Origin of the sequence: Streptomyces flaveus, from assembly GCF_014647675.1 — a bacterium.
Lineage (GTDB): Bacteria > Actinomycetota > Actinomycetes > Streptomycetales > Streptomycetaceae > Streptomyces > Streptomyces flaveus.
This window is the reverse complement of the sequence record NZ_BMPQ01000006.1, coordinates 111,129-167,829: the sequence shown is the minus strand read 5'-3', so window position 1 is coordinate 167,829 and position 56,701 is coordinate 111,129. Positions and strand designations below refer to the sequence as shown.

Annotated in this window: 54 protein-coding genes, 1 pseudogene and 1 riboswitch (1 of these 56 running past the window's edge); of the genes and pseudogenes, 38 read left to right on the top strand and 17 right to left on the bottom strand. The window is 69.5% G+C overall.

Annotated features, from left to right (window positions below; translation table 11 throughout):
• Together IEZ21_RS15130 and IEZ21_RS15125 are read left to right on the top strand one after the other, a co-directional pair.
• A protein-coding gene (locus IEZ21_RS15130; RefSeq protein ID WP_189322404.1) for a glutathionylspermidine synthase family protein crosses the window boundary here: on the top strand, positions 1-777 show its 3' portion. It extends 417 nt beyond the left edge of the window; the window shows 777 of its 1,194 coding nt (coding positions 418-1,194); the start codon falls outside the window, past its left edge; its stop codon occupies positions 775-777.
• A 116-nt stretch (positions 778-893) separates the two neighbouring features.
• Positions 894-982, top strand: a riboswitch (ZMP/ZTP riboswitch).
• A 25-nt stretch (positions 983-1,007) separates the two neighbouring features.
• A complete protein-coding gene (locus IEZ21_RS15125) occupies positions 1,008-2,462 on the top strand; it encodes a glycine hydroxymethyltransferase (RefSeq protein ID WP_033325335.1) in 1,455 nt (484 codons plus the stop codon).
• Positions 2,463-2,556: 94 nt separating this feature from the next.
• On the opposite strand, the gene IEZ21_RS15120 is transcribed toward IEZ21_RS15125, so the two are convergent.
• The 3 genes from IEZ21_RS15120 to IEZ21_RS15110 all read right to left on the bottom strand — a co-directional run bounded on the left by IEZ21_RS15120 (position 2,557) and on the right by IEZ21_RS15110 (position 4,901).
• Positions 2,557-3,297, bottom strand: a complete 741-nt coding sequence (locus IEZ21_RS15120; protein WP_246567750.1) for a hypothetical protein — start codon at positions 3,295-3,297, stop codon at positions 2,557-2,559.
• Between the two features lie 151 nt (positions 3,298-3,448).
• A complete protein-coding gene (locus IEZ21_RS15115) occupies positions 3,449-4,306 on the bottom strand; it encodes a hypothetical protein (protein WP_246567748.1) in 858 nt (285 codons plus the stop codon).
• Positions 4,299-4,901 (bottom strand): RNA polymerase sigma factor, encoded by a 603-nt coding sequence (locus IEZ21_RS15110; protein WP_189322402.1) that lies wholly within the window; start codon positions 4,899-4,901, stop codon positions 4,299-4,301. The genes IEZ21_RS15115 and IEZ21_RS15110 overlap by 8 nt, the downstream gene beginning before the upstream one ends.
• A 145-nt stretch (positions 4,902-5,046) precedes the next feature.
• On the opposite strand from IEZ21_RS15110, the gene trpS reads away from it, so the two are divergent.
• From trpS to IEZ21_RS15095, 3 genes are all read left to right on the top strand, one after another.
• The gene (gene trpS, locus IEZ21_RS15105) at positions 5,047-6,057 is read left to right on the top strand and encodes a tryptophan--tRNA ligase (protein ID WP_189322580.1); all 1,011 of its coding nucleotides are present in this window, start codon (positions 5,047-5,049) and stop codon (positions 6,055-6,057) included.
• Between the two features lie 196 nt (positions 6,058-6,253).
• Positions 6,254-6,838: a 2'-5' RNA ligase family protein gene (locus IEZ21_RS15100; protein WP_033325325.1), complete on the top strand. Its 585-nt coding sequence runs from the start codon at positions 6,254-6,256 to the stop codon at positions 6,836-6,838.
• A 58-nt stretch (positions 6,839-6,896) separates the two neighbouring features.
• Positions 6,897-7,874 carry a YihY/virulence factor BrkB family protein gene (locus IEZ21_RS15095; protein ID WP_189322401.1) on the top strand — a complete coding sequence of 326 codons (978 nt, stop codon included), beginning with the start codon at positions 6,897-6,899 and terminating at the stop codon, positions 7,872-7,874.
• On the opposite strand, the gene IEZ21_RS15090 is transcribed toward IEZ21_RS15095, so the two are convergent.
• Positions 7,822-9,132, bottom strand: a complete 1,311-nt coding sequence (locus IEZ21_RS15090) for a D-alanyl-D-alanine carboxypeptidase family protein (RefSeq protein ID WP_373302227.1) — start codon at positions 9,130-9,132, stop codon at positions 7,822-7,824. The two genes, IEZ21_RS15095 and IEZ21_RS15090, sit on opposite strands and share 53 nt — an antisense overlap.
• Before the next feature lie 136 nt (positions 9,133-9,268).
• On the opposite strand from IEZ21_RS15090, the gene IEZ21_RS47585 reads away from it, so the two are divergent.
• Positions 9,269-9,511 carry an SCO4848 family membrane protein gene (locus IEZ21_RS47585; RefSeq protein WP_033325322.1) on the top strand — a complete coding sequence of 81 codons (243 nt, stop codon included), beginning with the start codon at positions 9,269-9,271 and terminating at the stop codon, positions 9,509-9,511.
• A gap of 13 nt (positions 9,512-9,524) precedes the next feature.
• The gene (locus tag IEZ21_RS15085; protein WP_189322400.1) at positions 9,525-10,895 is read left to right on the top strand and encodes a metallophosphoesterase; all 1,371 of its coding nucleotides are present in this window, start codon (positions 9,525-9,527) and stop codon (positions 10,893-10,895) included.
• Positions 10,896-10,955: 60 nt separating this feature from the next.
• Here the strand turns inward: IEZ21_RS15085 and IEZ21_RS15080 are convergent, their stop codons facing one another.
• Together IEZ21_RS15080 and IEZ21_RS15075 are read right to left on the bottom strand one after the other, a co-directional pair.
• Positions 10,956-12,344 (bottom strand): sensor histidine kinase, encoded by a 1,389-nt coding sequence (locus IEZ21_RS15080; protein WP_189322578.1) that lies wholly within the window; start codon positions 12,342-12,344, stop codon positions 10,956-10,958.
• A gap of 68 nt (positions 12,345-12,412) precedes the next feature.
• Positions 12,413-13,102 carry a response regulator transcription factor gene (locus IEZ21_RS15075; RefSeq protein ID WP_189322577.1) on the bottom strand — a complete coding sequence of 230 codons (690 nt, stop codon included), beginning with the start codon at positions 13,100-13,102 and terminating at the stop codon, positions 12,413-12,415.
• 207 nt (positions 13,103-13,309) lie between these two features.
• On the opposite strand from IEZ21_RS15075, the gene IEZ21_RS15070 reads away from it, so the two are divergent.
• On the top strand, positions 13,310-15,760 hold the full coding sequence (locus IEZ21_RS15070) for an MMPL family transporter (protein WP_189322576.1): 2,451 nt from the start codon (positions 13,310-13,312) through the stop codon (positions 15,758-15,760).
• A 53-nt stretch (positions 15,761-15,813) separates the two neighbouring features.
• On the opposite strand, the gene IEZ21_RS15065 is transcribed toward IEZ21_RS15070, so the two are convergent.
• The 3 genes from IEZ21_RS15065 to IEZ21_RS15055 all read right to left on the bottom strand — a co-directional run bounded on the left by IEZ21_RS15065 (position 15,814) and on the right by IEZ21_RS15055 (position 18,063).
• Positions 15,814-16,611 (bottom strand): TetR/AcrR family transcriptional regulator, encoded by a 798-nt coding sequence (locus IEZ21_RS15065; protein WP_246567743.1) that lies wholly within the window; start codon positions 16,609-16,611, stop codon positions 15,814-15,816.
• A gap of 157 nt (positions 16,612-16,768) precedes the next feature.
• Entirely contained in the window at positions 16,769-17,086 is a 318-nt protein-coding gene (locus IEZ21_RS15060) for a helix-turn-helix domain-containing protein (protein WP_189322399.1), read from the bottom strand.
• Between the two features lie 170 nt (positions 17,087-17,256).
• The gene (locus IEZ21_RS15055) at positions 17,257-18,063 is read right to left on the bottom strand and encodes a LamG-like jellyroll fold domain-containing protein (protein ID WP_189322398.1); all 807 of its coding nucleotides are present in this window, start codon (positions 18,061-18,063) and stop codon (positions 17,257-17,259) included.
• A 227-nt stretch (positions 18,064-18,290) separates the two neighbouring features.
• Between IEZ21_RS15055 and IEZ21_RS15050 the strand changes: the two genes are divergently transcribed.
• From IEZ21_RS15050 to IEZ21_RS15040, 3 genes are all read left to right on the top strand, one after another.
• On the top strand, positions 18,291-18,770 hold the full coding sequence (locus tag IEZ21_RS15050; protein WP_246567742.1) for a TM2 domain-containing protein: 480 nt from the start codon (positions 18,291-18,293) through the stop codon (positions 18,768-18,770).
• Between the two features lie 10 nt (positions 18,771-18,780).
• A complete protein-coding gene (locus IEZ21_RS15045) occupies positions 18,781-19,170 on the top strand; it encodes a DUF2752 domain-containing protein (protein WP_189322396.1) in 390 nt (129 codons plus the stop codon).
• Between the two features lie 362 nt (positions 19,171-19,532).
• On the top strand, positions 19,533-19,799 hold the full coding sequence (locus tag IEZ21_RS15040) for a TM2 domain-containing protein (RefSeq protein WP_033325313.1): 267 nt from the start codon (positions 19,533-19,535) through the stop codon (positions 19,797-19,799).
• A 63-nt stretch (positions 19,800-19,862) separates the two neighbouring features.
• Here IEZ21_RS15040 and IEZ21_RS15035 read toward each other — a convergent pair whose 3' ends face one another.
• The 5 genes from IEZ21_RS15035 to IEZ21_RS15015 form a co-directional block, all read right to left on the bottom strand.
• A complete protein-coding gene (locus IEZ21_RS15035) occupies positions 19,863-20,636 on the bottom strand; it encodes a succinate dehydrogenase iron-sulfur subunit (protein ID WP_033325312.1) in 774 nt (257 codons plus the stop codon).
• Positions 20,636-22,390, bottom strand: a complete 1,755-nt coding sequence (sdhA, locus tag IEZ21_RS15030) for a succinate dehydrogenase flavoprotein subunit (protein WP_033325311.1) — start codon at positions 22,388-22,390, stop codon at positions 20,636-20,638. Before sdhA ends, IEZ21_RS15035 begins: the two co-directional genes overlap by 1 nt.
• A gap of 19 nt (positions 22,391-22,409) precedes the next feature.
• Positions 22,410-22,901 carry a succinate dehydrogenase hydrophobic membrane anchor subunit gene (locus IEZ21_RS15025; protein WP_033325310.1) on the bottom strand — a complete coding sequence of 164 codons (492 nt, stop codon included), beginning with the start codon at positions 22,899-22,901 and terminating at the stop codon, positions 22,410-22,412.
• Positions 22,902-22,906: 5 nt separating this feature from the next.
• Positions 22,907-23,287, bottom strand: coding sequence for a succinate dehydrogenase, cytochrome b556 subunit (gene sdhC, locus IEZ21_RS15020; protein WP_078492145.1), 381 nt, complete (start codon positions 23,285-23,287; stop codon positions 22,907-22,909).
• A gap of 265 nt (positions 23,288-23,552) precedes the next feature.
• Positions 23,553-24,041 carry a 2-oxo-4-hydroxy-4-carboxy-5-ureidoimidazoline decarboxylase gene (locus IEZ21_RS15015; RefSeq protein ID WP_189322574.1) on the bottom strand — a complete coding sequence of 163 codons (489 nt, stop codon included), beginning with the start codon at positions 24,039-24,041 and terminating at the stop codon, positions 23,553-23,555.
• 395 nt (positions 24,042-24,436) lie between these two features.
• Between IEZ21_RS15015 and IEZ21_RS15010 the strand changes: the two genes are divergently transcribed.
• From IEZ21_RS15010 to IEZ21_RS14985, 6 genes are all read left to right on the top strand, one after another.
• Complete coding sequence (locus IEZ21_RS15010) at positions 24,437-25,954, top strand: beta-N-acetylhexosaminidase (RefSeq protein WP_246567740.1); 1,518 nt, start codon at positions 24,437-24,439, stop codon at positions 25,952-25,954.
• A gap of 107 nt (positions 25,955-26,061) precedes the next feature.
• A complete protein-coding gene (locus tag IEZ21_RS15005) occupies positions 26,062-26,571 on the top strand; it encodes a hypothetical protein (protein WP_189322395.1) in 510 nt (169 codons plus the stop codon).
• 109 nt (positions 26,572-26,680) lie between these two features.
• Positions 26,681-27,256, top strand: coding sequence for a hypothetical protein (locus IEZ21_RS15000; RefSeq protein WP_189322394.1), 576 nt, complete (start codon positions 26,681-26,683; stop codon positions 27,254-27,256).
• Between the two features lie 158 nt (positions 27,257-27,414).
• Positions 27,415-28,029, top strand: coding sequence for an RNA polymerase sigma factor (locus tag IEZ21_RS14995; RefSeq protein WP_189322393.1), 615 nt, complete (start codon positions 27,415-27,417; stop codon positions 28,027-28,029).
• Between the two features lie 52 nt (positions 28,030-28,081).
• The gene (locus IEZ21_RS14990) at positions 28,082-28,657 is read left to right on the top strand and encodes a hypothetical protein (RefSeq protein WP_189322392.1); all 576 of its coding nucleotides are present in this window, start codon (positions 28,082-28,084) and stop codon (positions 28,655-28,657) included.
• 441 nt (positions 28,658-29,098) lie between these two features.
• The gene (locus tag IEZ21_RS14985; protein ID WP_189322391.1) at positions 29,099-30,604 is read left to right on the top strand and encodes an AAA family ATPase; all 1,506 of its coding nucleotides are present in this window, start codon (positions 29,099-29,101) and stop codon (positions 30,602-30,604) included.
• Here the strand turns inward: IEZ21_RS14985 and IEZ21_RS14980 are convergent.
• Both IEZ21_RS14980 and IEZ21_RS14975 read right to left on the bottom strand, forming a co-directional pair.
• Positions 30,592-30,798 carry a hypothetical protein gene (locus tag IEZ21_RS14980; RefSeq protein ID WP_189322390.1) on the bottom strand — a complete coding sequence of 69 codons (207 nt, stop codon included), beginning with the start codon at positions 30,796-30,798 and terminating at the stop codon, positions 30,592-30,594. The genes IEZ21_RS14985 and IEZ21_RS14980 overlap by 13 nt on opposite strands.
• Before the next feature lie 57 nt (positions 30,799-30,855).
• Complete coding sequence (locus IEZ21_RS14975) at positions 30,856-31,854, bottom strand: LacI family DNA-binding transcriptional regulator (protein ID WP_189322389.1); 999 nt, start codon at positions 31,852-31,854, stop codon at positions 30,856-30,858.
• Between the two features lie 189 nt (positions 31,855-32,043).
• Here IEZ21_RS14975 and IEZ21_RS14970 point away from each other — a divergent pair, with 189 nt between their 5' ends.
• A complete protein-coding gene (locus IEZ21_RS14970; RefSeq protein WP_189322388.1) occupies positions 32,044-33,051 on the top strand; it encodes a sugar ABC transporter substrate-binding protein in 1,008 nt (335 codons plus the stop codon).
• Positions 33,051-34,343: a serine hydrolase domain-containing protein gene (locus IEZ21_RS14965; RefSeq protein ID WP_189322387.1), complete on the top strand. Its 1,293-nt coding sequence runs from the start codon at positions 33,051-33,053 to the stop codon at positions 34,341-34,343. The genes IEZ21_RS14970 and IEZ21_RS14965 overlap by 1 nt, the downstream gene beginning before the upstream one ends.
• A gap of 164 nt (positions 34,344-34,507) precedes the next feature.
• On the opposite strand, the gene IEZ21_RS14960 is transcribed toward IEZ21_RS14965, so the two are convergent.
• On the bottom strand, positions 34,508-35,086 hold the full coding sequence (locus tag IEZ21_RS14960; protein WP_189322386.1) for a TetR/AcrR family transcriptional regulator: 579 nt from the start codon (positions 35,084-35,086) through the stop codon (positions 34,508-34,510).
• Between the two features lie 726 nt (positions 35,087-35,812).
• Here IEZ21_RS14960 and IEZ21_RS14955 point away from each other — a divergent pair.
• The 19 genes and pseudogenes from IEZ21_RS14955 to IEZ21_RS14865 form a co-directional block, all read left to right on the top strand.
• Positions 35,813-36,823 (top strand): alpha/beta fold hydrolase, encoded by a 1,011-nt coding sequence (locus IEZ21_RS14955; RefSeq protein WP_246567738.1) that lies wholly within the window; start codon positions 35,813-35,815, stop codon positions 36,821-36,823.
• Between the two features lie 397 nt (positions 36,824-37,220).
• Positions 37,221-38,036, top strand: a complete 816-nt coding sequence (locus tag IEZ21_RS14950) for an oxidoreductase (RefSeq protein WP_189322385.1) — start codon at positions 37,221-37,223, stop codon at positions 38,034-38,036.
• Positions 38,037-38,076: 40 nt separating this feature from the next.
• Entirely contained in the window at positions 38,077-38,928 is an 852-nt protein-coding gene (locus IEZ21_RS14945; RefSeq protein ID WP_189322384.1) for an alpha/beta fold hydrolase, read from the top strand.
• Positions 38,929-38,992: 64 nt separating this feature from the next.
• On the top strand, positions 38,993-40,159 hold the full coding sequence (locus IEZ21_RS14940; RefSeq protein ID WP_189322383.1) for a low temperature requirement protein A: 1,167 nt from the start codon (positions 38,993-38,995) through the stop codon (positions 40,157-40,159).
• A 128-nt stretch (positions 40,160-40,287) separates the two neighbouring features.
• Positions 40,288-40,452, top strand: a complete 165-nt coding sequence (locus IEZ21_RS14935; RefSeq protein ID WP_189322382.1) for a hypothetical protein — start codon at positions 40,288-40,290, stop codon at positions 40,450-40,452.
• The gene (locus tag IEZ21_RS14930) at positions 40,431-41,090 is read left to right on the top strand and encodes a response regulator (protein ID WP_189322381.1); all 660 of its coding nucleotides are present in this window, start codon (positions 40,431-40,433) and stop codon (positions 41,088-41,090) included. Before IEZ21_RS14935 ends, IEZ21_RS14930 begins: the two co-directional genes overlap by 22 nt.
• 66 nt (positions 41,091-41,156) lie before the next feature.
• Positions 41,157-41,747 carry a class I SAM-dependent methyltransferase gene (locus tag IEZ21_RS14925; protein WP_246567736.1) on the top strand — a complete coding sequence of 197 codons (591 nt, stop codon included), beginning with the start codon at positions 41,157-41,159 and terminating at the stop codon, positions 41,745-41,747.
• Positions 41,748-41,858: 111 nt separating this feature from the next.
• A complete protein-coding gene (locus IEZ21_RS14920; protein WP_189322379.1) occupies positions 41,859-42,692 on the top strand; it encodes an enoyl-CoA hydratase/isomerase family protein in 834 nt (277 codons plus the stop codon).
• A gap of 158 nt (positions 42,693-42,850) precedes the next feature.
• A complete protein-coding gene (locus tag IEZ21_RS14915) occupies positions 42,851-44,485 on the top strand; it encodes an MFS transporter (protein WP_189322378.1) in 1,635 nt (544 codons plus the stop codon).
• Positions 44,482-45,042 (top strand): PaaI family thioesterase, encoded by a 561-nt coding sequence (locus tag IEZ21_RS14910; protein WP_189322377.1) that lies wholly within the window; start codon positions 44,482-44,484, stop codon positions 45,040-45,042. Before IEZ21_RS14915 ends, IEZ21_RS14910 begins: the two co-directional genes overlap by 4 nt.
• Positions 45,043-45,131: 89 nt before the next feature.
• Entirely contained in the window at positions 45,132-45,830 is a 699-nt protein-coding gene (locus tag IEZ21_RS14905; protein WP_189322376.1) for an SDR family oxidoreductase, read from the top strand.
• 78 nt (positions 45,831-45,908) lie between these two features.
• On the top strand, positions 45,909-46,553 hold the full coding sequence (locus IEZ21_RS14900) for a (2Fe-2S)-binding protein (RefSeq protein WP_189322375.1): 645 nt from the start codon (positions 45,909-45,911) through the stop codon (positions 46,551-46,553).
• Between the two features lie 12 nt (positions 46,554-46,565).
• Positions 46,566-47,546: an FAD binding domain-containing protein gene (locus IEZ21_RS14895; protein WP_189322374.1), complete on the top strand. Its 981-nt coding sequence runs from the start codon at positions 46,566-46,568 to the stop codon at positions 47,544-47,546.
• Complete coding sequence (locus tag IEZ21_RS14890) at positions 47,543-49,738, top strand: xanthine dehydrogenase family protein molybdopterin-binding subunit (protein WP_189322373.1); 2,196 nt, start codon at positions 47,543-47,545, stop codon at positions 49,736-49,738. Before IEZ21_RS14895 ends, IEZ21_RS14890 begins: the two co-directional genes overlap by 4 nt.
• A 141-nt stretch (positions 49,739-49,879) precedes the next feature.
• Positions 49,880-51,037, top strand: a complete 1,158-nt coding sequence (locus IEZ21_RS14885; protein WP_189322372.1) for an XdhC family protein — start codon at positions 49,880-49,882, stop codon at positions 51,035-51,037.
• A 291-nt stretch (positions 51,038-51,328) separates the two neighbouring features.
• The gene (locus tag IEZ21_RS14880) at positions 51,329-52,813 is read left to right on the top strand and encodes an NAD(P)/FAD-dependent oxidoreductase (RefSeq protein WP_189322371.1); all 1,485 of its coding nucleotides are present in this window, start codon (positions 51,329-51,331) and stop codon (positions 52,811-52,813) included.
• A gap of 586 nt (positions 52,814-53,399) precedes the next feature.
• Entirely contained in the window at positions 53,400-54,611 is a 1,212-nt protein-coding gene (locus tag IEZ21_RS14875; protein WP_213089298.1) for an aminotransferase class I/II-fold pyridoxal phosphate-dependent enzyme, read from the top strand.
• Between the two features lie 999 nt (positions 54,612-55,610).
• Complete coding sequence (locus tag IEZ21_RS14870) at positions 55,611-56,273, top strand: RNA polymerase sigma factor (protein WP_033325306.1); 663 nt, start codon at positions 55,611-55,613, stop codon at positions 56,271-56,273.
• Positions 56,273-56,701 (top strand): annotated as a pseudogene (locus IEZ21_RS14865) (hypothetical protein); the annotation flags it as partial. The gene IEZ21_RS14870 and the pseudogene IEZ21_RS14865, both read left to right, overlap by 1 nt.

The window sequence follows — 56,701 nt, the reverse complement described above, 5'->3', positions numbered from 1 at the left end:
TTCTGGATGGAGGAACGCTTCCCCGGCGCCGACCAGTGGAACTCCCTCCACGAACGCCTCGTCGACGCCTGGAAGAAACAGTCCGCCCTCCTCCCGCCGGGCAGCCCCCTCTACTTCGCGCACTCCGCCGCCGACGAACTCGGCGAGGACCTGATGACCGTCGCGTATCTGAAGGAGACCGCGGAACAGGCCGGCCTGGAGACCGACTGGATCGCCATGGAGGAGATCGGCTGGGACCGTCTCTCCGGCCGCTTCGTCGACAAGCAACTCCGCTTCATCCGCAGCTGCTTCAAGCTCTATCCCTGGGAGTGGCTGACCACCGACCGCTTCGGTGGGCATGTCCTGGACACCCTCGACAACGGCGGCGGCACGGGCTCCACCATGTGGATCGAACCCGCGTGGAAGATGCTCCTCTCCAACAAAGCGCTCCTCGCCATCCTCTGGGAGCTCTATCCGCACCACCCGAACCTCCTCCCCGCCTACCTCGACGGCCCTCGCCAACTCGCCAACACCACCGGTTACGTCGCCAAGCCCCTCCTCGGCCGCGAGGGCGCCGGCGTCACCGTCCACGAACCCCACGAACCCGAAAACACCTCCGTGATCCGTGAAGAGCCCTGCTGCTACCAGGAGTTGGCCCCTCTCCCTTCCTTCGACGGCAACCGTGTCGTCCTCGGTGCCTGGGTCGTCGAGCACGAGTCGGCCGGCCTTGGCATCCGCGAGTCCTCCGGCCTGATCACGGACGAGTACGCCCGCTTCCTGCCGCATGTGATCCTCTGAGCGCCGGCGCCTCTCCGAGCTCAGGGATCCGAGATCCGGGTGGTCTGTGGCCCCTTCTCGCCGTCGCTCGCATGGTGGACTCAGGGATCTGTGACCGGGGAGGGCCGGTAGGCTGATCGGCGGGCCGTGACTGGCGCGCTGGGATGGGACCGACCATCGGGGAGCGGCCCGTGACGAACAAGTGCCGTGCGCCTGGGCCGAACCGTGAACGCCACGTCCGGAGGTCCCTCATGTCCGACCACTCTGCGCCCCTCTCCACCGAATCCACCGCCTTCCGCAGCGCCCTCGAAGTGATCCGCGCCGTCGAGCCCCGGGTCGCCGACGCCATCGGCCAGGAGGTCGCCGACCAGCGCGAGATGCTCAAGCTGATCGCCTCCGAGAACTACGCCTCCCCGGCCACCCTGCTGGCCATGGGTAACTGGTTCAGCGACAAGTACGCCGAGGGCACCGTCGGCCGCCGCTTCTACGCCGGCTGCCGCAACGTCGACACCGTCGAGGCCCTCGCCGCCGAACACGCCCGCGAACTCTTCGGCGCCGAGCACGCCTACGCTCAGCCGCACTCCGGCATCGACGCCAACCTCGTCGCCTTCTGGGCCGTCCTCGCCGACCGCGTGGAGGCCCCGGCGCTCGTGAAGGCCGGTGTCCGCAACGTCAACGACCTCTCCGAGGCCGACTGGGCCGAGCTCCGCCAAGCCTTCGGCAACCAGCGCATGCTCGGCATGTCCCTGGACGCCGGCGGCCACCTCACCCACGGCTTCCGCCCGAACATCTCCGGCAAGATGTTCGACCAGCGCTCCTACGGCACCGACCCCGCCACCGGCCTCATCGACTACGAGGCCCTGCGCACCTCCGCCCGTGAGTTCAAGCCCCTGATCATCGTCGCCGGCTACTCCGCGTACCCCCGTCTCGTGAACTTCCGCATCATGCGTGAGATCGCCGACGAGGTCGGTGCGACGCTGATGGTCGACATGGCGCACTTCGCCGGCCTCGTCGCTGGCAAGGTCCTCACCGGCGACTTCGACCCCGTCCCGCACGCCCAGATCGTCACGACCACCACTCACAAGTCGCTGCGCGGCCCGCGTGGCGGCATGGTCCTGTGTGACGACTCCCTCAAGGACCAGGTCGACCGCGGCTGCCCGATGGTGCTCGGCGGCCCCCTTCCGCATGTCATGGCCGCCAAGGCCGTCGCGCTCGCCGAGGCCCGCCGCCCCGAGTTCCGCGACTACGCCCAGGCCGTCGTCGACAACTCCCGCGCCCTCGCCGAGGGCCTGATGCGGCGCGGTGCCACGCTGGTCACCGGCGGCTCCGACAACCACATCAACCTGATCGACGTCGCCACCTCCTACGGCCTCACCGGCCGCCAGGCCGAGTCCGCACTGCTCGACTCGGGCATCGTCACCAACCGCAATTCCATCCCCGCCGACCCCAACGGCGCCTGGTACACCTCCGGCATCCGCATCGGCACCCCCGCCCTCACCACGCGTGGCCTGGGAACCGCCGAGATGGACGAGGTCGCCGGTCTGATCGACCGTGTCCTCACGACCACGGAGCCCGGCACGACCGCGAAGGGCGCCCCCTCCAAGGCCCAGCACGTGCTCGACCCGAAGGTCGCGGACGAGATCTCCCGCCGGGCCACCGATCTCGTGGCCGGCTTCCCGCTGTACCCGGAGATCGACCTGGGCTGAGGCGGACGGGTTCTGCCGCACCGAGTTGCCTCAGCCGAGGCAACTCGGTGCAGTTGGGGCGAGGGCGCGTGCGGCCGGTTGAGCCGTGTGCCGGTCAAACGTCCCGCAGCTCTTGCCGAGGTCCGACATCCCGTCCTCGCCCCCGGCCCAGAGGCAGTGCCCCCGGCAACCGCGCCGCGAACGGCCGGAGCACCAGCGCCAATACGGCTCCGGCTGCCAGCCCCGGTATGGCCCACCACCAGTCGGTTCCGGCGTCTGCCCCTGCGGCGGCCATGGTCGCGGGGGTCTCCCCGGCGTCGGGCCGCGCCGCGGCCGATGTGTCGTCCGACGAGTCCTGCGGCCCCGAATCCGGGTTCGTCCCCTCTGGGTGTTTGCTCATGACGCCGAGGTCGGTGAGCAAGGACCGGAGCTCGTTGGGCTTCTCCGCCCGGTGCCAGACCTCCTTCGGTGGCTCCGACGCCTCAAGCCCCCATGCGATCTGCGTGAGGATCCAGACGCTCCGGGAGCCGGTCACGTCAGGGTGCACCATGTCCACCCGCCAGGGAGTGACGTCATGGCTCATCCATGTGATGTTGATCCGGCGGCCTATGGAGTTGAGGTCCGGCGGCTTCTCCTGCAACCTCTTGAGGTCGCCGCCCTCCTGGGGAAGCAGGTCGCTCAGGCGCATGTATTCCTCGTCGCTGTTGTACAGCGATGCCGTCTCCCCGCTGTTGGGCGATACGAGCAGCACGCTCGTCGGCCCGCCCGCCACCGCGGTCGGCGCCCCGGTCAGTACCAGAGCGAGCGCCACCGTCAACGCTCCGGCTGCCGCTGCCAGTTCACGAACCCTGCGCATCGGACGCATCGGACCCCCAGCCGATCCCGGATGCGGCCTGTCCGCACCCTGTCACTTCTGGTACACCGCTCGACCCGCCGAGGTTCCCACTCGGCCCGCACGACTTCCGAGCACTTCACGGCCCCTGCTCCATGGACCGGCTCCACGGCCCCTACTCCGCAGACTCCGCAACAGCCACCGCCCGCTCCCACGACTCCACACCCTCGAGCCGCAGCGTCCGCTGCTCCCCCTGGTCCTCCCACAACAGCGTCGGCCCCGCCGTGCGGACGGTCCGGGCGTACTCCTGGCCCTGCTCGTCGAGCAAGGCGAGCTCGAGGCGGTGGGGCTCGGCGAACCACAGGCCCGAGTCACCGTTCACCGTGGCCGGTTCATACGGCACCGTCGTCGACTTCCAGAACAGCGGAGAGAGCGTCGCCCGGAACTGATCGAGCCGTATGACCTCGCCGTCCCCGGTATGCCAGCACAGCGACAGGACCCGGCGGTCGGCTGACACCTGCGCGGCCGACGGGCGCCCCAACTCCCTTGGCAGCAACGGCTCGAACCCCGCCCGTCGCGCCGCTCCGGCCACGGTCAGTGCCTGCTCGCAGCCCGGCACTGGAGAAGGAGAAGCGTGCGGCCCCGGCTTGTACCGCACATCGACCCCGCCGAAGCCGAACCAGTCGACGACCGCCGCCCGCACCGGAGGCGTGAGCACCAGCACCGTCAGCAGTCCGCACAGCGCGGCGGTCAGCGAGCGCCAGCGCTGCCGCGCCCACCACCGAGCCGACCGGATCCGCGTGGTCGGTCCCGTCGGCTCGGCCACCGGCACCGGCACCCCCTCGGCCAGTATCTGCTCCAGCACCCGCTCGACCATCGACTCGGTCCCGCTCGCACCCGGCGGATCCAGCGACCGTCCGAGCGCGCGCAGCTCCTCGGGCAGCCCGGCCGGGCCCCCGCGCGCACGCCCCGGCTCCCTGGGGGCACGACCGCCCGAGGAGTCCGCGCCCCCGTTCTCGTACGACTCACTCATGCTCATCACCTCCCTCCCGAGGCTGGAAATCCGGCAGCAGCCGCTGCAGCTTGCGCAACGCACGATTGAGCCGGGACTTGACCGTCCCGCGTGGCCAGCCCAGGGCCTGGGCCGTCTCCGGCTCGTCCATCTCCAGCAGATAGCGGTAGGTGACGACCAGCCGGTGCTCCTCGCTCAGCCGGTCCAGGGCAGCCAGCAGCGCCGCCCTGCGCTCGACCTCCAGCGCCGCGACCGCCGGGTCCGCCGACTCCGGTATCACCGGCTCCGCCTCCGCCAGCGCGGCCTCACGCCCCACGACCGTGCGCTGACGCACCGCCGTCCGCACTGTGTTCCTCGTCTCATTGGCGACGATCGAGAGCAGCCACGGCTTGAATGCCGCGCCGTCCCGAAAGCGCCCCAAGGCGCAGTACGCCTTGAAGAAGGCCTGCTGCACCACGTCCTCCGCGTCCGCACCCGCGCCCAGTGCCGCGGCCGCTCTGAGTGCGATGCCCGTGTGGGCACGCACCAGCTCCGCATACGCCTCCGGCTCTCCGGCGCGTACGCGTGCGATCACCGCGGCCTCATCGACGATGCGGCCCCCCTCCCGCGTCCTCACACTCTTGTTACACCGCCGGAGACGGATCGGTTCCCACCTGTTTCCGACCAGTTCCGGAGCGACCCCTGACACCTGAGAGAATGAGGCCATGGCTTCTGACCGCCCGCCCGTCTCCCACCACCACCCTCAGGGGAATGGCTCCGCCATGCTGCGTCGTCCTCGCGTGCTTTCTGGAATCCAGCCCACCGCAGGCTCGTTCCACCTCGGCAATTACCTCGGCGCCGTCCGTCAGTGGGTGGCCCTGCAGGAGACCCACGACGCGTTCTACATGGTCGTCGACCTGCATGCGATCACCCTTCCCCAGGACCCCGCCGAGCTGCGCTCCAACACCCGGCTCGCCGCCGCCCAGCTGCTGGCCGCCGGGCTCGACCCGGAGCGCTGCACGCTCTTCGTCCAGAGCCATGTCCCCGAGCACGCGCAGCTCGCCTGGATCATGAACTGCCTCACCGGGTTCGGCGAGGCGTCCCGTATGACGCAGTTCAAGGACAAGTCCGCGCGGCAGGGCGCCGACCGGGCCTCCGTGGGCCTGTTCACGTACCCGATCCTTCAGGTCGCGGACATCCTGCTGTACCAGGCCAACGAGGTGCCGGTCGGCGAGGACCAGCGGCAGCACATCGAGCTGACGCGCGATCTCGCCGAGCGCTTCAACGGCCGCTTCGGGCAGACGTTCACGATCCCGGCGCCGTACATTCTCAAGGAGACGGCGAAGATCTACGACCTCCAGGACCCGTCGATCAAGATGAGCAAGTCGGCGTCGACTCCGAAGGGCCTCATCAACCTCCTCGACGAGCCCAGGGCGACCGCCAAGAAGGTCAAGAGCGCGGTCACCGACACCGGCACGGACATTCGCTACGACGCCGAGAACAAGCCGGGCATCAGCAACCTGCTGAGCATCTACTCCACTCTCACCGGCGCCGGTATCGAGGAACTGGAGCAGAGGTACGACGGCAAGGGCTACGGTGCGCTCAAGACGGACCTGGCCGAGGTCATGACCGACTTCGTGACGCCGTTCCGGGAGCGTACGCAGCAGTATCTGGACGACCCGGAGACGCTCGACTCGATCCTGGCCAAGGGTGCGGAGAAGGCGCGTGCCGTCGCCGCGGAGACGCTCTCCCAGGCGTACGAGAAGGTGGGCTTCCTGCCCGCCAAGCACTGACCGAGGCACTGACACCCGGGATCGGGCCCGACGGCCGTACAGTCGTAAGCCGTACGGAAACAGGGGACACACAGGACCAGGGGCTGTCCCTGTCCGCCAGAGTCCGCCAGAAGTGTCCGGAACACCAGCGCAAGCACCACCACAACGGCAAGCACAACAAGCAAGCACAACAGCGAGCACAACGACAGGAGACGACGTGGGGACCGTAACGATCGGTGTGTCGATCGCGGTCCCGGAGCCACACGGCAGCCTGCTCCAGGAGCGGCGCACGGGCTTCGGCGACGCCGCCGCTTCCGGCATCCCCACCCATGTCACGCTGCTGCCGCCGACGGAGGTCGACGACTCGGCGCTGCCCGCGATCGAGGCGCATCTCGTCGAGGTCGCGGCGGCCGGGCGCCCCTTCCCGATGCGGCTGAGCGGCACAGGAACCTTCCGCCCGCTGTCGCCCGTCGTGTACGTGCAGGTCGTCGAGGGTGCCGAGGCCTGCACGTGGCTGCAGAAGCAGGTCCGGGACGCATCCGGGCCCGTGGCACGCGAACTGCAGTTCCCGTACCACCCGCATGTCACGGTGGCGCACGGCATCGACGACGAGGCGATGGACCGGGCGTACGAGGAGCTGTCCGAGTACGAGGCCGAGTGGCCGTGCACCGGTTTCGCGCTCTACGAGCAGGGCGCCGACGGCGTGTGGCGCAGGCTCCGCGACTTCGTCTTCGGGGGAGCGGTACTGCCCGAGCAGACGAGCGCACCCACGCCGGGCGACACCACGTTGCCCACGCACTGATCTGCTCATCCGGGGTACCCCGGACATGGGTCCTCGGCGAAGAGGGCAGGTTCGGATCATGGACTGGCTGAAAAAGCTCCCCGGCATCGGGCCGGTCGTCACGCGTCTGATGACCACGCACGCCTGGCACTCGTACGAACGCCTGGACCGTGTGAAGTGGACGCGGCTCGCTGCCGCGATGACCTTCATCAGCTTCGTCTCGCTCTTCCCGCTGATCACCGTCGCCGCCGCGGTGGCCGCCGCGACCCTCGACCAGAAGGGGCAACGAGAGCTCGAGGACAAGATCGCCGAGCAGATCCCGGGCATCTCCGACCAGTTGGACATCGGCGGGCTGGTGGACAACGCCGGCACCGTCGGCGTCATCGCGGGCGCCGTCCTGCTGTTCACCGGCATCGGCTGGGTCGGCTCCATGCGCGAGTGCCTGCGGGCGGTGTGGGAGCTGCCCGAGCCCGACGAGAACCCCGTGCTGAGCAAGGCCAAGGACGCCGGGGTCCTCGTCGGCCTCGGCGGCGCCGTGCTCGTCACGATCGTCGTGTCCGCCGTCGCGGCGACGATGGTCGGCTGGACCTCCCGGCAGCTCGGCATCGACGAGGGCGGCTGGGGCGGCGCGCTGCTGCAGCTCGCCGCGTTCGCCATCGCCGTCCTCGCCGACTTCCTGCTCCTGCTGTACGTCCTGACGCTGCTGCCCGGCGTCGAGCCGACCCGCCGCCGGCTGTTCACCGCGGCGCTGATCGGCGCCGTCGGGTTCGAGCTGCTGAAGCTGCTGCTCAGCGGCTATATCAGCGGCGTAGCCTCGAAGAGCATGTACGGCGCCTTCGGGGTGCCCGTCGCGCTGCTGCTGTGGATCAACTTCACCGCGAAACTGGTGCTCTTCTGCGCCGCCTGGACGGCGGCGCAGAAGAACGACTCCCCGGACGCCCCCGCAGACGGCTCCTCCGACGACGCCTCGGGCGACTCCTCCGAGGGCACCGTAGGGGTGGACGTCAGGGGCGCGGCCGGCGGCGCACCAGGTCGGGCAGCGGCCAGCGGCGGTTGACGAGGAACACCCCGCCGGCGAGGAGCACGAGCACGCCCCCGGTGATCCCCAGCGCGACACCGACGCCGCCAGAACCCGCCTCCTGCGCCGAGGCGGCGACAGGACTGCCGTCACCGGACCCGCCCGCCTCACCGGAGGCCTCCGTACCCGGCTGCGTACCCGTGTCCGCACCCTTCGGCGGCACCAGCTCACCCACCGGCTCGACCTTGTCCGCCGCCTGGAAACCCCAGTCGAGAAGGCGGGCGGTCTCCTTGTAGACCTCGTTGCTCTCCTCCTTCTCGGGGTTCATGATCGTGACGAGAAGCACCTTGCCGTCGCGTTCGGCGACCCCGGTGAAGGTGGAGCCCGCGTTCGAGGTGTTGCCGTTCTTCACACCCGCGATGCCCCTGTAGACGTCGAGGCCGTAGTCGCCGGTCAGGAGTCGGTTGGTGTTCTGGATCTCGAAGGACTTACGGGTCGTCTTGCCCTTCTTGTTCTTCTTCGTCTCGCCCGGGAACTTGGCGCGCACGGTCGAGGCGTACTCCCGGAAGTCCTTCTTCTGCAGGCCAGAACGGGCGATGAGGGTCAGGTCGTACGCCGATGACACCTGCCCCACCTCGTCGTAGCCGTCCGGGCTGACCACGTGCGTGTCGAGGGCCTGGAGCTCCTCGGCGTGCGCGTTCATGTCCTCGACGGTCGGTTCGACGCCGCCGTTCATCGCGGACAGCACGCGTACGGCGTCGTTGCCGGAGCGAAGGAAGACGCCGAGCCACAGGTCGTGGACCGTGTACGTCTCGTCCTCCTTGATGCCGACCATGCTGGAGCCCGGGCCGATGCCCGCCAGATCGGAGGGCACCACCTTGTGCTTCTCGTCCTTGCCGAACTTCGGCAGCAGCGTGTCCGCGAACAGCATCTTCAGGGTGCTCGCCGGGGCCAGCCGCCAGTGCGCGTTGTGCGCGGCCAGGACATCGCCGGACTCGGCGTCCGCGACGATCCAGGAGCGCGCGCTCAGGTCCTTCGGGAGCACCGGGGCACCGGTGCCGAGGTTCACCTGGGTGCCCGCCTTGCCGAGTTGGGCGCCGCCCACGGTCGACATGTCCGCCGGGGGCGTGGCGGTGGGCGATGTGCTGGCCTTCGGGGACGCTTTCTGACTCGGTGTCGGCGTTCCATCCGCGACAGCGGGCCCGCCGGCGATCGCGGTCGCGGTGAGCGACAAGGTCAGCAAGGTGGCGGAAGTGACCAGCAAGGAGGACTTGGCGGTCTTTTTCATGGCGGACACGGACGAGAACGTACCTGGCCCCGGACGGGAAGCCGTACCGCCCTCTCCGCTGCCGCCCTCTCCACTGTGGCCCACTTCGCTGTGGGTCTCCTCACCCCGGACGCGGCCACCACTCGACGACAGCGATACTGAACGTATGAAGCTCAGCCGTCCCGTCTCCTGGTTCCTGCTCGCCTTCGGGGTGTGGAGCTGGGTCATCTGGATCACTTTCGTCAAGAACTTGTGGGCGGACGGGAGTGGGCTCGCCTTCGACGACGCGGGCGATCCGACTGGGTACTTCTGGGTGCACCTGACGCTCGCCGTTGTCTCCTTTGTCCTTGGGACGGTCGTCGGGTTCATCGGGTTGCGCGGAGTTCGCGCCATTCACCGCACGTCATAACGGGAGCCTCCGCGTGACCATCGTCTTTGTGCTCATCATCTTGCTGGTTCTGGCCCTCTTCGGCGGGTTGCATTGGTACATGTGGCGTCGCCTGGTGCGCGACACGACCACCGGGCCGGGGCTCGCCCGGCGCGCGGGTGCCGCCGTGTTCATCGCCGGGCCGCTGATCTTCGTCGCGGCGATGACCGCCGAGCGGAGCGGGGCGCCGTTCTGGCTCCAACAGGTGCTCGGGTGGCCGGGGTTCCTGTGGCTGGCCATCATGCTCTATCTCACGCTCGCGTTGCTCGTGGGAGAGGTCGTACGGCTCCTCGTACGGCGGGTTGTCGAGCGACGTTCAGCGCCTGACGTACCTGAGGCACCTGACGCACCTGAAGCAGTGGGCGAGCGCGAGCCGGTGGCCGTTGCCGCGCCTGATGCCGTCGTGGGGGCGGGGGCGGGGAAGCCCGGTTCCGGCGCAGCGAAGCCCGTTTCCGAGGGCGAGGGCCAGGGTGATGGTGGCGAGGACACTCCTGACGACGGTTCGGAGGCCGCGGCCACGTCCGGTCCTGCCGCCAGTGGTCCCTCCCGGCGTCTGTTCGTGTCGCGTGTCGTCGGTGGCGCCGCTGCCGCCGCCGCGTTGGGGACGGTCGGGTACGGGACGTACGGCGTGCTGCGCGGGCCGAAGGTGAAGCGGGTGACCGTGCCGCTCGCCAAGCTGCCGCGGAGCGCGCACGGGTTCCGGATCGCCGTGGTCAGCGATATCCACCTGAGCCCCGTGCTCGGGCGTGGGTTCGCCCAGAAGGTCGTCGACACCATCAACTCGACTCAGCCCGACCTCATCGCGGTCGTGGGCGATCTCGTCGACGGTTCCGTGAAGGACCTCGGGCCCGCCGCCGCACCGCTCGCCCAGCTGAGGGCGCGGCACGGCTCGTACTTCGTCACCGGCAATCACGAGTACATCTCCGGCGCCGAACAGTGGGTCGAGCACGTACGCGAACTGGGAATGACGCCCATGGAGAACGTACGTACGGAGATGCCCGGCTTCGACCTCGCCGGTGTCAACGACGTGTCGGGTGAGGACGAGGGGCAGGGGCCCGACTTCGAGAAGGCGCTGGGCGACCGCGACCGGGCACGCGCGTGTGTGCTGCTCGCCCATCAGCCGGTGCAGATCCACGACGCCGTGGACCACGGCGTGGACCTCCAGCTCTCCGGTCACTCGCACGGCGGCCAGCTCTGGCCCGGCAACTTCGTCGCGGCCCTCGCCAACCCGACCGTCGCGGGCCTGGAGCGCTACGGCGACACGCAGTTGTACGTCTCCAGGGGCGCCGGCGCGTGGGGGCCGCCGACGCGGGTGGGCGCGCCGTCCGACGTCACGATCGTGGAACTGGCCTCCAGGCAGGCCTGACTGCCCCGGGAGTCGGACTCCCAGAGGCCTGACCGCCTCCGGGATCCGGCCTCCCAGCCGTCAGCCCCCCGTCCGGCCCGGCAGTGTCACCGTCACCGCCAGCCCCTTGCCCGGAGCCGTCCGGACCGTGACCTCGCCCCCGTGCGCGGTCACCACGCCCTGCACGATCGCCATCCCCAGGCCGCTGCCCGCACCGCCGCCCGCCCGGAAGAACCGGTCGAAGATCCGCGCTGCGTCTTCCTCCGCGAGCCCCGGCCCTTCGTCCGCGACGCACAGCCGTACGACCCCGTCCCGGCGTTCCAGAGCGAGAGTGGCCGGTACGTCGGCGGGCGTGTGCGTGCGTATGTTGCCGACGAGGTTGCCGAGGACCTGGCGCAGTCCCGACTCGTCGGCCTGTACGAGCAGGGCACCGTCGGCGTCCACCGTCACCGGGCGGTCCGGCTGCTGGGCCCGCAGGTCCTCGGCGGCGTCGCGCACGAGACGGCTCAAGTCGACGTTCTTGAAGCGCAGTTCGGGCTGCTGGTCGAGGCGTGCCAGGGTGAGCAGCTCGTCGACGAGGCGGCCCATGCGGTCGGCCTCGCAGTTCATCCGGTCCCAGGCCCGCTTGCGCTCGCCCGGTTCGCGCAGCATCCCCTTGTCGTACAGCTGGAGATAGCCGCGGATCGCAGACAGCGGCGTACGCAGCTCGTGCGAGGCGTCCGCGACGAAACGGCGCAGCTGGGTCGCGCTGCGCTCGCGCGTGCGGTATGCCGACTCGACCTGGTGCAGCATCGAGTTGAGGGCGATCCGCAACTGCTCGACCTCCTCGGTGGGATGCCGGCTGGAAGGCACCCGGCGGGTCAGATCCCCCTCGGCTATCGCCGACGAGGTCTCCACCATGTCCTCCAGGGGGCGCATCCGGCGCCGCACGCTGAGCATCGTCAGTACGCCGAGCAGCGCGAGCAGCAGGGCGCCGACGGTGAAGTCGAGTACGGCCGCCTTGCGGATCACCTCGTGCACGGACCCGGTCGACCTGGCCATCAGCACCGTGGTGCCGTCGGCCAGGGGCGCGGCGGTGACCCGGTAGGGGGTGCCGTCCAGTCTGAGGTCGTGCGGTTCCTCGTCGCCGCGGAGGGCGGCCGGGTCGTCCACCGCCGCGGCGAGCGCGCGCTGGGTCTCGGTGGGCACGAAGGGGCCGATGGCCGTGGGACGCCCCTGATCGTCCACCGCCACGAAGATGCCGTCCTGCACCCACGAGTCGGCGTCCGCCTCCTTGTCGGAGGGGATGGGCGAGACCCGGGCGCGTACGGCGGCCAGGGCGCTCAGCGAGTCGACCTGCTTGAGGGTGAGTCTGGAGTCCCCGATCGAGTCGCGGGTCGCCTTCAGTTGGGTGTCGACGCTGTCCAGCAGGTAGGTCCGCATGCCCATGAGGGCCCCCGCGGTTGCCACGACGATGCCCAGCGCCAGCATCGCCACGTTCGCCAGCGTCAGCTGGCCGCGCAGCGAGTGGATGCCTTTGCGGCAACGGCCCCTGCTGGTCACGCGAGCCCGTATCCCACGCCTCGGCGGGTCGTGATCACGGGCGCGCCGAGGGAGTCGAGCTTGCGCCGCAGATAGCTGATGTACGTCTCCACGACCGTCGACTCCGCCGAGTGCTCGTACTGCCAGACGTGGCGCAGGAGTTGCTCCTTGGGCACGATCCGCCCGTCGTTGCGCACCAGGAAGCGCAGCAGCGCGTATTCCGTCGGGGTGAGTTCCACCGAGCGGCCCGCGCGGTGCACGGAGTACGTCGTCTCGTCCAGCTCCAGATCGCCGTAGCGCAGGGGTGGGCGTTGGGGGAGGACGTCGGTCGGGCGGGTGCGGCGCAGGACCGCGGTGATGCGGGCGACGACCTCGTCGATGTTGAACGGCTTGGTGATGTAGTCGTCGCCGAAGCCGAGCGCCCCGACGATCTCTGCGGGCGCATCGCGCGCGGTCAGGAACACCAGCGCCAGGTCCGGCCGGCGCTCGCGCAGTTCGCGGCCAAGGGCCCGGCCGTCGCCGTCCGGCAGCATCACGTCGAGGAGCGCGGCGTCGGGGCGCGTGCGCTCGGCGAGGGTGAGCGCCGCCCGGACGGTGCCCGCCGTCATCACCTCGAAGCGGTGGTAGCGCAGGGCGATGGCCAGGACGTCGGCGATGCTCGGCTCGTCCTCGACGACCAGGACGGTGGCCCCCTCGTGCGCGCCCATGTCCCCGGCCTCCCCCTCGTGCCCCATGTGAGCGGTCATGTCCCCAGTATCGGCCGGGGCACTGACATCGGGGCCGCCGCGCTCTTTGGAGTTCCTTGAGAGTCATGGCCCTGCCGTGTCCACGCCCGGGCCGTGCAGTCGATGCTGAGCCGCAGGACCTGGGGGACCAACCGACCGACAACTAAGGAGCGTTGAGGCGTGGCGACATTGGCACGGTGGTGCTATCGGCACCGGCTGGTGGTCCTGTTGCTGTGGGTGGGGGCACTGTTCGGCGTCGGGTTCGCGGGTTCCGCCGCGGGCACGGACTACGCGAACACCTTCTCCCTCCCGAACACGGACTCCACACGCGCGTACGACCTGATGGAGAAGGCCTTCCCGCAGAGCTCGGGCGACACCGACACGGTGGTGTGGAAGGTCGACGACGGAACGGTACGGGACGAGTCCGTACGCTCCCGGATCGAGCCCGCGCTCGAGGAGATCGGGCGCATGGAGGGCGTCGGCGAGGTCAGCAGCCCGTACGCCGCCCAGGGGGCCGCACAGATCAGTGAGGACGGGCGGATCGCCTATGCCCAGGTGACCTTCACCGAGCAGGCGAACAGCGTTCCCAAGGAACTGGTCGAGGACGTCGTCGACACGGCGCAGAACGCCGAACACGCCGGTCTCCAGGTGGAGCTGGGCGGCCAGGCGATCACCCGCGTCCAGGAGCCGCCCACCGGCATCGCCGAGTTGGTCGGCATCGTGGCCGCGGCCGTGGTCCTCTTCGTCGCCTTCGGCTCGTTCTTCTCGATGCTGCTGCCGCTCGTCGTCGCGATCGCGGCGCTCGGTACGGGCCTGATGGCGACCTCGCTGCTCAGCCATGTCACCGACGTACCCGAAGTCGCCCCGCTGCTCGGCTCGTTGATCGGCCTCGGCGTCGGTATCGACTACGCGCTGTTCATCGTGACGCGGCACCGGAAGGGCATCCTGCGCGGGATGAAACCCGAGGAGGCGGCCGTCACGGCCCTCAACACCTCGGGCCGGGCGGTGCTGTTCGCGGGCGGCACGGTGTGCATCGCGCTCGCCGGAATGCTGGTGATGAACCTGCGCTTCCTGGACGGCGTGGTCATCGCGACCTCGCTGACGGTCGTCCTGAGCGTCCTGGCCGCGACGACCCTGTTGCCCGCGCTCCTGGGACTGCTCGGCATGCGCGTCCTCAGCCGTAGGCAGCGGCGCCGGCTCGCCGCCGCGGGACCGGAGTCCGAGGAGGCGAGCGGGCTTGCGGCACGCTGGTCCGGGTTCGTCGAGAGGCGCCCGCGCTCGGTCGCCGTCATGGCACTGGTCGCGATGGTGATCCTGGCGCTGCCCGTCCTGTCGCTCCGGCTCGGTGCCACCGACCAGGGCAACCACCAGGAGTCGACGACCACACGACAGGCGTACGACCTGCTCGCCGAGGGCTTCGGGCCCGGCTTCAACGGCCCGCTCCAGGTGGTCGCGGAACGCGGCGACACGGACGCGCTCGTCTCGGCCATCCGCTCGACGGAGGGTGTCGCGCAGGTCGCCGCCGCGCCGCCCTCCCAGGGCATCACGGTGATCCAGGTCGTGCCGACCACTTCACCGCAGTCCGAGCAGACGGACCAGCTGATCGACCGGCTGCGGGACGACGTGATCCCGGAGTCCGGGACCGAGGCCCATGTGGGCGGAGTGACCGCCGTCTTCAAGGACTTCGCGTCCGTGACCGGCGACCGGCTGCCGTACTTCGTCGCGGCGATCATCACGCTCGGTTTCCTGCTCCTCCTGGTGGCCTTCCGCTCCCTGGTGGTTCCGCTGACGGCCGCCCTGATGAACCTGATCGCGGCAGCCGCGTCGTTCGGTGTACTGGTCGCGATCTTCCAGTGGGGCTGGGGTACCGAACTCCTCGGCGTCGGCAAGGAGGGGCCGATCACCGCCTTCCTGCCGGTCATCATGCTGTCGCTGCTCTTCGGTCTTTCGATGGACTACCAGGTGTTCCTGGTGAGCCGTATGCACGAGGAGTGGGTGCACACCAAGGACAACGCGCGGGCGGTCCGGGTGGGCCTCGCCGAGACCAGCCGGGTCATCAACTCCGCTGCCCTGATCATGATCTGCGTCTTCTCGGCCTTCGTGCTCAGCGGTGACCTGGAGGGCGCGATGGCGGGCATCGGACTGGCCGCGGCGGTCGCGCTCGACGCGTTCATCCTGCGTACGGCACTGGTGCCGGCCGCGATGCACCTCCTGGGGAACTCCAACTGGTGGCTGCCGGACTGGCTGGAGAAGCGGCTGCCGCATCTGGCTGTGGAGCCGCGGGAGGAGGCCGCCGGGGCTGTCGGGTCCGTCGGGGCTGTCGAAAACGTGCCCCGCGCGCGCGTGCCCGACGATGAGGGGCACTCCACCGTGGTCCACGGCTTCGTACGCGGTGGGGACGGGGAGCCGGTCGAGGGGGCCGTACTGACCCTGTACTCCCAGGGCGGTGGCCTCCGCCTCGACCGGGTGACCTCTCTGGCCGACGGTTCGTACATCGTCTCGGTGCCCGAGCCAGGCTCCTACCTCCTGTCGGCCATGGCGCCCGGGCATGCCACCCGCGCCCGTTCTGTGACGGTCGGCGAGGGGCCGCTGGTGTACGACGTGGAACTCGCGGAGGACGAGGTGGATGCGGTGAACTGACGAGCTGTTCGCCTGCTCGCTGTTCGCTTGCTCGATGAGGAGGCCCAAGGCGCTCAGGCCTTGGGCCTCCTCATCGGGTCGGGCAGTGCGTTCGTCATCCCCGGCAGGAAGTCCATGAACAGTTCGTGCACCTCGCGGACCAGGGGGCGCAGCGCGCGGAAGCGGGCCAGGGAGATGCCCAGGGTGATGAGGCGGGCGCCGCGTTCGGCGAGCCGGTAGCTGCGTTCGCGGCCTTCGGTGCGGTCGAAGACCCAGTACAGGACGAGCCCCATCTGGGAGAGCCACAGCAACTCCGGGAGGATGTCCCGCAGTTCGGCCGGGACCTTGGCCTTGGAGCCGGCGAGTACCTCCCGGCAGACGCTGATGGCCTCCACGCGCGCGTGCTCCGACTCCGGGGAGAAGGGGCTGAGCGGGCTGTCCGGGTCGGCGGCGTTCTTGAAGAACTGCACCGCGAACTCGTGGTACGGCTCGGCGACGTCCAGCCACGCCTTGAGGATCCCGGCGAACCGGGCCTCCAGATCCGTCTCGCCCTCCAGCACGGCCCGGACCGCCACCCGGTGTTCGACGCCGATCCGGTCGTAGAAGCCCTGGATCAGATGCTCCTTGCCGGCGAAGTAGTAGTACGCGTTGCCGACGGAAACCCCGGCCTCCTTGGCGATGGCCCGCATCGTCGTCTTGTCGTAACCCCGCTCCTGGAACAGCCGCATCGCCGTTTCCAGGATGAGGGCCCGCGTCTGCTCACTCTTCGCGGGCGTACGGGATGGGCGCGGTCCCTGTGACTGCGCGGAGCCTTCCGGCCCACGGGAGTCCGCGCGACCGTCCTCGCTCGTACTGTCTTTCGCTGCTGGCACGGGAACAGAGCCTATGCGCTCCGCTGGGTTAGGCAGTTTTAAGCTGCGGGTTCGTTGTGGCTGGTCGCGCCGTTCCCCGCGCCCCTTGAGGGCCTGCGGCCCCCTGGGGGCGCGGTGGCTGGGCGGACTTCGGCAAGTCCGCCCAGCCAGTGGCGTCCTACGCCACGACCACGCGCGTACCGTTGAAGTTGGCGACGATCTCCAACTCCCCGCCCAGCGCCGCGACATAGGCCGCGACCGTTCCCACCTCCGCGGACGTGGTCCTGCCGCGCTCGATGACGGAGACCCGTTCCTGCCTCACGTGCATACGGTTGGCCACTCCGCGCTGGGTGAGTCCGAGCTGCCTGCGCATCTCGGCGAGCCTGTGGGCGCGCACCTCGGCCACCATGCGCCGGGCGCCCACGGCGATGTCCTCAAGGTCATCGGCGTCGAAGACCTCGCGCTTGACCTCGTCCCAGGAGTGGAAGCTGGTCACTTCTGTTCCTCCCTCTTCGGGCGCCGGGTGGGCCTTTCATCCACAAGAGCCTGGATCATCCGGCTCATGAGCCGTGCCGTAGCGCGCTCGGCTCACCCGATCGAGTGGTCGACGCCGACGGAGCGGGCCGCGGGGAGGTAGCCCGCTCCGTCGAGAAGTCGACGCCAGGGTCAGGACCCGCAGCCGCCCACGCGTCGCGTGCTCACGGCGATGTCGTCCAGGCGGACGTCGTACGAGGACGGGGTGGGGTCGGACTGGTAGAGCTGCCAGCCCAGCTTCAGCTTGTCGAAGGTCGGGAAGACGAAGTCGTCCGCGGTGCCGCCGTGGTTGTCGGTGGAGACCGTCAGGTCGGGTTGTGCGACGCCGTTCAGGTAGACGGTGACGCGGTTGTCGGTGGCGTCCAGGTGGAACTCGGCGCACTGCCACTTTCCGGCGACCGCGGGGGAAGAGGTCTTCCAGGAGGTCCAGTCGCCGGTGGGGCCCAGGTCCGAGCCGACGCCGAAGAAGTTGCCCTTATCGGTGGGGGCGTACTGGCCGCCGAGGGGACGGACCAGCGTGGGGGAGTCGGAGCCGGAGGCCTCCGCGATGGTCCAGTGGGCCCAGTCGGGGGCGGTGGGGAAGTCGGCCACGCGCAGGCGCATGCGGGCCCAGAAGCTGTTGCCGGGCGGGGCGAGGTCGTCGAAGACGACGAAGGCACGGCCGTTGCCTTCGGTGCGGATACGGAGCTCGCGGCCGTGACCGGTGGCGCTGGGCGCGACGGTCAGCGTGCCCCCCTCCGTGTCGGTGGTCCAGCCGCGGCCCGCGGTGACCGGGCCGAGGGGAACGCGGTCGAAGTTCTCCCGTACGAGCGTGCCGTGCGTGCCGTGCGTGCCGTGCGTGTCGTGCGGGGCAGGGCCTGCCGAGGCCGTGGGGGGTATCGCGAACAGCACCGCGGTGGCGGCTGCCAGCGCGGCGGCGGTCTTCCTCAGGGATGCCATGGGTCCAGTCTGTAACAAGAGTCCCGTCAGTCACAGCAACTGGACCCGTGCGAACGGAAGTTGAGAGGCCGACACAGCCGCCCGTACAGGCAGGACATAGCCATTTGTACGGGCAAGTCGCAACCCAGGCTGGCCCTCGTCCGGTCCAGCCTGACAACATGACGAGCGGTCGTGTCTATTTTCTCGCGTGCCGGATCACCGAGCACCGGAACACAGGAGTCGTCGCCTTGAGTGAGCAGCCCCCGCAGCCCCCGAACCAGCCGCCGGGGTACGGGTATCCGAACGCCAACCCCAATCCTGGTCAGGGGCAGAACCCCTATGGCGGCGGGCAGCAGCAGGGCCCGTACTCGCAGCAGGGCCCGTACCAGCAGCAGCCCGGCTACGGATACCCGCAGGGCGGCGGCTACCCGCCGCCGGGTGCTGTGCCGCCGCAGCCCGGCATGTACACGGGTGACCCGAACGCCCCGTACGGCTACGACCCCTACGGGCGGCCGTACTCCGACAAGTCGAAGGTCGTCGCCGGAGTGCTCCAGCTGACGCTGGGCACGCTGGGCATCGGCCGGTTCTACATCGGCCACGCGGGTGTCGGTGTCGCCCAGCTCCTCACCTGCGGCGGCTTCGGCATCTGGGCGCTGATCGACGGCATCATCCTGCTGACCGGCAGCAACAACACCGACTCCCAGGGGCGGGTCCTGCGTGGCGGCTGAGTCCGGATCCGTGCCCGGATCCGTTCTGCGGCACCCGGCGACGGCACCGCTTGCCGTGTTCGTCGCCGGTGCCGCCGGTGCCTGCTATCTCTACGGCACCGATCCGCACGAGCCGGGGCATCTGCTGCCTCAGTGCCCCTTCCGCCTCGTCACCGGGCTGCTCTGCCCGGCCTGCGGCGGCACCCGCATGGTGTACGACCTGATGCACGGCCACTTCAGCGCCGCGTGGCACGACAACCGGCTCCTGCTGCTGGCCTCGCCGTTCGCGCTGGCCCTGCTGGGCCGGTGGGCCGTCGAGGGCCTGCGCGGCCGGCGTTGGCGGCCTGAACTCGGCCGCGTTGCCCAGACGTTGGTGCTTGTCGTGGCGGTTGCGTGGACCGTGGTCCGCAACCTGCACTGAGCGCTCCGCGGGTTGCCTCCGGCGGTTGGGCGGGGCGCCTACGGGGGTGGTGGGTTCGGTTCGTTGGCGACTGCGGGTTCGTTGTGGCTGGTCGCGCAGTTCCCCGCGCCCCTAAGGGGCCTGCGGCCTCCTTAGGGGCGCGGTACCGCACCGGACTTCAGCAAGTGTCAAGTGACCTTCCGGTCAACGGATCACGGAATCAATACGATCACCTCACCACTCTCCTCCCACCCCCCTCCGCACCCCTAGGCTTCATGATCCGTAGGGGGGACGAGCGCAGGCATGCAGTTTGTCGCGGGTTTCCTCCTGCGACTGCTCGGAACATTCCGTTCCACATCCTCTGTATGCCAGGAGCAACACGCATGTCTGTCCCCAAGGCCCCTGACGCCCCGTTCGGCTACGACCCGCAGGGCCGCCCGTACTCCGACAAGTCCAAGGTCATCGCGGGCGTCCTCCAGCTCTTCCTGGGCGGTCTGGGCATCGGCCGCTTCTACGTCGGTTCCGTCGGCGTGGGCGTCGCCCAGCTCCTCACCTGCGGTGGCCTCGGCATCTGGGCCCTGATCGACGCGATCCTGTTCTTCACGAGCAACGACCGCACCGACAAGCAGGGCCGCGTCCTGCGAGGCTGACACCACTCACAGCCGAACACGCGAGGGCCGAGCAGGCGAACTCGGCAGAAACTCAGCAGGAACTCAGTAGCGGCGCGTGATCAGCGCCCGCTTCACTTCCTGGATCGCCTTCGTGACCTCGATACCGCGCGGACAGGCGTCCGTGCAGTTGAACGTCGTACGGCAACGCCACACGCCGTCCTTGTCGTTGAGGATCTCCAGCCGCTGCTCACCGGCCTCGTCGCGCGAGTCGAAGATGAAGCGGTGGGCGTTGACGATGGCGGCCGGGCCGAAGTACTGGCCGTCGTTCCAGAACACCGGGCACGAGGACGTGCAGGCGGCGCACAGGATGCACTTCGTCGTGTCGTCGAAGCGTTCCCTGTCCTCCGCCGACTGCAGACGCTCACGCGTCGGCTCGTTGGTGTCCTTCGTGATCAGGAAGGGCATCACATCGCGGTACGCCTGGAAGAACGGATCCATGTCGACCACGAGGTCCTTCAGGACCGTCAGGCCCTTGATGGGCTCCACCGTGATCGGCTTCTCGGGGTTGATGTCCTTGATCAGCGTCTTGCAGGCGAGGCGGTTCTTGCCGTTGATCCGCATGGCGTCCGAGCCGCAGATGCCGTGTGCGCAGGAGCGGCGGAACGTCAGCGTCCCGTCCATGTCCCACTTGATCTTGTGCAGAGCGTCGAGGACACGCTCCTTCGGGTCGATCTCGACCTGGAAGTCTTCCCAGGTCGCCTCCGCGGAGACCTCCGAGTTGAAGCGGCGGATCCGGAAGGTGACCGTGATGTACGGGGAGTCGGCGAAGCCCGGCTCAGGCTTGGCGTCTTCCTTGTCGAGGGTCGGGGTTGCCATCAGTACTTACGCTCCATCGGCTGGTAGCGGGTCTGGACGACCGGCTTGTAGTCGAGACGGACGGTCTCGGTGCCGTCGTCGCCCACCTCGCGGTACGCCATGGTGTGGCGCATGAAGTTGACGTCGTCGCGGTTCGGGTAGTCCTCGCGGTAGTGACCGCCGCGCGACTCCTTGCGGGCGAGCGCGGAGACGGCCATGACCTCGGCGAGGTCGAGCAGGTTGCCCAGCTCGATGGCCTCCAGGAGGTCGGTGTTGAACCGCTTGCCCTTGTCCTGGACCGAGACGTTCAGGTAGCGCTCGCGCAGCTCGGCGATCTTCTCGACCGCTGTCTTGATCGTCTGCTCGGTGCGGAACACCATCACGTTGGCGTCCATGCAGTCCTGCAGCTCGCGGCGGATGTCCGAGACCCGCTCGTTGCCCGTGGCGTCGCGCAGCATCTCGACCCGCTCCTGCACGAACGCCGCCGGGTCCTCGGGAAGCTCGACGTAGTCGCTCTTCGCGGAGTACTCGGCGGCGGCGATGCCGGCCCGCTTGCCGAAGACGTTGATGTCGAGCAGCGAGTTGGTGCCGAGCCGGTTGGCGCCGTGCACGGACACGCAGGCGACCTCGCCGGCCGCGTACAGACCGGGCACGACCGTGGTGTTGTCGGCCAGCACCTCGCCCTGGACGTTCGTCGGAATGCCGCCCATCGCGTAGTGCGCGGTGGGCTGGATCGGGATCGGGTCCGTGTACGGCTCGATGCCGAGGTACGTACGGGCGAACTCGGTGATGTCCGGGAGCTTGGCGTCGAGCTGCTCCGGCGGCAGGTGGGTCAGGTCCAGGTAGACGTGGTCGCCCTCGGGACCGCAGCCGCGGCCCTCCCGGATCTCGGTGTAGATGGACCGGGAGACGACGTCACGCGAGGCGAGGTCCTTCATGACCGGCGCGTACTTCTCCATGAAGCGCTCGCCGTCCTTGTTGCGCAGGATGCCGCCCTCACCGCGGGCGCCCTCCGTCAGCAGGATGCCCATGCGCCAGATGCCGGTCGGGTGGAACTGGAAGAACTCCATGTCCTCCAGCGGCAGCCCGCGCCGGTAGCAGGCCGCCTGGCCGTCACCGGTGAGGGTGTGCGCGTTCGACGTCACCTTGAAGAACTTGCCGGTGCCGCCGGAGGCGTAGATCACGGCCTTCGCCTGGAAGACGTGGATCTCGCCGGTGGCCAGCTCGTACGCGACCACGCCCGCCGACCGCTTGACGCCGTCGACCTCGGTGATCAGCTGGTCCAGGACGTAGAACTCGTTGAAGAACTCCACGCCCTCCTTCACGCAGTTCTGGTACAGCGTCTGGAGGATCATGTGGCCGGTGCGGTCCGCCGCGTAGCAGGACCGGCGGACCGGGGCCTCGCCGTGGTTGCGGGAGTGGCCGCCGAAGCGGCGCTGGTCGATGGTGCCGCCCGGGGTCCGGTTGAACGGCAGGCCCATCTTCTCCAGGTCGAGGACGGCGTCGATGGCCTCCTTCGCCAGGATCTCGGCGGCGTCCTGGTCGACCAGGTAGTCACCGCCCTTGACCGTGTCGAAGGTGTGCCACTCCCAGTTGTCCTCCTCCACGTTGGCCAGCGCGGCGGCCATGCCGCCCTGCGCGGCGCCCGTGTGGGAGCGGGTCGGGTAGAGCTTCGTGAGCACCGCGGTCCGGCTGCGCTTCGTCGACTCGATGGCCGCGCGCATGCCGGCGCCGCCCGCGCCGACGATGACGGTGTCGTACTTATGGATCTTCATGAGTCTCGTAGCCCCGGATCTAGCGGATGTTCGGGTCGAAGGTGAAGATCACCAGCGTGCCCAGCAGGATGGTGAACACCGTGGCGGTGTAGAGCAGGCCCTTGAGCCACAGCCGGGTGTTCGGCCGCTCCGCGTAGTCGTTGATGACCGTACGCAGGCCGTTGGCGCCGTGCAGCATCGCCAGCCAGAGCATGGCGAGGTCCCAGGTCTGCCAGAACGGGGACGCCCAGCGGCCCGCCACGAAGGCGAAGCCGATCTTGGAGACGCCGCCGTCGAGGACGAGCTGGATCAGCAGGTGGCCGATGACCAGGACGACCAGGACGATGCCGGACAGCCGCATGAACAGCCATGCGGCCATCTCGAAGTTGCCACGGGTCGACTTCGGGGTCTTCTTGGTGCGCTGGCGTGGGGCCTCGATGTACGGCGCCGGGTTGTCGACGCTGTACGCCAGTTCGCCATCGCCCTCGATGGGGCCGATGCCGGAGGCGGCGGTCTTCTCAGTAGTGGACATCAGGCTCAGCTCCCGAGGACTTCGCGGACGGCGTGGCCGAGAATCGGGTACAGCGCCCCGACCATCAGCACGACCCAGACGCCGACGACCGTCCAGAGCATCTGCTTCTGGTAGCGCGGGCCCTTGGACCAGAAGTCGACGGCGATGACCCGCAGACCGTTGAGCGCGTGGAAGAGGATGGCGGCGACGAGGCCGTACTCCAGCAGCGCGACGATGGGCGTCTTGTAGGTGGCTACTACCTCGTCGTAGGCCTCGGGGGAGACACGGACGAGAGCGGTGTCCAGCACGTGTACGAACAGGAAGAAGAAGATGAGGACGCCGGTGACTCGATGAGCCACCCAGGACCACATTCCTTCCCGGCCGCGGTACAGCGTTCCAGCCGGCACGGAAGTTCCTCCGGGAGCGGGGATTGGGGCCGCGCCGGCTTGTGCTGTCGGTCGGGCCCGGCCGGGTACGGTCCACCGGCCCTGGCCATCGTAGCGACGTGCTGTCGGGATGCTTACAGCGGGCCTACCGGATGTGATCAAAAAGCCAGCGGACGGCTACCCGCCGGGGGAGGAGGGGCGGCTTACGGGGCTGGGCGACTTGTTCGTTGCCGGGTGCGGGTTGTTTGTGGTTGATCGCGCAGTTCCCCGCGCCCCTTCAGGGCGCTTATGAGCGGGCCATACGTGACAAGCGGCCCTTTGCCAGACGGCGGAGTTCTTCCGCCGTGAGGCAACGTTCCTCCTCGGGATCGTTTGCCAAACGTGACCGGATGGCGGCGAGCACCTGGTCGAGGGTCTCCTCGGGGGACATGTCGTCCAGGCAGATGACGAACACATGGCCGAAGCGGCTCTCGTACGCCGCATGGGCCGCGCTCAGCGCCGTGTGCGCCGCGGCGTACGCGTCGTCGGGGAGGTGGGGGAGGGGCTCGCGGGCCAGGGCCTCGGAGAGGTCGGCGGGGGTCAGGTCGTACGCCGCCTCGTCGGCCGCGGCGAGCAGGGCGGCCAGGTCCGGGTAGGGGCGGTGGGCGGCGAGTCGGCGGGCCCAGCGGTGGCTGCCGCAGCAGGCGATCAGGGCCCGTTCGGCGTCGTCCGCGGGTGCGGCGTTGAACCGCTCCAGGCCTGTGGGGCTCGGTCTGGAGCGGGTCTGGCCGGGCAGGGCGACAACCTGCCCCGAGTGGCGAGAAGGACGGTGCGCAGGCAGCGTGGGTTCCTCGGCGGTATCGGTGAAGCTCCTGTGGGGGCCTCACGCATGATTCGGGAGTGGATCAAGTGTGAGATGTGACATTCACGCTATCGAGGCTGACGGAAGCTGTCCGTCGGATGCCCGAATTTCACCCGGACGGCAGAGTTTCGGATCGTGTGGTGGACGGTGGCGTGGTGAGCTGAGGGCCTAGGTTCGTAGGTTCGCGGGGGCAAGCAGGGCAAGTGATTGGGTGATCTGTGGTGAACGGGCGTAGGCGCCGGGCGAAGACGGGCCAAAGGCCCCGGTCGGTCTGGAGTCGGAGGCCTCTGTTGGCCGGGACCGGAGTGGTCGTGGCGGGAGCCGCGGCTGTGACGGTCGCTCTGTGGCCGAGCGGGGGCAATGGAGCCCCGGCGGCACAGCAGCCCACGGACCCGCCGACGGCCTCGCCCTCGCCCAGTCGTACGTACCCGATGTCGAAGACGCCTCGTACGATCCCGGCCGTACGCGAGCACACCCCCGCCCGCGGACCCGGCTGGCGTCCGGCCGACGGGAGCCGGGTGGTCGTGAACGACACCGACCTCGCGGACGAGGGACGGCTGCTCGCCGGGGAGCTGAAGCTCAGGTACGCGGGGACGGCGGACGCCCGCGCCGGAGACGTACAGCTGGCCCTCACCGACGAGGATGCCGGAGCCGAGTCGTACACGATGGCCGTCAAGGACGGGCGGGTACGGATCAGCGGTCCTGCCGACGCGGGCGTGTTCTACGGGACGCGCACCCTGAAGCAGGCGGTGCGGGCGGACGGTACGGCGCCCGAGGGGGTCGTACGCGACAGCCCGGCGAAGCCCCAGCGCGGGTTCATGCTGGACATCGCGCGCAAGCACTTCACTGCCGGGTGGATCGAGGACCGGATCCGTGAGCTGGGGGACCTGAAGTACAACCAGCTCGGGCTGCACTTCTCCGACGACCAGGGCTTCCGGATCGAGTCCGACAAGCACCCCGAGGTCGTGTCGGAGCAGCACCTCACCAAGGCCGAGGTGCGCCGCATCCTCGACCTCGCCGAGAGCCGGCACATCACCGTCGTCCCCGAGATCGACTCGCCGGGCCACCTCGGCGCGGTGCTCGACGCGCACCCCGATCTCCAGCTGCGCAACGTGAACGGCGTGGCCGCGCAAGGGGCCGTCGACATCTCCAAGCCCGCGGCGGCGGACCTCGTGGACGAGCTGCTGAACGAGTACGCGGAGCTGTTCCCCGGGCGTTACTGGCACCTGGGCGCCGACGAGTACCGGGCGCTGATGGTCTCGAACCCCGAGGCGTCGTATCCGCAGCTGACCGCCGCCGCGAAGAAGAAGTACGGGGCGAACGCGGGCGTCGCGGACCTGGCGACCGGCTGGCTCAACGACCGCGCCAAGCTGATGCGCGGGCACGACCGGACGATGCGGGCCTGGAACGACGGCTTCTTCCCCGGGGGTGCCGTCCAGGCCGCCGACGACATCCAGGTCGCGTACTGGACGGGCAAGGAGATCGGCGCCCGCCAGCCCACCGAGTACCTGCGGGACGGCCGCAAGGTGATCAACTACAACGACGAGTACCTCTACTACGTCCTCGGTCAGCCCAACCAGTTCGTCTACCCGACCGGTCAGCGCATCTACGAGCAGTGGACCCCCCTCGTCCTGCGCGGCACGACCCCGGTCTCCAAGGAGTACGACGACCAGATCCTCGGCGGCTCCTTCGCGGTCTGGTGCGATCTCGCGAACTCCCAGACCCAGGACCAGGTGGCCTCGGGGATCCGTATGCCGGTGCGGGCGCTGGGGCAGAAACTGTGGGATCCGCGGACGCCGGGAGCGTCGTGGGGGGAGTTCACCGAACTGGCTCAGAAGCTGGGCTGATGTCGAGTCGGTGCGGTTGGGATGAGTTGACCGTTTAGGTAGCGAACGGTCGTGCGACTGTGATGGATTTGAGCCTGAGAAGATCCGCGATGCCGGGGGAGCCGGAAATGGGTTACTGGGGGTACTACGTCGTCGGCAGGAGCGAGTCGCCGCTCGCCGAGCTGGACGCGTTGTCGGAGGCCAAGGGGCTGACGCTGCACGAGAGGGCCGACGACGGCTGGCAGGTGTGGGAGTACCCGATCGGAGACGGCACCGGTGATGTGGGGAACATGAGCCACCTCGCCGAGGAGACGGGCGCGCCCGCGCTCTTCGGTTACGTCATGGACAGTGACTGCGTGGTCGTCGAGGCCGCCGCGCCCGAGAGCGGGCCGTGGACGAGCTGCCTGGCACGGGACGCGATGGCCGGATACCTGGGGGGCGCCGATAATGAGCTGACGGTCGACGACTACTTCCTGGAGCCGCGCGACGCCGCCGAGCGGGCCGTGGCCTGGGCCGCCGAGTCGGGCCGTACGGCGGAGGAGGAGCGGCTTCTCGAGGTGTTCACCGCGGACGCGGACCCCTCGGCCGAGATGCTCTTCTTCCAGTTCCTGGACCGGCTCGGGGTGATACGCAGCTGAGAGGCGTCGAGATCCGGCCACTCCGTACTGTGACGTTCCGGCCACGGAGGACGCAGTAAGGGGAAGCGCGGGCTCCGTAACAAGAGGCGCCCCACCGTAGGGAGGCGTGATGAGCCTGGTGGAACTGATCGCTCAGGCCGACGAGCGCGGTCTTGCCGCCAGTGGTCTGGCATGCCTGGACCGCTGCATGCCCTTGCTGGGCGGTGACGACGAGGTGCTGCGTCCGCTGTGGGCGAGCCTCGCCGAGGGTGCGGAGGCCGAGGACTGGGGCGAGCGCGTGGAACAGGTCCGGGCGGAGCTCGATGCCCCGGACGTATCCGAGCGCGACGTCTCCGCCGAGGGCGAGGCAGCCGCGCTCGCCCACCGCATGCTCGACGCCGCGCCCCTGGAGCGCTCCGCCGAGAACCTGCGCGCATGGGCCGACGCCTGCTCGGTCGCCGCCCTCCAAGTGCACCGGCTGCTGGACGCGTCGGACGACGGCACGGCCTCGGTGTCGGCCCGCCGCGAGGGCCGTACGCAGGACATGTCGCCCCTCGTCGCCGCCGAACTGCGCCGCCAGATCGCCATCCTGGAGCTGCTGTCGGGCGGCGGCGCCGCGAGTCTGCGGCAGGCTCTGGACCTGTCGACGGAGGGGCGGCGCGTACTGCGCGCGGTCGTGTCGCGGCGGGCCCGCGGGCGGGTCTGAGAGGGGATCTGAGGAGGCTGCCCCCGCCCGTGCAGCTGTGACATTTCTGGACGTCCCGGCGCTGATCGCCTTGAGGGCACGCCCAGCGCACGCCCTCAGGACGATCCATGACTCACGGCGCGGATCTCGGTACGAACTCGGTGCGAACGAGGACAGTGTTGGGCCAGGGAGGGGAACCCCACCGCGGGCAGGCGGCCGACGGGGAACTGGGTATGGCCGTCGCGCGGGCGCAGGAGGGGGACGAGGACGCCTTCTCGGTCGCGTACCGGCTGGTTCAGCCCGGACTGCTCGGCTATCTGCGCGGTCTTGTCGGCGACGACGCGGAGGACGTGGCCTCGGACGCCTGGCTGGAAATCGCCCGGGATCTGGGCCGGTTCCGCGGGGACGGGGCCGGGTTCCGCGGCTGGACCGCGACCATCGCCCGGCACCGGGCGCTCGACCATCTGCGGCGCCAGAAGGTCCGGCCGCGACCGTCGGTGCTGGAACAGGACGTCCTGGAACTCCCCGTACACAACACGCACGACCAGGCACTGGAGTCCATCTCCACGGAGTACGCCCTGGAGCTGGTCTCGCGACTGCCGCTGGACCAGGCGGAGGCCGTACTGCTGCGGGTCGTGGTCGGCCTCGACGGCCCCGCCGCGGCGCGCGTGCTGGGCAAACGCCCCGGAGCGGTACGTACCGCCGCATACCGGGGCTTGAAGACCCTGGCTCGTCAGTTGGGCGCCGAAGGTGTGACGGATGACGGTCCGAGCACGCTGGGGGAGTCGGGATGAACGGCAACAGATCTTCGGGCAAGGGCGGACTCGGGCATGGGTGAACTCGGACATGGGTGAACGACACGACGCCCCCACCCTTGAAGCCCTCCTCGCCTCCGCCGTACGCGTCGACTCCCTCGACCCCGGCGCCCAGGACCGGGCCCTCGCCGCCTTCCGCGCCGCACGGCAGACGGGAGCCCACGGGGCGCGCACCCGGCGGCGGGACGACTGGCGGCCACGGGACCGGCGAAGGTTCGGGCGTTCGCTGCGGGCGACGCCGGCCGCGCTGGTGACGAGCGCGGCCCTCGGCGGGGTGGCCATCGCGTCGATCGGATCGGTCGGCACCTCGGGCGACGACAGCGACGTACCGCGGCCCTCGAAGAGCACACCGGACCGGCCTGCGGAGGATCCCGCCACCACGCCTGAGAAGCCCGGGCAGCGCGACGGCTTCTCCGCCGCCCCCTCCGACCGGGACCACGAGGCCGGGCACTCCGGTGGGCCGGTCAAGAAGCCGGGCCCTCCGGACCCCCGTACGGGCGACAGGCCGACCACTCCGAACAAGCCAGGCATGCCGGGCAAGCCCGGCGAGGCGGTGGGGCCCTCGAAGAACCCCGGCAACGGCCCCACCAGGGGCCCGAAGGACTGATCCGATGCGGCGATATGCCCGAAGAACAACGGCGATGCGCCCAGAGATGCCCGGAGAAAGAACATGGCCCGGCGTCCGCGACAGCGACGTGACCATGGCCGATGGCAACGGCCGGGGCCGCCACCCCTGGTCCGACAGAAGCGTGGAGTGCCTCTGACCAGGCATTTTGTTGTCCGGGTGCGGGTTCCCGCTTCCCGTCTGGATCGGCCCTCATCCAGGTGTTTCTGGCTGTTCCTGACCGCTACTGGTCACGCGCTGGTCACGTGTCCAACGGTCGGGTCAGCCCCTGCGGGCCGTCGGGGCAGCTCTTAGCACGCCATGTCGGCTTGGCTTCGTTCGGTGAGGGTGTGCGAGGACAGATAAACGGTGAATTCCACTGCGACCACTTATGTCGAAGTAGACTTAGACGTATTCCGTCGTGGTCGAGGTGTGGGAGGGCGAGTGAAGAAGAGCCTGCCGGCCAAGCCGGACGACGTGGTCGACCGGGACCGGGAGTGGGATCTGCTCGCGGAGTTCCTCACTGATCCGGATCCGGCGATGCGGCTCGGCATCGTGTCAGGGCGGCGGCGGCACGGGAAGTCGTACCTTCTGCAGGCCCTGTCCGAGCAGGTCGGCGGCCTGTATGTCACAGCGGTCCGGGAGGAGGGGCGGCTGCCCGCGATCCAGCGGTTCAGTGACGCGGTCGCCGCCCACGCCGGCCTGCGGCCGGGGAGTCTGCGTCTGACCGACTGGCGTGACGTCCTGTCCAACGCCCTGGATGTGACCGCCCGTTCGCCGCACCCGCTCCTGGTGATCGACGAGTTGCCGTACTTGCTCCAGCACTCGCCTGAAATCCCGGGGTTGCTGCAACAGCTCTACGACGAACGCCAGCGGGGTGCCCGGCCCGGTGCCGGGCCGGGTCCGCGGCTGATCCTGTGCGGCTCCGCGATGAGTGTCATGCACGAACTGCTCTCGGGGACCAAGCCGCTGCGAGGACGAGCCGTGGTCGACCTGCGGCTGGGTGCCTTCGACTACCGTGACAGCCGGACCTTCTGGCAGATCGCCGACCCGCTGACCGCGCTGAAGGTACACGCGGTCCTGGGCGGAGCCCCCGGCTACCGGCCGGTGGCCGCCCGTCCGCATCCGGACGACGGCTTCGACACCTGGCTCACCCGGACTCTGCTCGACCCGGGGCGGGCGGTGTACTCGCGTACCGAGACCGAGTACCTACTGCGCGAGGACCCGAGGATCACGCAGCACACGCTGTACTACGACATCCTCACTGCGATCGCGAACGGCGCCACCACGCCCAGCAAGATCGGTGCCGCTCTCGAACGCCCGCGCAACGCCGTCGCCCACCCCCTCGGAGTCCTGGAATCCACGGGCTACATCCGACGGGAACAGGACATCCTCCGCTCCAAGCACCCCGTCATCACCCTCGCCGACCCCGTCATCCGCTTCAACCAGCTCATCACCCTCCCGCAGGCCGCCGCCGTCGAGCAGGGCTTCGCCGAGCAGGCGTGGCAGCAGGCCGCCCCGACCTTCAACTCCAAGATCCTCGGGCCGCACTTCGAGGACCTGGCCCGCGACTTCACCCGTCGTTACGCCCACACCCTGTTGCCCGGTGGACTGCCCGGCCCGGTCGGCACCACCGAGGTTGCCGACCAGGCCGCCCGCACGAAGCACGAGGTCGATGTCATCGCCCTGGCGGCCGGCGAGCGTCCGCAGTCTCCCCGCGCGAGGATCGCGCTGCTGGGCGAGGCCAAGGCGACCGCTGCCCGCCGTGGGACAGGTGACCTGGAGCGCCTGGAACGTATCCGTGCCCTGCTCGCCGATCAGGGGTACGACACCGCCGGCACCATCCTGGCCCTGTACTCGCTGCACGGCTTCTACCCCGACCTGGTCGACCTGGCCGACCGCCGCGACGACCTCCTCCTGGTCGATCTGCCGACCCTCTACGGGACGTGACGCCAAGCGAGCTGTGAGAGCTGAGGCCAGCTGCCCCGGCAGGAGAGTGGCCAGGGCTCCGTGCTCAGACCGAGGGTCTCGGCCAGTTCGCCGAGGCACTGTTCGAAGAGCGGTTCCATGTCGGTCAGGACGAAGTCCATCTGGTGGAGGACTTCCAGGCACAGCAGTCCGTAGAGCCTGGTCCAGCTGGTCACGTACACCGCCTCGGGCGGCAGGCGCCCCACCAGCCTGGCCGCCCTGCGTGCCGCGGGCTACACCCCGGTGTGCGGCATTGTGGTGGAGCGCACGATGAGCCGTGGAGCGAGTTGCGCGGGGCGTGTTGGGCGGCCGGTGTCCTCGATCCGGGCGGTCAGTGTGGTCACCGCGGTCGCTCCCATGTCTTGCCGGGGGGTGTCGATGGTGGTCAGGTCGATATAGCCGTACTGGGCGAGAACGGTGTTGTCGAAGCCGACCAGCGACAGGTCTTCCGGCGCGCTCATGCCTCGATGTTTGAGGGCCGCGAGGACACCGAGGGCGGACAGGTCGTTGGCTGCGAAAACAGCGGTGGGAGGGTGGGTACTCGAGAGCAGGGTCTCCGCTGCTCGCCTACCGCCGTGCTCGGTGTAGTCCCCGCGGACGACGCGGTTGCGCGCGGACAGTCCGTGCTGCTTCATGGTGTCGAGGTAAGCCCTGCGGTGACTCTCGGCCCCCGGGCCGTTGCCGCCGTCGATGTGGGCGATGTCCTCATGGCCGAGGCCGACGAGATGTTCGACGGCGAGGCGGGTGCCGTGCCGGGTGTCCACCGCGACCGAGTCGACGCCCTGTACATGACGGCCGACGACAACCAGGGGCACGCGGTCGGCCAGCTCGCGCAGGTCCTTCGACGCCAGACGGGGACCGACGAGGACGATGCCGTCCACCCGGTGCTCCAGCAAACCGTCGATGGCCCGTCGCTCGGTGTCTGCGGTCAGAAGTTCTCCGCCTGTGAGGAGCACTCCGTAGCCGGCCTGCTCGGCCTGTTCCTGGACGCCGGTGAAGATCTCCGTGTAGACGGGATTGTGCAGCTCCACCAGGACGACCCCCACCGTCATGGTGCGTCGGCTGGCGAGCTGGGCGGCATGGGCGTTGGGGCGGTAGCCCAGCTCGGCCGCCGCTTTCAGTACTGCCTCCCGGCGGCGTGCGGAGACGCGGGGGTCGTTTCGCATCGCCAGGCTGGCCAGGGACCGCGATACGCCGGCTCGGGCCGCGACCTCCTTCAGCGTTACCGACACGCAACCTCCTGGACCTATTGACGTACCCGTTGGAGCGCTCCAAAGTTTAGGCCATTGGAGCGCTCCAACGAAATGTCGTTGTCCGGCGCCGCGACGCCGCTCGAGCCACGCGATCTCCAGGACCTCAGGTTCTGAGCTCGTACGGTTCCCTCTCTTCCTTTCCCTGTCGCACAGTAAGGTCCAGGACAGATGCACCGCTCTTCTCATCCGCGCAGATTCGCCTCCCTCGTGGCCGTGGCCACGGCACTGACCCTCGTCGGCTGCTCCAGCAGCTCGGGCGGGAAGCAGGCCGAGCAAAGCGCCGACGGCATGTCCGCGGGCAAGGCGACCACTCCCCGTCTGACGGTCGCGATGATCACCCACCAAGGGCCGGGCGACACTTTCTGGGACATCGTCCGCAAGGGCGCCGAGGCGGCCGCCGCGAAGGACAACATCCGGCTCGTCTACTCCAACGACCCGAGCGCGGGCGACCAGGCCAACCTGGTCCAGAACGCCATCGATCAGAAGGTCGACGGCATCGCGATCACGCTCGCCAAGCCGGAGGCCATGAAGGACGTCGTGCGCAAGGCCACGGCAGCAGGTATCCCTGTCGTCGGCCTCAACTCCGGTGTGAGCGAGTGGAAGAAGCTCGGCATGATGGAGTTCTTCGGGCAGGACGAGAGCGTGGCAGGCGAGGCGTTCGGCAAGAAGCTGAACGAGGTCGGCGCCAAGAAGGCCGTCTGCGTCATCACCGAGCAGGGCAACATCGGCCTCACCCAGCGCTGCGACGGCGTGAAGAAGACCTTCCAGGGCAAGACGGAGAACCTCTACGTCGACGGCACCGACATGCCGTCCGTGCAGGCGACGATCACCACCAAGCTGCGGCAGGACAGCTCCATCGACTACATCGTCAGCCTCGGTGCCTCGTACGCATTGACCGCCGTGCAGTCCGTGTCCGAGGCGGGCAGCAAGGCGAAGATCGCCACCTTCGACCTGAACAAGGACCTCACCGGCGCCATCAGCAAGGGCACGATCCAGTTCGCGGTCGACCAGCAGCCCTACCTCCAGGGCTACCTGTCGATCGACTCGCTGTGGCTGTACAAGAACAACGGCAACTACATGGGCGGCGGCGAACAGGCGATCCTGACCGGTCCGGCCTTCGTCGACAAGTCCAACGTCGACCAGATCGCCCAGTTCGCCGCGAAGGGCACCCGTTGATGAGCCTGGACCGGCGGTCGGCGCCGGCGGTGACCACACCGCCGGTCCCCGGCCCCACCGGTTCCGTCGCCGCGGGCGACTCGGCCACCTCAGTCACCCGAGAGCCGGCACACCAGCCGCACGGGAGAGCTACGGGCCGGACCGGAGCCGATGCCGTGCGGGTGGAAGGCTGGGCCCGGGCCCCGTTCGAAGCCCTCGCCGATGTGTTCGCGCGAGTCGTCGCGGAACAGGGAGGCGGTGCCGCCGCCCTGGCGATCTACCTGGACGGGCATCCTGTCGTAGACCTGTCGTACGGAGGCCCTCACGATGCCCGGTACCTGTTGTTCTCCGTCTCCAAAGGCGTCTCGGCGATCGCCGCCCAGCACGCGCACGCCGACGGACGGCTCGACCTCGACGCCCCGCTCTGCGATGTCTGGCCCGCCATGCGGCGGACAGCGACCCGCCGCATCACCACCCGCCACGTGCTCAGCCATCAGGCGGGGCTGCCCCTGGTCGACCAGGAGCTCACCGTGGAAGACCACCTGGCCGGCAAGCTCGAAACCGCCCTGGAGCGACAGGAACCCTACTGGGAGCCAGGGACGAAGCACGGCTACCACGCCATCACCTACGGAGCCCTGCTCGACGGCGTCTTCCAGCGGGCCCTGGGCACCAGCGTCGCCGAGTACATCCACGCACACATCCGGCAACCGCTCGGTCTCGACCTCGCTCTCGGGGTTCCGCCACCGGACAACCACGACGTGCTGCCGCTGCGGACACGCCCCCCGATGCGCACCCCGCTACAGTCGGCCCGCCCCGGGCTGCTCTTCGACGCCGTCGGCCTCGGACTGCTCGATGACCCCTCGGTCTTCAACCAGCCGGATGTTCTCGCAGCGCCCTGGCCCGCGACCAACGTGGTCGCCGGTGCCCGCGACCTGGCACGGCTGTATGCCGCGACCGTCGGACCGGTTGACGATGTGCGCCTGCTGGACACCGAGAGCAGCGCCGCGCTCGCCCGCACCCGCTCGATCGGGCTCGACGAGGTCCTCGGCGAGCCGTCCCACTTCGGGTCCGGAGTCCAAAGGCCCACGGCTCGGCTTCCCCTGCTAGGACCAGCCTCGTACGGACATGACGGGCACGCCGGCTCTCTTGCGCTGGCCGATCCGCGGTTCTCCGTCGGCATGGCCTTCACCACCAACGTCAGCCCGCCCGTCGGCGGAGCGAGTGCGGCGGCCCTCACACTCGTCGCGGCAGCCGGGCACTGCCTGAACGTATCCGGCCGCAACGCCTGCCGAGAGAAAATGAGTCGATTCTGATGGAGCCGAGCCGCTCGGCTCTCCAGACATTCGCTGTCAATGATCTGGTCCTCCCTCCAGCAGCTCGCCACCGCCCGCCTTCGCGACTACGACGACGCCGCGGCCACGCTCGCCCTGCACGACCGCGCCCGCTACACAGACGGTGGGGTTGGCCGTGGTGGGGCTCAGGCGTGTGGTCCTGCGCCGTGCAGGAGTGTGTCGATGACGAGTGCGGCCAGCGCGTCGGGATCCTTTGCGGCCGGGTCCTGGTCGGTGCCGGGCCTGTTGAGGGCTTCACTCAGGAGCGCGTAGTACACCTGCCGCGTCCAGTCCAGGTCCGCGTCCGGGGCGAGGATTCCCTCGTTCTGCGCTCGGGTCATGAGTTCGAGGGTGTAAGCGTCGATCTCTTCCCAGAGGGCGGCTGCGGCGGTGGTGTGGGGCGTGGCGTGGCTGAGGGTGAAGCGCCAGGTGCTCTTGACCCGCAGGGTGTTCGCGGTCACCCGGTACAGGGCCACGAGCGCGGGAGCGGAGTCGGGCCGGGCTTCCCCGATGGCGTCGAGGAGCTGCTGCTTCGCGGAGACGGCGAGCGCCTCCAGCAGCGCCTGCCGGTTCGCGAACCGGCGGTGCACCGTGATCCTGGTCAGCCCCGCCGCCTCGGCGATCTGCTCCATGGAGGCACCGGCGTCCTCGGCGAGAACCCGCTCGGCCGCCTCCAAAATCGCACGCACACTGCGCTCGGCATCTGCCCGCAGCGGTCGGCCCATAGCGGTCTCCCTGTCTCGTTCGTTTTTCGTCCCCTGTAGAGGATACGTGAACGCTACGGGTATCCCGATAATTGATTCTCCACTGCCGCGCCTGCATCTCTATTTGATACGTCGATGATACACATTAGGGGTTGCACCACACCCCTGACAGCTGACGAATCGACGAAGTTGCCGGTCGGGTAACGCTTTCGCCGTCCATGCTGACGCCGACTCGACAGGTGCGTCACGAAAGGGGCCGGAAGCCGGGACGGCATCGGCCCACACGGCCCACGACGTCCGCGTACGGCAGGTTCACCACTCCGGGGCAAGCCCTCCGGCCGTGACCCAAGAAATTTTCATGCCCTCGATCAATCTTCGTACTCGACCGGATAGAGGCCGCCGTCATGACCTACGAGAGCGGACTGGTGCGCCCTGGCGGATGACACGATCGGGCGCCTGGGATGACTCCCGACGACATTATTGATCCCTAGCTTCAGGACATGTCGATCATGCGGGAGTTCCTTCGCCGCCCCCGGCTCACCGGCGTCGTCGCTCCCAGCTCCCCCGCCCTCGCGCAGACCATGACCTCCGGTCCGGATCCGAGCGGGAGGTCACCGGACCCGGCTCGACGAAGTCGCCGGGTCAGGAATAGCTCCACTTCCGTGCGCCCCACAGAACATCCGTACGCGGAGCGCACGGCAGGTTCAACGCGCCGGGGAGACCTCCGGCCCGACTCAAGGAATTGGCATGTCCTCAACCAACCGACGTACCCGTATCTCCCGACGGACTGCGATGGCGCTGGCCAGCATGTCGGTCGTCGCGGCTGTCGACGCCACGGCACCGAGCATGGCCAATGCCATGAGCGGCAGCTCCAGCGGCACGCGGCACTCGGCCACCCAGACGCAGAACGCGGAGAGCGCCAGCACCGCCCCCAACCTGCGCGTCAAGGCCGCCAACGGCGTCACCTACCAGTACCGCCGCTTCGGCCACCCCAGCGCCGACAGCGTGCCCCTGGTCTTCTTTCAGCACTTCCGCGGCAACCTCGACAGCTGGGACCCCAAGCTCATCGACACCATCGCCGCCAAGCGCGAGGTCATCCTCGTGGACAACGTCGGCGTCGGCGGCTCCACCGGCACCACCCCCAGCACCGTCCAGCAGATGGCCCTGGACGCCATCGAGTTCATCGACGCCCTCAAGCTGCCCCGCTACGACGTGTTCGGCTTCTCCCTCGGCGGCGAGGTCGCCCAGGAGGTCGCCCTGCGCCGCCCCTGGCAGGTCCGCCGCGTCGTCCTGGCCGGCACCGGCCCCCAGGGCGGAGTGGATCAGCGCGCATCGGATCCCAACATCCTGCAGCGGACCCTGAAGGACAACCCCGGCCCCGAGGACTACCTCTTCCTCTTCTTCAAGAACACCTCCTCCAGCCAGGCCGCGGGGAGGGAGTTCCTGCAGCGACTCGGGCAGCGCACCACCGACCTCGACGCCCCCTCCAGCCTGGCCACCCGCGACCGCCAGCTCACCGCGTGGTCCGAGTGGGGCATCCCCGACAAGTCCAAGCTGGTCCGCCTGAAGGCCCTCTTCCAGCCGGTCCTGGTCGCCGACGGCGAGAGCGACATCCTGATGCCCGCCAAGAACTCCCACCTGCTGGCCAAGTACCTCCCCAACGCCCAACTGCACATCTACCCGGACGCCGGCCACGGCTTCCTCTACCAGTACGCCGTCAAGTTCGGCACCGAGGTGAACGCCTTCCTCGACCGCTGAAAGCACCTCGCCGCGAGACGGCCGCAGGCACCGACACGAACGGTGACCGCAGACCGGCAGCTCATGCCCGATACCCCGCCGGAGCCGAGCCCGGCGGGGTATCGCCGTGCAACGGGGCGCTGACCAGGTCGATCCGGAGGGCCTATGGCGGGCACTGTCACCGCGGCATGCCTCAGCCGCATTGACTGGCCTCCTGACCCTCCGTAGTGGATACGCGAACGCTACGGATATTTTCTTAATTGATGCTCTGATGTTGCTTCTTACTTAGAAGCTGATACATTAGTGAAACCGATCGAGGGTGCTGCGGCGACGGACCTCGGTACGACCGTCATCCGCGTCCGGCCCCGCGATCCCCACACCCCGCAAGACGAAGCAGTCCATGAGTCAGGAGCCCACAATGGCGACAACACGTCCGGTAGCCCTCGTGACAGGCGCGTCCTCCGGCATCGGAAAGACAGCCGCCCTCGCACTGGCCGAAGCGGGCTACGAGGTGGTCGGGACCAGCCGCAACACCGCGCACGTCACCCCTCTCAAGGGAGTGGCCTTCCTCGACCTCGACGTGACCAGCGACGCGTCGGTGACGACCGCGGTCCAAGAGGTGATCGACCGGTTCGGGCGGATCGACGTCCTGGTCAACAACGCCGGTATCGGCTCGGCGGGCGCCGCCGAGGAGTCCTCCGCCGCGCAGGCGCAGGGCCTTTTCGACATCAACGTCTTCGGCGTCATCCGTATGACGAACGCCGTCCTGCCACACATGCGCGCGGCGGGCAGCGGACGGATCATCAACATCTCGTCCATCGTCGGGTTCATGCCGCAGCCCTACATGGCGGTCTACGCCGCCTCCAAGCACGCCGTCGAGGGCTACTCGGAGTCCGTCGACCACGAGGTCCGTGAGTACGGCGTACGGGTTCTGCTCGTCGAACCGGCCTGGACCAACACTGCGTTCGACGCGGCCAGCGTGCGGCCCGACCAGCCCCTGGAGGTCTACGCCAAGCAGCGGCACGTCTTCGAGGAGTACATGGCCCAGGCGGTCAAGGACGGCGACGACCCCGTCGTCGTCGCCAAGGCGATCGTCGCCGCGGCGACCGACGCCAAGCCGAAGCTTCGCTACACGGCCGGCGCCATGACCGGGCGCGTCCGCACCATGCGCCACATGGTCCCCTCCCGCGTGTTCGACCAGCAGCTGCGCAAGCTCAACCGGCTGCCTGCCTGACGCCCCCACAAGACACAGCGACAAGAAAGCGAAGCCCGCCATGAGTACGTATCTGGCAGACGCGGCCGAGAACCTCACCGTCGAAGGTCCCTCCGCGACGTTCACCTACCGGCGCATCGGCCCGCGGGGCGGCATCCCGCTGGTTCTGCTGAACCGGGTCCGCGGGACCGTCGACTGGTGGGACCCGGAGTTTCTGGACCACCTGGCCGCCGGCCACGACGTGATCGTGTTCGACGACATCGGCCACGGCTACACCACCGGCGAACCACGTGACTCCGTCGAGGGGTTCGCCGACGGCGCCGTCGAGTTCATCGAGGCCCTCGGACTGCCACAGGTGGACCTGCTCGGCTGGACCCTGGGCGGCACCGTCGCCCAGCACATCACCCGCACCCGGCCCGACCTGGTGCGCAAGCTGGTCGTGGCCGCCGCCAATCCGGGCGGCACGGTGCCCGGCGCGCCCGCCCCGGACGAGAAGGTGCGGGCCACCATGATCAAGCCCGAGGTCACCGCGGACGACCTGGTGTTCCTGTTCTTCCCCGAGACCGACGCGGGGCGCGCCGCCGGGTACGCGTACCTCTCCAGGGTGGCCACGCGGCTGGCCGCCGGGGGCCCCGGTGTGTCCGAGGCGGCGGGGCTGGGCCAGATCACCGCGATCGCGAAGGACGCGTCGATCCCCTTCGAGCAGGTGCGAGCGGACCTGGAGACCATCAAGCACCCCGTCCTGTACGCGACGGGCATGCGGGACGCGATGATCCCGGCCCTGGCCTCCTACACCGCCGTCCAACACGTCACCAATGCCACCCTCGTCACCTACAGCGACGCCGGCCACGGCTTCCTCTTCCAGCACGCCAGGGACTTCGCCGCCCAGGTGAGCGCCTTCCTCGCCGACTGACCGCTCACACCAACGCCGCCACCACGGGAGTCGGAACGCCTCCCCGACCGAGGGGAGACCCAACGTGCAGTCGACCAGCGTTCCGGCGCGCCGGGAGGTCACACCGCTGGAGCTGTTCTTCGACCTGGTCTATGTCTTCGCCATCGGCCAGCTGTCGCATCAGCTGCTGGCCCACCCGACGTGGACCGGCGCCGCCCAGACGCTCGTGCTCTACCTCGCCGTCTACGCGGCGTGGGCGTACACCACCTGGGCGGTCACCCTCGTCCCGGCCGAGGATCCGCGGACCCGGCGGATGCTGCTGACGGTCATGCTCCTGGGGCTGTTCATGAACGCCGCGATCCCGCGCGCCTTCGGCGATGCCGGGTGGGTCTTCGTCGTCACCTTCCTGCTGATTCACCTCGGCCGGACGGTGTGGCTGCTCAGGGTGGGCCTCGACCGGCGTGATCAGGAGCATTGGCGCCGCGTCCTGGTCTGGTTCGCCGCGGCTGCCCCCTTCTGGCTGACCGGCGCGGCGGCCGACGGCGGCGCGCGGCTGGTGTGGTGGGCCGCGGCGATCCTGATCGAGTTGGCGGGCACCTGGACGGCGCATCCCCTTCCCGGCCGCAGGCTGGACTCCCGGCAGGTCGGCTTCGCGGGCGGCCACCTGCTGGAGCGCGGCCGCCTGTTCATGATCATCGCGTTCGGTGAGGCGATCCTGACGACCGGCACGGCGCTCACCACAGCGCCGTACGAGCCGATGACCCTGCTGACCAGCAGCGTGGCTCTCGCCGGCACGGTCGCGTTGTTCTGGCTGTTCTTCAGCCGCTCCGAGCACATCGTGCGCCACTATGAGCGGACCGAGGACCCCATCCGGGCGGGGCGCAGCGGCGTCTACAGCCTCATGGTCTCCGTCGCCGGGATGATCGCCGCCGCCGCGGGCGATGAACGTGTCATCGCGCACCCGGCGCATCACGCCGGCATCACCACGAACCTGCTGCTGTTCGGCGGGCCTGCCCTCTTCATCGGGGCGCAGACGTGGCACGGCAGGACCCTGTTCGACGACCTGCCCCGGGCGCGGCTGGTCGCGCTGTCCGCTCTGGTCGTCGGATGCGCGGTCACTCCGGCGGCCCCGGCCTACCTGGCGGCGGTCGTCGCGGCCTCGATCGTCGTCACGCTGGCCGCGTTCGAAGATCGCCGCCCATCCGGGGATGCCACTGCGAAGCCGCTCTCCTCAGGCCGCCCACGCCCCTGACCTACGGCACTACTGCGGCCGGCCCGCGATCTCTGCCCGGAACAACGACGGGCCGTTCGGGTGAGACGCGAGTACGCCCTCCCGATCTGCCGCATTCGCCATATTCGTCAATCACTCAGGAGCCATCCATGGACTTCTTCACCAGCCATGTCCTCGCCACCCGTGCCGACCGACGTCCGGGCCAGGACCTCACCGCCCGGTTCCTCAGCTGCGAGCACGGCGTCCACGCCGGTGCCCGCACCGCCGACCGGCTCTACGAAGGAGGGACGCCATGGCGGAGGCCGGTGTGTTGATCTGTGACGGCCAGGAGCTGATGCGGGTCGGCCTGCGCATGGTGGTGGACAGCCAGTCAGACCTCACGGTCGTCGGCGAAGCCGGGGACGGCGAGGCGGCCGTGGCACAGGCGCTCACACTGCGCCCGGACCTCGTCCTCATGGCCGTACGGCTGCCGCGCCTGGACGGCATCTCGGCCACCGCACAGGTACGCGCCGCACTGCCGCAGACACAGGTGCTGGTCATCACCGCCTGCGACCGCGACGAGTACGCCTACGCGGCGCTTCGTGCCGGAGCCGGCGGCTTCCTCGTCAAGGACACGCCGACCGCCGAGATGCTCGTCGCCATCCGCGGCGTGCTGCGCGGCGACGCGGTGATCGCCCCCTCGGTGACCCGACGGCTGATCGACCGGTATGTCACGGACGCCATCGCTCCCCTCACCGACAAACGCCTCGACGTACTGACCGACCGCGAGCGTGAGGTGTTGGGTCTGGTCGCCCGTGGGCTGAACAACACGGAGATCGCCGGGAAGCTGTTCCTCGGCGAGACCACGGTCAAGACCCACGTGGCCCGGATCCTCGGCAAGCTGCGCCTCCGCGACCGGATACAGGCCGTCGTCGTGGCCTACGAGAGCGGACTGGTTCGTCCTGGCGGATGACCCCGTCGGGCGCTCGGGATGGTTTGCGACGACACGACCGATCCCTAGCTTCTGAACATGTCGATCATGCGCGAGTTCCTCCGCAGCCCCCGGCTCACCGGCGCCATCGCGCCCAGTTCCCCCACACTCGCCCAGGCCATGACCGCCGGACTGGACCTTCACCGCGCCGACGTCGTGGTGGAGTTGGGGTCCGGCACCGGCGCGATCACCGGAACGATCCTGCGGCAGCTGGCTCCGAACGCGCGGCTGGTCGCGGTCGAGCTCAACCCGGTCTTCGCCCGCCGGCTCACGGACCGGTACTCCCAGAGCGCCGTCGAGGTGGTCCAGGGCAGCGCCGAGGACCTGGCGACGCTCGTCCCGCACCAGGTCGACGTCATCGTGTCCGGTCTGCCGTGGACCGTCATGCCGCACGAACGGCAGCGCCGGATCCTCGACGCGGCCGCCGCCGTACTGAGTCCGAGCGGCAGGTTCAGCACCTTCGCATACATGCACGCGGCGTGGACACCCCCGGCCCGCCGGTTCGCCACCGAGCTGACCGGGCGGTTCTCCACGGTGGAGCGCAGCCGGGTGGTGTGGCCGAACCTCCCGCCGGCGTACATGCACCGTGCGGTCGCACCGGTCCACAGGAAGTCGGCGGAGCCGGCACACGGAAGGTAGCGCCTGCAGCCACTGAGCAGCCCGTTCTCGACGCCACCGGCATGACCCGGAGCGAGGCTCGATCACACCTTCCTCTTCCCGCACGCATACCCCTCAGCACTGGAGCACAGCATGACCCAGCACAGCATGTTCAAGATCGAGACTGTGGCGCCGAAGATCCGCAGGGTCACCTTCACGAATCCGCCGGTGAACGTCGTCGGCGCGGACACCGTCGTCCAACTGCTCGACGTCGTCGACGAGTTGAGCCAGGACGAGGCGGTTCAGGTCGTCGTCTTCGACAGCGGTACGCCCGGATACTTCTACAACCATGCCGATCTCGCCCAGGTGCCCGAACTTCTGGCGCTGAACAACGCGGACGGGCTTCCGACGTGGGTCGAGCTCGTCACCCGCCTGAGCAACGCCCCGTTCATCAGCATCGCCTCCATCCGCGGGCGCACGCGGGGTGGAGGGGACGAGATCACCCTGGCCTTCGACCTGCGGTATGCCAGCCGTGAGGAAGCGGTCTTCTGTCAGCCCGAGGTCGCGATCGGCATCATCCCCGGCGGTGGCGGCAGCGACCGTCTGGCCCGGCTGCTGGGGCGGGATCGCGCGCTCGAAGCGGTCCTCACCAGCCACGACTACGACGCCGAGCGCGCCGAGCAGTACGGATGGGTGACCCGGGCCGTCCCCGACGCCGAACTCGACGACTTCGTGGGCGGCGTGGCGGCGCGCATCGCGTCCTTCGACAAGGCGTCCGTCCTGGGCGCCAAGGCGCAGATCAACCGGTCGACCCTGCCACCGGTGGCCGACCTGCGAGCGTCCTGGGCGGGGTTCGCGGAGTCGGTCACGTGGCCGGGATTCCAGGCCCGCATCCCGCAACTCGGCAAGCTCATCGCCGAGATCGGCGTCGAGGAGATCGAGCGGAACCTGGGCGACTACCTCGGCATCGCGAACCAGCAGGCATAGCCACAGCCCGCTCACGAAGACGCCGCGCACATGGTGCAGCGGCGGGCCGGACCACGCAGATGACAACCCGTCACCCGTGCTCGCCCGCAGCGCATCTCCGACGAGTGCGTCCCGAATCTGCTTCCCACCACATCCTCGGGAAACGAGGAAGGACCTCCATGACAAGGGACCGTGCCCCCTCGGCCGACCTCTCCGCGTCGGCAGCAGGCCGTCTGCCTGGCGGCAGAGCCAGCCGCCAGGCAGGAAAGGGCAGACGAACTGCCGTACGGCACAGGGAACTTCTGACACTGGTGGCGATGTGCCTGGGCGTGATGATGACATTCCTGCTCATCACCGCCACGATCTCGGCGCTGTCAGCGATCCAGGCCGACCTCCACGTCAGCCCGGGCGCGCTGATCTGGATCCCCAGCGCCTACACGCTGGTCGTGGCCAGTCTGGTGCTGTCGGCCGGCACGCTGGGCAACCTCTTCGGCCGCAAGCGGATGTTCTGCGTCGGCGTGGTGATCATGATCGCGGGAGGCGTGCTGGCCGCGACCGCCGACACCACTGCCACGGTGATCGCCGCGCAGCTGGTCTCCGGTGTCGGCGGCGCGCTCATCCTGCCCAACAGCCTGGCCGTGCTGGGCGCGGCCTTCGCCGATCCGCAGCGGCGGACCGAGGTGATCACCGTGTGGGCGGCGTCGTCGGGCATCGGCCTGGCCGTCGGCCCGCTCCTCGCCGGTGTCCTGCTGGACCGTTTCAGCTGGCACGCGGTGTTCGTGTCGAACCCCGTCCTGGGTGTGATCACGCTCCTGGTCGCGGTCCCGTTCGCCGCGGAGTCCCTGGCTCCCGACGGCCGTCTGGACGTGGTCGGCGCGCTGCTGGGCACCCTCACGATCGCGAGTCTCGTCTACGCCCTCATCCAGGGCGGCGAGGACGGGTACACCGCCGGTCCCGTCATCGCCGCCTGGGTCGCGGCCGCGGTCGGCGCGGTGGTGTTCGTCGCCGTCGAGCTGCGGGTGGCGGAGCCGATGCTCGACGTGCGGCTGTTCGCCTCACGCTCGTTCAGCGCCGTGATGGTCATCGCCGCGGTGGCGCTGTTCGGCTTCACCGGCGTGGCCGTCCTCGTGGTGATGTTCTACAACAACGTCCAGCACCTGAACGCGCTGGACACCAGCTGGCGCATGCTGCCCCTGTTCGGCGTCTACGTCGTCTCGGCGTTCCTCACCGGCAGGGTGATCCGCCGTACCGGCTTCAAGGCACCTCTGACGGTCGGTCTGCTGCTCGGCGCCTTCGCCGCCCTCGGTCTGACCACGGTCGGCCCGGACACCCTCTACAGCCGGGTCTGGCCGCTGTTCGTCCTGTTCGGGGCCGCCTGCGGCCTGGTCATCGCGCCCAGCACAGCCGCCGCGCTGGTCAGCGTCACCCCTGAACGCGCGGGCATGGCCTCCGGCGCCGTCAACACCGCCCGGCAGGTCGGCGCGGTCATGGGCACCGCGCTGCTCGGCTCGCTGCTCGCCGGCCGCGTCACCGCGGACCTGCCCCACCAACTCGCCGCACATGGCGTCCCCGTCGCCGCCCGCGCACCCGTCGAGCAGGCCGTCGCCTCCGGGACGACCGGCACCACTGCGCCGCCCGGCGCGGTGCGCGCGGCGATCGCGGACGCCTTCACCTCCGGCGTGCACGCCGGCCTGGCCGTCACCGCGGCCGTCTTTCTCGCCGCCGCCGTGGTGGCCGTGACCTCCGTACACAACCGCCCCCACCAGAACGGAACGCCCATGCCCGCCCCCACGACCACCCCCACCGCCTCATGAGCACGCATCCCATCCCTCAGCACCGCGCCTACACCTGGCAGGATCCCCGCCCGACCGCCGAGGCCATCGGGCAGATGAGCGGCCTGGAGGTGCTGCAGGGAATCGGCAAGGGAACACTGCCGACCCCTCCGGCTCTGGACACCCTCGCCATCGACCCGGTCGAGGTCGGACCAGGTCGCACCGTGTTCGAGCTGACCCCCGCGGGGTGGCACTACAACGCGCTCGGCACTGTCCACGGCGGCGTCCTCGCGACCCTCGCTGACAACGCGATGGGCGCGTCCGTCTACAGCCAGCTCCCCGCCGGAACCGGCTACACGACGCAGGGCCTCAACATCACCTTCCTGCGCCCCGTCACCGTCGACACCGGCCGCATCCGCTGCGAGGGCACCGCTGTCCATGTCGGCCGCCGTAGCGCCTATGCCACCGCCACGGTCACCGACCCCACCGGCAGGCTGCTCGCCCACGCCACCACCACCTGCCTGATCTTCCCGGCCGACGGCCGGCAACCCGCACGTACCCGTGAACAGGCCGCCCAGGGAACCTCTCCGACTGTCTGACCCGTGCCTGAACCACGTCCAGGCACGGCACACCACCCACGATCCGATCAGCGACCCCTTCCCCCCACTCAAAGCAACAGGGACTTCTCATGGACCTCTCCACCAGCACCGTTCTCGTCACCGGAGCCAACCGCGGCCTCGGCCGCGCACTCGCCGCAGAGCTGCTCAGCCGCGGCGCCACCGTCTACGCCGGTGCCCGCAACCCCGACCAGGTGGACCTGCCGGGCGTCAGGCCGATCGCGCTCGACATCACCGACCCCGCCTCCGTGACGGCCGCCGCCAAGGCCACCGGTGACGTCACCGTCCTGATCAACAACGCCGGCATATCCACCGGCAGCGACCTGCTCACCGGCGACCCGGACGACATCCGCCGGGACATGGACACCAACTTCTACGGCACCCTCTCGGTGGTCAGGGCCTTCGCACCGCAGATCGAGGCCAACGGCGGCGGTGCCGTCCTGAACATCCTGTCCGCCCTGTCTTGGTTCAGCTTCCCCGAGGCCGGCGCCTACTGCGCCGCCAAGTCCGCGCAGTGGTCGCTCACCAACGCCCTGCGCCTCCAGCTCGCCGACCAGGGCATCCGGGTGGCCGGACTGCACGTCGGCTACATGGACACCGACATGACGAGCACGGTCACCGCGCCCAAGACCGCCCCCGCCGACGTCGCACGCCTCGCCGCCGACGCCATCGCCGAGGGCGCCTACGAGATCGTCGTGGACGACATCAGCCGCGAGGTGCAGGCCGGGCTGGCCGGAGGCGTCACCGCCCTGTACCCGCAGCTGCCCTGACGAGCGGTCGACGGGCACGCCGATGAGTAAGACCACCGATCCCTCCACCCAAACTGCCGCCGACCGAAGAGAGCGGGCATGTCCACCGAACTTCCCGAGTCATACGGCCCTCCCCCCGAAGGGCAGCCGTCGCCCCCGTCCCGGCGCACGTTCATCGCCACGACGACCGCCGTCGGTGGCGCCGTCGTGGCGGGCGGTGGCCTGGCCGCAGGAGCCTTTCCGTTCACAGCCGAGGAGGCGGACGCCGTCGAAGCAGCACCCAGCGGTCGTGTGTCGCTGACAGTCAACGGCGAGCGGCACACCGCCGAAATCGACAACCGGACCTCTCTGCTGGATCTGCTGCGCGAGCAGTTCGGCCTGCCCGGTACGAAGAAGGGCTGCAACGCCGGTGCCTGCGGGGCTTGCACGGTGCTGGTCGACGGGCGGCGGGTCAACTCCTGCCTGACGCTGGCCGTCCGGCTGGACGGCGCCGAGGTCACCTCCATCGAGGGCCTGGCCGACGGCGACGAACTGCACCCGTTGCAGCGGGCGTTCGTCGAGCAGGACGCCTTCCAGTGCGGGTTCTGCACGCCGGGTCAGATCATGTCCGGCGTCGGCTGTATCGAGGAGGGTCACACCGGCTCGCACGAGGAGATCCGGGAGTGGATGAGCGGCAACATCTGCCGCTGCGGCTGCTACGTGAAGATCGTGCGCGCGGTCGAACAGACCGCGCGCGGGAAATGAGGCCCGGCCACCATGTACCCCTTCTCCTTCACCAAGGTCTCCGACACCCGGGGCGCACTCGCGGCCGGTCGGCGCGGCGGCCGGTACATCGCCGGCGGCACCACGCTGGTCGACCTGATGCGCGAGACCGTCGAGCGCCCCGAGACCCTGGTCGACATCAGCGACCTGCCGCTGCGGGACGTGACCGTCACCGAGCGCGGCGGCCTGCGGATCGGCGCCCTGGTGCGGATGGCCGAGGCTGCCGCCCACCCCAAGGTGCGCACCACCTACCCGGTCGTCTCCCAGGCGCTGGAACTGAGCGCATCGGCCCAACTGCGCAACATGGCCACCATCGGCGGCAACATCATGCAGCGCACCCGGTGCACGTACTTCCGGGACGTCACCGCGGCCTGCAACAAGCGCGACCCGGGCTCGGGCTGCGCGGCGCTGAAAGGCTTCAACCGCACCCACGCGATCCTCGGCACGTCCGACGCCTGCGTGGCCACGCACCCCTCCGACGCCGCCGTGGCCTTCGCGGCGCTGGAGGCGCGAGTGCACCTGCTCGGCCCGGACGGGGAGCGCAGCGTCACTTTCGCCGACTTCCTCCTCAAGCCCGGCAGCACCCCGAACCGAGAACAAGCCCTGCGCAAGGGCGAGTTGATCACCGCCGTGGAGATCCCGGCCCTTGCTCGCCCGCTGAAGTCGGGCTACCTGAAAGTACGCGACCGGCAGTCCTACGAGTTCGCCCTCACCTCCGCCGCCGTCGCCCTGCACATCCGCGCCGGAGTGATCCGGGAGGCGAAGGTCGCCGCCGGAGGCGTCGGCACCGTGCCGTGGAAGCTGCCCGCGGTCGAGCGGCACCTCATCGGCGAACGCCCCTCACAGGCACTGTGGACTCAGGCCGCGGAGCGAGCGGCGGACGGAGCCCGCCCCCTGGAGCACAACCGCTTCAAGACCGAGCTTCTGAAACGCACCGTCGAACGCCAGCTGCGCATCGTAGGAGGCACCGCATGAGCCCGCAGCCACAGGCGGCCGTCGGCGCCCCGCTCTCCCGGGTGGACGGCCGGCTGAAGGTCACCGGCAAGGCGCGGTACGCCGTCGACCATGAGATAGCCGGAGCCGTGCACGCAGTCATCGTCGACAGCAGCATCGGCCGGGGCCGCATCACCGGCATCGACACCCGCGCCGCCCTCGACCACGCCGGCGTACTGAAGGTGATCAGCCACGTCAACGCGCCCAAGCTGCCCTACCAGCGCAACCCGCTCCCCACCGCCCCGCCGGGCGAGCGGCTGCACGTCTTCCAGGACGACAAGGTTCACTTCCACGGTCAGCCGGTCGCCGTCGTGGTGGCCACCACGCTGGAGGCCGCCCAGCACGGCGCCAGTCTGGTCAAGGTGACCTACGACGCCCAGCAGCCGTCGACCGACATGGCCGACGCACCGGCCGGCGAGCCCCAGAAATACGCACGGGGCGATACGGACAAGGCGCTGGAGGTGGCCGCCGTACGCATGGAGATGACGTACGACCTCGCCCGCAACAACCACAACGCGATGGAGCCGCACGCCACCACCGCCCGCTGGGACGGCGACAAGCTCACCGTGTGGGACAAGACCCAGTGGGTGTTCGGCACCCAGATAGAACTCGCCGTGGTGTTCGGTGTGGCGCCGGAGTCGGTGCGCGTCATCTCGCCGTTCGTCGGCGGCGGCTTCGGCAGCGGGCTGCGGGCCTGGCCGCACGTCACCATCGCGGCCCTCGCCGCCCGCGAGACGAAGCGCCCCGTCAAACTCGCCCTGAGCCGCAAGCAGTTGTACTTCGGGACGGGCTTCAGGCCCACGTACGAGTACGCGGTGCGCCTGGGCAGCGACCGGCGCGGACGCCTGACCGCCATGACTCACGATGTGCGCGCCGAGACATCGTCGTACGAGACGTTCCTGGAGTCCGTACTGATCCCGGGGCAAATGCTGTACAGCATGCCCCACGTCAGCCAGGAGTACCGAACGGTACCGCTGGACGTGCACACCCCGCTGTTCATGCGTGGCCCCGGGTACACCACCGCCTCGTACGCCATCGAGTCGGCGATGGACGAACTGGCCGACAAGCTGGGCCTCGACCCGATCGAGCTGCGGCTGCGCAACGAACCCGAGGAGGACGAGTCCAGCGGCCTGCCGTTCTCCACCCGCAGGCTGCGCGAGTGCTACGCCGTCGGCGCCCGCGAGTTCGGCTGGCACCGGCGCAACCCCGGCCCGCGCTCCACCCGCGACGGCGACTGGCTGATCGGCACCGGCATGGCCGCCGGCGTCTACGACACCGCCCGCAACGACGCCCAGGCGTCGGTCAGGCTGGACGCCGACGGCACCGCGCTCGTCCAGTCCGCGGCCAGCGACATGGGCCCGGGCACCTACACCTCCAACACGCAACTCGCCGCGGACGCCCTCGGCCTGCCGATGGGCAAGGTGACGTTCCGCCTCGGCGACTCCCTCATGCCGCCCGCCCCGCCGCACGGTGGCTCCTGGACCATGGCCAGTGTCGGATCGGCCGTCCAGGACGGCTGCGACAAGCTGCGGAAGCAGGCCGTGAAACTCGCCGTCGAGGACGCGAAATCGCCGCTGCACGGCGTCAATCCCGACACCGTCGTGGTCCGCGCCGGCCGCCTGCACGTGAAGCACAACCCCGCACGCGGCGAGACCTACCAGCAGCTCCTGGCCCGAAACAACCGCACCCACCTCGAAGCGATGGGCTCCTTCACCCGGCCGACGGGACCGGAGCGGCACTCCTTGTTCGCCTACGGCGCGGTCTTCACCGAGGTCGCCGTCGACGCCCGGCTGGGTCTGGTCCGGGTGCGGCGGATGCTCGGCGTCTACGACGCGGGCCGCATCATCAGCCCCAAGCTCGCCGACAGCCAGGCCCTGGGCGGCATGGTCGGCGGCATCGGCCAGGCCCTGCTCGAGCACACGGTCACCGACCACCGCGACGGCCGCATCGTCAACGCCAACCTCGCCGACTACCTGGTCCCCGTCAACGCCGACGTGCCCGACCTGCGGGCCATCTACCTCGACGGCGACGACCGCGACGCCGACCCCATCGGCGTCAAGGGCTTGGGGGAGATCGTGCAGGTCGGGGTGGCACCCGCCATCGCCAACGCCGTCTTCCACGCCACCGGCCGCCGCATCCGCGAACTGCCCATCACCACAGAGGCCCTGCTCTGAGCACGCGGGTGCCCCTCCGACCGTCCGGCGGTAGCTGAGCGGGCCGCCGCCGGACACCAGGGCCGTCGCCGTGTCACCTCTCCCGCGCCGACACGGCGGCGGCCCCCCGAACCGCCCATGGAGATCAGTGGAGATCAGCCCATGCTGAACATCGCAGACACGCTGTACGCATGGTGCCGCGAGGCCCGCCCCTTCGCCCTGGCCACCGTCGTCCAGGTCAGTGGCAGCGCACCCCTGCCACCCGGCACCGCACTCGCCGTCGACGCTGACGGCCAGGTGGTCGGCAGCATCTCCGGCGGCTGCGTCGAGGGAGCCGTCTACGACCTGTGCCAACAGATACTGGCGGACCGCGGCACCCCCGCACGGGCCCGCTTCGGCTACTCCGACTCCGACTCCGACGCCTTCGCCGTCGGCCTGACCTGCGGCGGCGAGATCGAAGTCCTCGTCCAGCACGTCGACCCCGCCGACCAGCCCCACCTCACCACGGCCCTCGAAGCCATCACCCAGGACCGGTCCATCGCCCTCGCCCAGATCATCGACGGCCCCGAGCACCTCCTCGGCCGCACCCTCTCCCTCCTCGGCGACGGCAGCGAGTACGACGGCACCCTCGGCAGCCCGGACGAGGACCGCGCGGTCGTGGCACAGGCACGCGCCCTGCTGAGGGCGGGACGCACCGCCAGGATCGACGTCGGCGGGGATCGCGACATGTGCCCCAACAAGCTCTCGATCCTGGTCCACACCCACGCCGCTCCACCCCGCATGCTGATCTTCGGCGCCGTTGACTTCGCCGCCGCCCTGAGCCAGACCGGGAGCTTCCTCGGCTACCGCGTCACCGTGTGCGACGCCCGCCCCGTGTTCGCCACCCACGCCCGCTTCCCGCACGCCGACGAGGTCGTCGTCGACTGGCCCCACCGCTACCTGGAGGCCGCAGAAGTCGACGCCCGCACCGCGATCTGCGTCCTCACCCACGACGCCAAATTCGACATCCCCCTACTGAGCCTGGCGCTGAGTCTCCCCGTCGGATACATCGGCGCGATGGGCTCCCGCCGCACCCACGAGGACCGCAACCAGCGACTGCGCGGGGCCGGCGTCACGACGGCACAACTCGCCCGCCTCAACTCCCCGATCGGGCTCGACCTCGGCGCGCACACCCCCGAGGAAACAGCCATCTCCATCACCGCCGAGATCATCGCCCACACCCACCACAGAACCGGCTTGCCCCTGTCCCACGGCACCGGCCCCATCCACCACCGCGAGTCCGCGGCACGACCACGGCCCGCCCACAGCACGGCCGGCTGACACGGCTAACCGGATGTCGTGCCGATCCCCGTTACCCGCAACCCCAAGAGAACATCGGCGGCCCCGAGGTCACCTCGCCGACACCGACCTCGCCCATGTCGAGGAGATCCTGCACACCTGCGGCTACGACGCCCGCTACCCCGCCGAGTACATGCCAGTCCGGCGCTGAACCGCACCCACACGCCCTCCCTACAGGATCAGCCGCCGGCCCATCCCAGCGGACGCCCCGTCCCCTCTTTTCTTAGCAGGGCTGACGACTCTTTTCTCAGCAGGGCTGACGACTTGAGGGGCATGCGATCCGGCCCCCGACCGCATGAGGAAAGAGCGGTCATTTCCCTTGTGTTCTCAAGAGAGGTTGGTAATCCATCCGTGTATGACGTGATTGTTGTCGGTGCCCGGTGCCCGGTGCCCGGTGCCCGGTGCCCGGTGCCCGGTGCCCGGTGCCCGGTGCCCGGTGCCCGGTGCCCGGTGCCCGGTGCCCGGTGCCCGGGCGCGTCGACGGCTGCGCTCCTCGCCAGGAAAGGCCACCGAGTCCTGCTGGTCGACAGGTCCACATTTCCCAGCGATGTCCTGTCCACGCATTTCCTGTGGCCGCATGGAATGTCGTATCTGAACCGCTGGGGGCTGCTGGACAAGGTATTGGCCTCAACCCCGTCCCACACCGTGGTCAACCTGGTGAACGAGGGTATCCCCCTGTCCGGAGAGGTCCCGATGGACCTGCTGCGCCTGCACTTCAAGGAAATGCACCAGGACGACTCCGGCGTGGTCCAGCGTTACGCCTCGGTGCGGCGCCAGGTCCTGGACCAGATCCTGATCGAGGCCGCCGCCGAGGCCGGTGCCGAGGTGCGCCAGGGGTTCACCGTCGAGGACCTGCTGTACGACGGCGAGCAGGTCGTCGGCGTCCGCGGGCGCACCAGGGACGGGGGCAGGGTGGAGGAGCGGGCCCGGGTCGTCGTCGGCGCGGACGGGCGCAACTCCCTGGTCGCCAGGGCCCTGAAGCTGCCCAAGCTCGACCAGCGGCCCAAGTGCACCTTCGCCTACTGGAGCTACTTCTCCGGTTTCGACCCGACCACCGCTCACCTGCACCGCCGTGGACGCATGGGCATGGCGGTGGTCCCGACGAACTTCGGCCAGAACATGACCCTGGTCTGGGGGCCGAGCGAGTGGTCCAGGGAGTTCCGCAGCGACATCGACGGCAACTTCCACAAGGCGCTGGACTTCGTCAGCCCGGAGATCGGTGAGCTGGTCCGCACCTCCGGCAGCCGCGAGGAGCGCTTCTACGGGACCTTGGACCAGGCAGCCTTCCTCCGCCCGCTGTCCGGCCCCGGATGGGTCCTGGTGGGGGACGCGGAGTGCTTCAAGGACCAGTGCACCGCGACGGGCATGACCTACGCCTTCCGCGACGCCGAGCTGGCCTCCTCCGCACTCCACTCGTGGCTGGCCGGGGAGCAGCCGATGGACCAGGCACTGAACCACTACCGCAGCCGCCGACGCAGTCAGGCCGCCGCGGCGTACTACGACTACACCTGCACGCTGGCCGAAATGCAGACCCTGCGGCACGACGAGTTGCAGCTCTTCGTCGCCCTGCAGAGCAACCAGGACGAGACCAACCGGCTGATCGCCACCCACGCCGATATCGCCCCGGTCTCCGAGTTCTTCCAGGCATCGAACCTCTTCCTGCTCGACGACGCCGCCAAGCAACACTCGGACGCCTTCCCCATCTTCGAAAACTTCGAGAACGCGTCCAAGAGCTACCGGCAAAACCTTTTCGCCTGATCCCGAGGCCGGAAACAGAAAACGAGAGGAGCGCAGCGGTGAGCCAACTGAACCAAGCAGATCAGGCGGGTAAGCCGGACCAGGAAGACCACGGCGAGCGGAAAACGGGGGAACGCCAGGACATACAGGCCATGCAGGAGGCATCGCCGCGTGAGGACGGCGAACTGGTCAGGGAGATTCTCACCGCAGCCGACTTGGCCGTACAGCGGCTTGACGGGCGCAATTCCGAGGAGGTGCTCCGCGACGACCCCGAGAGCTGCCAGGCACTCGTCGAATGCTCCGCCAAAATGGGCGAATCGGCCCGGAACATATCCGAGATGATGCACAACTGGGCCTCCCACATCCCGTGGGACTCGCTCACGCAACTCGGGGCCAGCCAGAAAACCGATGTCGAGGTGGACCTGTTCTGCAGGTTCCTCCGCGACGAATACCCAAGCGCCGCCACCGGCCTTGCGGAGATGTGGGAGCCCGAGCACCTGCGCCGACCCGTCGACGCGGACGAGGAGTACGCGCTCGACAAGAACGCCTACGACTACTACCGGCCCGTGGGCCGTGACCTGATGCGGCGTACCGACGACTTCCACGGATGGGTGCAGGCCCGCCGCCGTACGGAGACCTGGCAGTACTCGCGCGTCCTGGAGCAGGCCCCGGGAACACCGCGGTCATCACCAACGACCTGGGGCGGCGCACCCGCGGCATCAACTTCAACTCCCAGGACTACCTCTCGTTCAACTCCCACCCCGCGATCCGTGAAGCCGCGGCCCGGGCGCTGCGCGACTACGGGCCGCACAGCGCCGGCTCGCCGATGGTGCTGGGCAACACCACGATCTCCAACGAGCTGGAAGAGGTCCTGGGCGCGCTGGTGGGAGCCGAGCACGTCACCCTCTTCCCGACGGGCTGGGCCGCCGGCTTCGGCACCGTCGTCGGTCTGGTGCGTCCCGAGGACCACGTGGTGATCGACCGGTTCGCGCACGCGTGCCTGCAGCAGGGCGCGCGGGCGGCCACCCGGAACGTCCGCCGCTACGAGCACCTGAGTGTGGACGCCGTACGCGGCCACCTGCGTGAGATCCGGGCGCAGGACGCGCGAGGCGGCATCCTCGTCGTCACCGACGGCCTGTTCTCGGTGGACGCCGACTGGCCCGACCTGGTCGCGCTGCAGAACGTGTGCCACGAGCACAACGCCACCCTGCTGGTCGACGTGGCCCACGACCTGGGCGCCACCGGTCCGGGCGGCAGCGGCGTACTGGGCATGCAGGAGATGCTCGGCAAGGTGGACCTGGTGATGGGGGCCTTCTCCAAGAGCTTCGCTTCCAACGGGGGATTCCTCGCCTCCAAGTCCCCCGCGGTGAAGCAGTACGTGAAGATGTTCGGCGGCTCCCATATATTCTCGAACGCCCTGTCCCCTGTGCAGACCGCGGTCGTGCTCACGGCGGCCAAGATCATCCGTTCACCGGAGGGCGACGAGCTGCGCGGACGGCTGTTCCAGGCGATCGACGCCCTCCGCGACGAGCTCAGCGGGCGCGGGCTGACCTGCATGGGCTTCGCGTCCCCTCTCGTCCCGGTCCTGATCGGGAACGAGAAGCTGGCCCGGGTCACCAACCGGCTCGTGTTCGACCAGGGGGTGCTCGCCTTCATGGTGGAGTTCCCGGTGACCCCGGCCGGCGCATCCCGCTTCCGCCTGCAGGTACAGGCGGGCCACCGGCCCGAGGAGGCCCGCGAGGCGGCCCGGATCATCGACCGGTCCATCACCGAGGCCCGTGCGTATCTGTCGACCGCCTTCGGCAGCGACCTGGCCTGACAGGCATCCGCCATGCGGCGCTTGAGGCGGAGCGTGGCACACGCTCCGCCTCAAGCTGTTCCTCGTCCTGACCGATGAGGAAGGCAGACTCCTGTGGGTCTCGCAGGCGCGTGCGGGCAGAGCCTCGGAGACCACCGCCGCGCGCCACGACCACCTGTGCGCGAAGCTGCGTGAGGCCGGGCTCGGCGCGCTGGCCGACCTGCGGTTCGTCGGTGAGGGCGACGACCGCGAGGAGAACCCGGTGATCGTCACGGGGTTCAAGGCGACGCCCGGCAAGCGCCTGACCGTCGCGTAGAGGCAGCCGCCCAGGCCATGCACGGTGGTGTCGACACCTGCGGTGAGCAGGAGCGCACCGCCAGGGGCGTCTGGGCGTGGGTGAGGTCAGCGCCCGATGACGCTTCATCAGGGAGCGGCTGAACCTCCCCGAGAAGCCGCATCCACCACTGGCGGCACAGCAAGGTCACGAACGACCTGGACGCGGGGGAGAACCGCGCGAAGGTCCCGGCCAACGCGAGGCACCACTCACCGGGGCTTCACCATGGCCCACCAAGGTCGGCATCGAGTCGAAGGGGTCCGCAAGCCCACGCCCAGGACAGCTCAGCGCATCGTGCTGGACAGGATCACCTGAGACGTCCGGCCCGCTGGTCACGCGCTGGTCGCGTTGGTCACGGAATCCGTGCAAAGCCCCAGGTCAGAGCGCTAAACCACGGAGACGGCCGGGGCCGCCACCCCCCACAGGAGAGGCCCCGACCGTCGCGCGGTACGGGCCGCGCGGCGACCCGTACTCTCTACAGCGCCGGGGGTGCGTTTTCTGTCACACCCCGGTACGGGGACGAGTTGCTTGTACGTTGTACGCACATGGACGCCAGATGCTTTCTGGCCGTACCGTGCATTTCGCGCCGGATGCGGGGCAGGACCGCATCCATCGACTGAGGAACCACGACGGCGAGAACCCGGTCCGCGAGAGCGGCGCCGGCTTAGGCGCAAAAGGGGCGCGCGGTGCTGGGGGACGACGCGGAGCTGACCGCCGCGGTGCTTGCGGCACAGGACGGGGACGAGACCGCTTTCCGGACTGTGTACCGAGCTGTGCATCCACGGCTGCTGGGATACGTACGGACGCTGGTCGGAGACCCGGACGCCGAGGACGTCACCTCCGAGGCCTGGCTGCAGATCGCCCGCGACCTCGAACGGTTCAGCGGAGACGCCGACCGCTTCCGCGGCTGGGCGGCCCGGATCGCCCGCAACCGCGCCCTGGACCACATACGGATGCGCGGCCGCCGCCCGGCGATCGGCGGTGACGAGACCGAGCTGACCGGGCGGGCGGCCGAGTCCGACACCGCCGGTGAGGCCATCGAGGCGCTCGCCACGGGCCACACGCTCTCCCTCATAGCCCAGCTTCCGCAGGACCAGGCGGAGGCCGTCGTACTGCGCGTCGTCGTCGGCCTTGACGCGAAGACCGCCGCCGAGACGCTGGGCAAGCGCCCGGGAGCCGTCCGCACGGCGGCGCACCGCGGTCTGAAGCGGCTCGCGGAGCTGCTCGGCGCGGATCCGGAATCCACCGGTGCACTGACCGCCGTACCCCCACAAAGAGAGCCGCACAACGACGCGGTGTCGTCCGCAGGTGTGACGCATATGCGTTCGCGGACGCAGAAGGACATGTGATGGCCGACGAGCAGTACAAGTGGTTGGACCGCAATACCGCGGAACGACTCCTGCGCGGAGAGCCACTCGAAACCGTCGACGCCGACAAGCGCGACCAGGCCGACCGGCTCGCCCGCGCGCTGGGCGCGCTGACCGCCGAACCCCCGCTGAGCAGCGATGAACTCCCGGGCGAGGCCAATGCGATGGCCGCCTTCCGCAAGGCGCGCACCGGCCGGGACGAGGAGTACGCGACTCTCGGGCATCGCGACCGTCCGTACACAGCCACGCCCGCCGACGCGGGGGTCGTCCGTCTCGGCCGTGCCACGGCGGGCCGTCGCCGTCCGTCCCGCGTGGGCCGCCCGGTGCGTTTCGGGCTCGCCGCCACGCTGGCCGCCGGGATGCTCGGCGGGGCCGCGATGGTCGCCACGGCCGGAGTGCTGCCGTTCACC

Bases quoted from the DNA above. Each gene is read 5' to 3' on its own strand.
- IEZ21_RS15125 (WP_033325335.1), top strand. From the start codon at position 1,008: ATGTCCGACCACTCTGCGCCCCTCTCCACCGAATCCACCGCCTTCCGC.
- IEZ21_RS15120 (WP_246567750.1), bottom strand. From the start codon at position 3,297: ATGCGCAGGGTTCGTGAACTGGCAGCGGCAGCCGGAGCGTTGACGGTG.
- IEZ21_RS15115 (WP_246567748.1), bottom strand. From the start codon at position 4,306: ATGAGTGAGTCGTACGAGAACGGGGGCGCGGACTCCTCGGGCGGTCGT.
- trpS (WP_189322580.1), top strand. From the start codon at position 5,047: ATGCTGCGTCGTCCTCGCGTGCTTTCTGGAATCCAGCCCACCGCAGGC.
- IEZ21_RS15095 (WP_189322401.1), top strand. From the start codon at position 6,897: ATGGACTGGCTGAAAAAGCTCCCCGGCATCGGGCCGGTCGTCACGCGT.
- IEZ21_RS47585 (WP_033325322.1), top strand. From the start codon at position 9,269: ATGAAGCTCAGCCGTCCCGTCTCCTGGTTCCTGCTCGCCTTCGGGGTG.
- IEZ21_RS15080 (WP_189322578.1), bottom strand. From the start codon at position 12,344: ATGCTGGCGCTGGGCATCGTCGTGGCAACCGCGGGGGCCCTCATGGGC.
- IEZ21_RS15075 (WP_189322577.1), bottom strand. From the start codon at position 13,102: ATGGGCGCGCACGAGGGGGCCACCGTCCTGGTCGTCGAGGACGAGCCG.
- IEZ21_RS15055 (WP_189322398.1), bottom strand. From the start codon at position 18,063: ATGGCATCCCTGAGGAAGACCGCCGCCGCGCTGGCAGCCGCCACCGCG.
- IEZ21_RS15040 (WP_033325313.1), top strand. From the start codon at position 19,533: ATGTCTGTCCCCAAGGCCCCTGACGCCCCGTTCGGCTACGACCCGCAG.
- IEZ21_RS15035 (WP_033325312.1), bottom strand. From the start codon at position 20,636: ATGGCAACCCCGACCCTCGACAAGGAAGACGCCAAGCCTGAGCCGGGC.
- sdhA (WP_033325311.1), bottom strand. From the start codon at position 22,390: ATGAAGATCCATAAGTACGACACCGTCATCGTCGGCGCGGGCGGCGCC.
- IEZ21_RS15025 (WP_033325310.1), bottom strand. From the start codon at position 22,901: ATGTCCACTACTGAGAAGACCGCCGCCTCCGGCATCGGCCCCATCGAG.
- IEZ21_RS15005 (WP_189322395.1), top strand. From the start codon at position 26,062: ATGGGTTACTGGGGGTACTACGTCGTCGGCAGGAGCGAGTCGCCGCTC.
- IEZ21_RS15000 (WP_189322394.1), top strand. From the start codon at position 26,681: ATGAGCCTGGTGGAACTGATCGCTCAGGCCGACGAGCGCGGTCTTGCC.
- IEZ21_RS14990 (WP_189322392.1), top strand. From the start codon at position 28,082: ATGGGTGAACGACACGACGCCCCCACCCTTGAAGCCCTCCTCGCCTCC.
- IEZ21_RS14970 (WP_189322388.1), top strand. From the start codon at position 32,044: ATGCACCGCTCTTCTCATCCGCGCAGATTCGCCTCCCTCGTGGCCGTG.
- IEZ21_RS14965 (WP_189322387.1), top strand. From the start codon at position 33,051: ATGAGCCTGGACCGGCGGTCGGCGCCGGCGGTGACCACACCGCCGGTC.
- IEZ21_RS14960 (WP_189322386.1), bottom strand. From the start codon at position 35,086: ATGGGCCGACCGCTGCGGGCAGATGCCGAGCGCAGTGTGCGTGCGATT.
- IEZ21_RS14955 (WP_246567738.1), top strand. From the start codon at position 35,813: ATGTCCTCAACCAACCGACGTACCCGTATCTCCCGACGGACTGCGATG.
- IEZ21_RS14950 (WP_189322385.1), top strand. From the start codon at position 37,221: ATGGCGACAACACGTCCGGTAGCCCTCGTGACAGGCGCGTCCTCCGGC.
- IEZ21_RS14945 (WP_189322384.1), top strand. From the start codon at position 38,077: ATGAGTACGTATCTGGCAGACGCGGCCGAGAACCTCACCGTCGAAGGT.
- IEZ21_RS14935 (WP_189322382.1), top strand. From the start codon at position 40,288: ATGGACTTCTTCACCAGCCATGTCCTCGCCACCCGTGCCGACCGACGT.
- IEZ21_RS14930 (WP_189322381.1), top strand. From the start codon at position 40,431: ATGGCGGAGGCCGGTGTGTTGATCTGTGACGGCCAGGAGCTGATGCGG.
- IEZ21_RS14925 (WP_246567736.1), top strand. From the start codon at position 41,157: ATGCGCGAGTTCCTCCGCAGCCCCCGGCTCACCGGCGCCATCGCGCCC.
- IEZ21_RS14920 (WP_189322379.1), top strand. From the start codon at position 41,859: ATGACCCAGCACAGCATGTTCAAGATCGAGACTGTGGCGCCGAAGATC.
- IEZ21_RS14915 (WP_189322378.1), top strand. From the start codon at position 42,851: ATGACAAGGGACCGTGCCCCCTCGGCCGACCTCTCCGCGTCGGCAGCA.
- IEZ21_RS14910 (WP_189322377.1), top strand. From the start codon at position 44,482: ATGAGCACGCATCCCATCCCTCAGCACCGCGCCTACACCTGGCAGGAT.
- IEZ21_RS14905 (WP_189322376.1), top strand. From the start codon at position 45,132: ATGGACCTCTCCACCAGCACCGTTCTCGTCACCGGAGCCAACCGCGGC.
- IEZ21_RS14900 (WP_189322375.1), top strand. From the start codon at position 45,909: ATGTCCACCGAACTTCCCGAGTCATACGGCCCTCCCCCCGAAGGGCAG.
- IEZ21_RS14895 (WP_189322374.1), top strand. From the start codon at position 46,566: ATGTACCCCTTCTCCTTCACCAAGGTCTCCGACACCCGGGGCGCACTC.
- IEZ21_RS14890 (WP_189322373.1), top strand. From the start codon at position 47,543: ATGAGCCCGCAGCCACAGGCGGCCGTCGGCGCCCCGCTCTCCCGGGTG.
- IEZ21_RS14885 (WP_189322372.1), top strand. From the start codon at position 49,880: ATGCTGAACATCGCAGACACGCTGTACGCATGGTGCCGCGAGGCCCGC.
- IEZ21_RS14880 (WP_189322371.1), top strand. From the start codon at position 51,329: ATGCGATCCGGCCCCCGACCGCATGAGGAAAGAGCGGTCATTTCCCTT.
- IEZ21_RS14875 (WP_213089298.1), top strand. From the start codon at position 53,400: ATGGGTGCAGGCCCGCCGCCGTACGGAGACCTGGCAGTACTCGCGCGT.